A 57,671-nucleotide genomic window follows, 5' to 3' on the forward strand; every position below is an offset into this window, starting at 1 on the left:
TTTAAACCTTGTAGGTTTGGAGTTGGCCTGACAAAAATAGGTGGTTGTTTTTTCTAGATAGCTACAAGGTCTTTGAGACCTTGCAGGAAGTCTCACTGGTAAGCCCCCTGGCCCGGCCCCCTAACCCCCTAAGGGGGAATTTTGGAAACTGGCCTCCTGCAAGGTTTTTTAAACCTTGTAGGTTTGGAGTTGGCCTGACAAAAATAGGTGGTTGTTTTTTCTAGATAGCTACAAGGTCTTTGAGGCCTTGCAGAAAGTTCTACTGGTAAGCCCCCTGGCCCCCAAGCCCCCTAACCCCCAAAGGGGGAATATTAATTTTCTTATACGTGGATTTGGTTATGTAGAGAGAGATCCTCTAAATGAAGGGCCTTAACCTCTAAAGAGGGTACAGACCTCCTGCAAGGTTTTTTAAACCTTGTAGGTTTGATTTAGGCCTGATAAAGGTAGGTGGTTGTATTTTCTAGATACCTACAAGGTCTTGGAGACCTTGCAGGAAGTCCTACTGGTAAGCCCCTAGCCCGGCCCCCTAACCCCCTAAGGGGGAATATTTATTTTCTTATACGTGGATTTGGTTATGTAGAGAGAGATCCTCTAAATGAAGGGCCTTAACCTCTAAAGAGGGTACAGACCTCCTGCAAGGTTTTTGAAACCTTGTAGGTTTGGAATTGGCCTGAACCAAAATATGTGGTTTTATTTTCTAGATACCTACAAGGTCTTTGAGACCTTGCAGGAAGTTATATTGTAAATAATTCGTGGCAGTTTTAAAACTAACAAATCATAGAGACCTAATTAAAAATCTTCTTTTTGCGTAGTTCGAAGTTTTGACCCAGGTAGACTTTTCGTACCATTTCATCGGCGGCGAGTTCTTCGGGGACGCCGTGTTTCAGGATGCTTCCTTCGAACATTAGGTATGTGCGATCGGTGATGGCCAGGGTTTCCTGTACGTTATGATCGGTGATGAGGATCCCGATATTTTTATCTTTAAGCTGGGCTACAATGCGCTGAATGTCTTCTACAGCAACAGGGTCTACTCCCGCAAAAGGTTCATCGAGAAGTATAAAGTTGGGATCGGTAGCAAGGGCACGGGCGATCTCTGTTCTTCGGCGTTCTCCCCCGCTTAATAAATCTCCCCGGTTTTTCCTGATGTGTCCCAAACCGAATTCTTCGATTAAGGATTCCATCTTTAACTGCCGCTCTTTTTTGCTGAGTTTGGTGAGCTCGAGCACACTCATAATATTATCTTCTATGCTCAATTTCCGAAAGACCGAGGCTTCCTGCGCCAAATAACCTATCCCATTCTGGGCCCGTTTATACATGGGGAATTTTGTGATATCGGTCTTTTCAAGAAAGATCTTACCACCATTGGGTTTAATAAGGCCTACGATCATATAAAAGGAAGTAGTTTTTCCGGCACCATTTGGTCCCAGCAAACCAACGATCTCTCCCTGGTTAACTTCTACAGAAATCCCCTTCACGACCGCGCGGCCCTTATAGGTTTTTACAAGTTTTTCGGCACGTAATTTCATTTAGCGATATTTTGCCCTTAAGGTACAGGAATTATTGCTGAGCTTTAGCCTCCAAAGCTTCCCAGAATTCAAATGCACGTCTTAAATGCGGAATTACGATGGTTCCCCCAATAAGGGTGCCAATACTTAAAGTTTCCATTACTTCTTCCCGGCTAATCTCCTCCTTATGGCTGCTTTCCAAATGATATTTTACGCAATCATCGCAGCGCAGCACCAGCGAAGCCACCAGGCCAAGCAATTCTTTTGTTTTCTTGTCAAGGGCACCTTCGGTAAAAGCATTGGTGTCCAGGTTGAATATACGCTTCAGGACTTTATTGTTTTCCTGGAGGATCTTATCGTTCATTTGCTGACGATAGGAATTAAATTCATCAACTTTATTTATCATAGCCTTGTTTTCTTAATTTTCGTTGTTCCTGTTTATAAATTATTCGGGAAATCAGGATGCTTACTTCATATAAAACCAATACGGGAATCGCCACAATGATCTGGCTTACAATATCGGGCGGGGTGATTATTGCTGAAAGAATCAGCACGATGACCAGGGCGTATTTGCGATATTTCCGAAGAAATTGTGGGGTCACCACCCCAACTCTGGTAAGGAAATAAATCACCACCGGAAGCTCAAAAATGAGTCCGCTGGCCAGGACTGAAGCCTTCACCAGGCCAATATAACTGCTCAGGTCAAAATCGTTGAATACCATATCGCTCACCTGGTATTTTCCGAGGAAATTAATGGAAAGCGGGGTTACCACGTAATAACCGAACAATACGCCGGCAAAAAACAGCAGGGAGGTAACCAGGATAAAACCTTTGGCATATTTTCTTTCATTGTCGTGCATAGCCGGGGCGACGAACTGCCAGAACTGATAGATCACATAAGGAAATGCGATGATGAAGCCGGCGGTGATCGAGGTCCAGATATGTGCTGAAAACTGCCCGCCCATAGTTCTACTCTGAATTCGGAAAGGCATCTCGTCGAAACAGAAGCCGGCATCCATTCCCAGAGAGGTAGAAATTCGGCAAAGCATATCGTAGGAGAAAAAATCTCCCCGACTGGGGCCAAAGAGTAAATTATCAAAAATAAAACCTTTAAAGAGAAAAGCGATTCCGGCGGCGATCACTACCGAGAGGGTAGCGCGAATAAGGTGCCATCGCAGGTCTTCCAGGTGATCGAGAAACGACATTTCATCGGGTTGGGGAGTGCCAATTTTTTTCATCATAGAATACCTTCACGAATAAGATTATGTAAATGTACCACGCCCGAATATTTTCCCTCCCGGGTTGCCAGCAGCTGTGAGATTTTATTAGCTTCAAGCACTTCCAGGGCATCGGCCGCCAGTTCGGCCTCATCGATGCTTTTCGGATTCTTGCTCATAATATCGGCGGCGGTAAGTTCTTTTATTTCTGTGGTATTTCGAAGCATTCTGCGAATATCACCATCGGTAATAATACCTACTATTTCATCGTTTTCTATTACTGCGGTAACGCCCAGCATTTTTTCAGAAATTTCGATAATAACATCGGTTATACCGGTTTCGGGGCTAACTTTTGGCTGCATGTTCTGAGCGGTAATATCGCCAACGCGCAAATACAGCTTTTTGCCCAGGGAACCACCGGGGTGATATTTGGCGAAATCTTTACTGGAAAAGCCTTTTAACTTCAGCAGGCAAATTGCAAGGGCATCGCCCAACACCATCTGGGCGGTGGTACTGGTAGTTGGCGCCAGATTATTAGGGCAGGCCTCTTTTTCGACAAAGGAATTCAGCACAAAATCGGCCGATTGGCCCAGGTATGATTCTTTATTGGCAGTGATGCCAATAAGGGTATTATTAAAATCTTTAATAAAGGGAACCAAAACTTTAATCTCGGGGCTGTTTCCGCTTTTTGAAATACAAATCACCACATCATCCTGCTGGATTATGCCCAGGTCTCCGTGAATGGCATCGGCGGCGTGCATAAAGATTGCCGGAGTTCCGGTAGAATTGAGAGTGGCCACAATTTTATTGGCAATAATGGCACTTTTGCCAATTCCGGTTACGATAACTCTTCCTTTGGAATTATAAATAGATTCAACCGCCTGAACGAACTCATTATCAATAAGATGTTCTAAATTTGCAATCGCTTTGGCTTCGGTGGAAATAGTTTCTTTTGCAGCAGTAAGAATTTTTTCCTGGAGTTTCAAATTTGAATTAATTATGAATTGTGAGTAGTAAAGAAATATGTATCTTTAGTTATGCAAATGTATGTAAAATTGTAACACAATTGAATGAGTTTGACCGAAATTGATTTACACCAACAGCTCAAGAAGTACTTTGGATTTAGCCAATTCAAAGGGCTTCAGGAAAAGGTGATCACCAGTATTGTGAATAAGCATAATACTTTTGTGGTGATGCCTACCGGAGGAGGGAAATCCCTATGTTACCAACTCCCTGCGTTGATTGAAGATGGAACAGCAATTGTGGTTTCGCCCCTAATCGCTCTCATGAAAAACCAGGTAGATGCTATTCGTGGAATTTCCTCGGAACACGGCGTAGCCCATGTGCTTAATTCTTCCCTGAACAAAACCGAGGTAAAACAGGTAAAGGAAGATATAGCCAATGGGATTACCAAATTACTTTACGTTGCGCCTGAATCGCTTACCAAAGAAGATCATGTAGATTTTCTCAGGCAGCAAACCATCTCATTTATGGCTATAGATGAGGCGCACTGTATTAGTGAATGGGGGCACGATTTCAGGCCAGAATACCGAAATCTGAGACAAATCATTAAAAGAATTGGCGATAATATTCCAATTATCGCGTTAACGGCTACGGCCACGCCCAAGGTGCAGGAAGATATTCTGAAAAACCTGGGTATTCCCGATGCCAATACCTTTAAAGCCAGTTTTAACCGGCCTAATTTATACTATGAAGTAAGGCCAAAAACGAAAAACGTAGATGCCGATATTATTCGATTTGTAAAACAAAACGAAGGAAAATCGGGGATTATCTATTGCTTAAGCCGTAAAAAGGTTGAGGAGCTGGCTCAAACCCTGCAGGTAAACGGCATTAATGCCGTGCCATATCACGCAGGTCTGGATGCCAAAACCCGATCGAAACATCAGGATATGTTCCTTATGGAAGATATAGATGTGGTGGTGGCAACTATCGCCTTTGGGATGGGAATCGATAAGCCCGATGTGCGTTTTGTGATTCATCACGATATCCCCAAAAGCATTGAAAGTTATTATCAGGAAACCGGTCGCGCCGGAAGAGATGGTGGCGAAGGGCATTGCCTGGCCTTCTATTCCTACAAAGATATCGAGAAACTCGAAAAGTTTATGAGTGGCAAACCTGTTGCCGAACAGGAAATAGGTCACGCGCTGTTGCAGGAAGTCGTAGCCTATGCTGAAACTTCCATTTCCCGGCGCAAGTTTATTCTGCATTATTTTGGCGAGGAATTCGACGAAAAAACCGGCGATGGCGGCACTATGGACGATAATGTGCGGCATCCCAAGAAAAAACACGAAGCACAGGAAGAGGTTGAATTGTTGCTGAAAACCGTAAAAGGCACCCGACAGCTATACAAAGCTAAGGAAATAGTGAAAACTCTGATAGGAAAATCGAATGCGGTAATCCTGTCTCATAAAACCGATGAAAATCCGCTTTATGGAAAAGGAAGCAACCGGGATTCCAAATACTGGATGGCCTTATTAAGACAGGTATTGGTTGCAGGTTATCTTCGGAAGGATATCGAATCTTATGGAGTGATAAAACTTACTGAAAAAGGAGAGGAATTTTTAAAGAATCCGCAGAGTTTTATGATGACCGACGATCATATTTTCGATGCTACTACTGAAGCTGCTCCCCCCGCACAGGCAGGTAGCGCCGGGGTAGACAAGCAACTGGTGAAAATGCTGCGGGATCTTCGTAAAAAAGTAGCCCATAAGCTGGAAGTGCCTCCGTTTGCGGTATTTCAGGAACCTTCACTGGAAGATATGGCGCTTAAATATCCTATAAACCTTGAAGAACTGGGCAATATATACGGAGTAGGAGAGGGCAAAGCCAAGAAATATGGAAAAGAATTCGTGTCTCTTATCAAGGATTATGTAGAGGAAAATGACATCATTAGACCCGATGATTTGGTGGTTAAAACCACCGGAGCGAATTCGGCGTTGAAGCTTTATATCATTCAGAGCGTAGACCGAAAATTGCCTTTAGATGATATAGCCTCGGCCAAGGGTATGGAAATGCCAGAATTCATTAAAGAAATGGAAGCTATAGTCTATAGCGGAACCAAGCTTAATATCGATTACTGGATAGATGATATTCTAGATGAAGACCAGCAGGAAGAAATTCACGAATACTTCCTGGAAGCTGAAACCGATAAAATAGATGCGGCCATAGATGAATTCGACGGGGAATATGATGATGAGGAGTTGCGGTTGTACAGAATCAAATTTATTAGCGAGGTAGCGAATTAGTTTTCGGTAGTCTGTTCTGGGTTGTCTGTTCTCGGTTCTCGGTTCTGGGTTCTCAGTTCTCGGTTGTCTGCTGTGAGGTGTTTGTTGTTTATTGTTTGGGGTTTGTTGTTACTGTTTTTAATTTTGGGGCTCAGTTTTGTATTGTCAGTTCTCTGTTTTCGGTTGGTGATAAAAATGAAGATTAGCTAATTCCCTGGCTTGATTAAAAGTGTTCTTATAATATTGAACCTTGAATCTGGCAGTTCTCAGTTCTCAGTTCTCGGTTGTCTGTTGTGGGGTGTTTGTTGTTTATTGTTTGTGGTTTGTTGTTGCCTGTTTCCAGGCTCTGTTCTGTGTTGTCAGTTCTCTGTTTTCGGTTGGTGAAAAAAGAAAAGAATTAGTAATTTTAAATTAACAACTAACTCCAAAAAGGGTCAACTCTATTCAGGACTCCACACTCCACAAACCTTGAACCTTGAACCTTGAACCTTGAACCTGTCTGTTGTCTGTTGTCAGTTCTCGGTTGTCTGTTGTTTATTGTTTGGGGTTTGTTGTTTGTGGTTTGTTGTTACTGTTTTTAATTTTGGGGCTCAGTTTTGTATTGTCAGTTCTCTGGTTTCGGTTGGTGAAAAAATGAAAAGCAAAATTCATTAATTCTCTGGATGGTTTTTTTAATATCGAACCTTGAACCTTGAACCTTGAACCTTGAACCTTGAACCTCGAACCTCGAACCTTTTAAACCCGCAGCCCGGAACTTATCTCCCCCCATTGGCCTGCAAATCTAAAATACAGGCATCGCCTAAGCTGGGAACACGGCCGCCCTCGATTTCATCGATAATCCCGCTTCCGAATTCGATCGAAGCCTGCATAAGGCAGCCTGAGGTAGTGCAATGCCCGCGGTTGTCGGAGTCTACGTGGTCGCTTTGCGCCTCGGTACCAAGATCTACCAGACCAAAAAGATGTCCGAATTCGTGATTAAGTACGGCCTCTTCTATATCAGATTTTGAAGGTGCGCCGGCTCTGGCGGCAAATTTTTTCACGGTTTCCCCGTAAATCACGATGCTGGTATTCCGAAAGGCTGAACCAAGTACGAATTTGTTGTTTTCATCATCTTCATTACTGCCGTCGGCAAAGTAGACATAAACGGCGATTTCATCACCTGCATTATAAATTGTGCGTTCGTCTTTTTCAATATCGGCTATTTCCTGAATAGAAAAAGGCGCCTTTCCCGAAGAAGAAGCCGCCCGCATACTAATATTGATGCCATCGGGTTTGTAGGTGCGCTGCTCCAGAAATTGTTTAAATCCGGCAATCGCTGAAGCCTCGGGCTGGTACCCATCTACATAAACTATCTCGAGATGCATAGAAGTGAATTCATCATCGCTAAGCAACTCTCTGGCCGAATCGCCAAGACCTCGCAAATTTGCTGTTTTATTAATCCCGCCGTCAGCATCGTTGGAATCCTGATTACAACTGCCTAGAAATAAGACAAAAATTAAAAGTAGGGATTTATAAAATCTGCTCATCTGCTTTTTCAATTTGCGTAAAAATAAAAATTAAATCGATTATTGAAAGCTTAATTCTCAAGGACTTGTATGCTTCCGGGTTTATTTTGCTTTAGGGCTCAATTCGGCCAGGTAATCGTAGTGATCTCCTTTTTTGATGAGTTTACAATTAAACCCGTTAGCTTCAGCGGCATACTTGAGGCTTTCAAAATCTACATAAAGCCAGTCGAAATTTTCTGAAAATTCGCCTTTATAGCTGGTTTGATATTGCAGTTCCCCATAATACCCGTCTTCCGGATTTACCCAAATCCCGCCATCTTCATCGGCATCGAAAAGGTAGCTGAGGTCTGAGGAGTCCAGTAAAATTTTACCACCGGGATTCAGCAGTTTTGCTGAATGCTGAAAGAATTTTGTTAGATTCTGAAGTTTTCCAATGATGCCACTACCATTCATCAGCATCAAAACAGTATCGAATTTTTCGCCTGAAAGGTTGAAGAAGTCGATAGCTTCAGCCGATTTTATTCCGCGGGCACGGGCTACTTCTATGGCCCCTTCAGAAGTATCGATGGCATAAACCTCCAGCTTTTTTTCTTCCTGAAGATAAAGCGCATGACTTCCGGCGCCACAACCCACATCGAGAACACGGCCCCGGCAAAGATTTAGCGCTTTTTGCTCCAAAACCGGCATTTCTTCAAAATTTCTGAAAAGGTATTCTACGGGAATTTCATCATCATCAAAATCGGCAGAATGCACTTTAATTGGCGTTGGATCACCATTTTTGAAATAAGCCTTAATGGCTTTTCCGAAGATGTCTGTCTTATTCATAACTTTGCCGGGATGAAGGAGATTTTAGAAAGTTTACAGGAAAGGGCCAAAGATAAGCATAAGGAGAATAAAAAATTCTTTTCGAAGCTAAGGAAAAAACCACCTAAGGACCTGGATCGTCAAATGCAGCAACTACACGAGGAAGAATTCTCCCGCACCAATTGTCTTGACTGCGCCAATTGCTGTAAAACTACCGGGCCGCTTTTTACCAACAAGGATATTGAGCGTATTAGCAAACATCTCAAGCTAAAACCTCAGCAGTTTATTGAGCAATATTTGAAAGTTGATGAAGATAATGATTATGTTTTGCAGCAGGTGCCCTGTGCTTTCCTCGCCCCCGACAATTATTGTCTCATCTACGAGGTTCGCCCAAAAGCTTGCAGAGAATATCCTCATACCGATCGCAAGGATTTTCATAAAATTTCGAATCTAACTATAAAAAATACCGCTATTTGCCCCGCGGCGTTTAATATTGTGGAGGAGATGAAGAGGAGGGTCAAAGCTTAATTGAAGCCGAAATTTGGGGTATTCCCTTTGTTTCCAAGTATTGGCTAAATCCAGTTTCGGGTTGCGGGTTGTCTGTTGCCTGTTTCCTGTTTCCGGTTGCCTGGGAAAAAATATATTATACTTTCCAGGATTTTTCTACATATTTTATGAAATTATAAATCTTTGCACCGAGGATGTCATAGTCTTGTTTAAGGTTATCTAGTGGTGAAGAGAGTGCTGGATAAAGAAATTCAATTTTTCTTAGATGATTTTTGGTTTCATCACAGCTTGAGTGAGCATAGACCAGAAATTTTAGAAAATCGGCTTTGTAGCGTTTACGTCCATAACCTTCCACAATATTAGTGTTGATAGAATCTGAGGATCTTCTTAATTGACTACCTAATTCATAAGTTTCATATTTAGGTAATTGGAGACTTAATTTATGTGTTTTGAAAAATAATTCAAGTGACTTTTCATAAATTTCCAGTTGTTGATAAGAGTCTGCCATATTTAAAATTTTTTAGGCTGGAAGTAATCAAAAATTCTAAATAAATAAAACGGGCAACCGGAAACGGGCAACATCCCTTATAGGAAAGTGGCTAGTTAATATAATAAATATGTTTTCCTCTTAACCTCAAACTCCTCCAACCCTGTCTTCCAGGTGGCGCGAATTTCTTCGGCGCTTAGGCCCTTTTCGATTTGTTGCTGAAGTGTTTTGGTGCCTGCCAGTTTGGTAAAGAAAGCATTGAAGAATTCAGACTGGTTTTCGGTGTTTTGGTAGGCTTCGATGAGCCATTCGAGGTTTAGGTAATCAAGATCTTCGTGATCACTTAAGTCCCGACCGTAACATTCTTTGCCCAGGTGCTTCGGATTTTTAGCGCCGTCTTTAGATTCGGGTGTGTAACTATAGTCAAAATAACCGGCGTCGAGAAAGGGAGAGCCAAAAACCTGAAATTGCTTATCGGTTCCCCGGCCGGCGTTTACATTGGTGCCCTCAAAAAAGCAAAGACTGGCATAAAGATTTATAGACTTATCGTTGGGTAAGTTAGGCGAAGGCTTTACCGGAAGGCTATAAGGTTTTGAATGATCCCAATTCTCCATAGTGATTACCTCCAGCTGGGTTTGTATGCCGTTTTTAAGCCATTTTTCCCCGTTTATCATTTTTGCATATTCACCCATTGTGAGTCCGTGAACAGTAGGGATGGGGTGCATTCCTACAAAACTTTGATGCTGAGTTTCCAGGATGGGACCATCTATATAATGCCCGTTTGGATTTGGACGATCCAGAACTATGAGTTGAATATCATTCTCGGCGCAGGCTTCCATCACATAGTGCAGGGTAGAGATATAGGTGTAAAACCTGGCGCCTACATCCTGCAGGTCGAAAAGCAGAACATCGATATTTTCAAGCTGTTCGGGTTTTGGTTTTTTATTATCGCCATAGAGCGAAATAACCGGCAACCCGGTTTGAGCATCTTTACCGTCTTTAATCACCTCGCCGGCATCGGCAGTTCCCCGAAAACCGTGTTCGGGGGCGAAAACCTTAACAAAATCTACCTCCAGGGCTAGCAGGGAATCTACAAGGTGAGTATAGGTTTCGCCATTTTTGATTCGCGAACTTTGATTGCCTACCAGTCCAACTTTTTTGCCTTCGAGCATAGGTAAATAAGCTTCAGTGCGGTTAGCGCCCACTATGATTTCTGCTGAAGTTATTTCGGCTTCAGTATTTTGAGCCAACTCTTCAGACTTATCTTTGGTGTTTTGGTTTCCGCAGGAAAGAAGTGCGGTAAAAGCGAATAAAAATGTACTTTTGAAAAACCTGTTAATCATCTTGAGAATTTGAATTTCGAATTATTTGTCGTTAAACGCCTCATTGGCGCGAAAGGCCATAAAAGTAGCATATCTGCCCCAATTATAAAAATTGCCATTGCTGCAATTGCTATTGGTGTGATTATGATGCTGGCGGCATTTGCCACCGGTTTCGGACTTCAGCAAAAAATACGGGAAAAGATCACTGCATTTAACGGGCACATTAGCATTAGCAATTTCGACAATAATTCTTCCCAGGTTTCACTCACCCCGGTTTCTAAAAACCAGGATTTTTATCCGGATTTTAATATTGTAGAAGGGGTAGCCCACGTGCAGGCTGTAGCTACCAAAGCTGCGATTGTTCGTACAGAAACCGATTTTGAAGGCATTATAGTAAAAGGCCTGGGTGAAGATTATAACTGGAGCAATTTCGGGGAGTTTTTGAAATCAGGCAAATTGCCTGATTTTTCGAATAATCTCAATGATGAGGTTTTAATTTCCTCTTATCTGGCAAACCGGCTGCAATTAAAGGTGGGAGATAAAATCCCGACATATTTTTTAAGAGAGGAGTCTGAAAGACCTTTATTACGTGCTTTCGAGATCACCGGAATTTATGAATCGGGTTTTAAGGAGTTTGATGAGTTATATGTGATGGCCGATATAAGGCATATTCAGCGAATTAATCGTTGGAATGAAGATGAAGTGGGAGGTTTTGAAGTTTTTCTCGAAGATTTTGGGGATATAGATTATAAAGGCCAGGAAATCTATGAAAACACCGATTCGTTTTTAGACACTCAAACCATTACCCAAAAGTATTATTCGATCTTTGAATGGGTTTCGCTATTCGATTTTAATATTGCGCTGATTATAGGAATTATGATCCTGGTGGCCGGGATAAATATGATCACCGCCTTGCTGGTGCTCATTCTGGAACGCACGCAAATGGTAGGAATATTAAAAGCCCTGGGGACTGCCGACTGGAGTATTCGCAAAATATTTCTTTATAATGCCGGGTATCTTATTTTTCTCGGGCTTTTCTGGGGGAACCTTTTAGGCCTTGGCTTATTATTGCTTCAAAAGCATTTTAAGCTCTTCCCGCTAGACCCGCAAACTTACTATGTAACCGAAGTACCTGTGTATCTTAGCTGGGATTATATTATTGGGGTGAACCTGGGCACTTTATTATTATGTATGCTAATGCTTTTAATTCCGTCTATGATCATAAGCCGAATCTCCCCTTTAAAGGCTATTAAATTTGAATAAAACCAGGAATTAAATCTTATTTGTAAATCAAGGATTTGGGGGCTGCACTTGAAGTTATACCTTTGCAGCCGTAAATGAAAACTATGGAATACGCTGAAAATATATTGGGAACCATTGGGAACACGCCATTGGTAAAAATGAATAAAATCACTAAAGAAATCGATGCTTTGGTTTTAGCCAAGTACGAGACTTTTAATCCGGGGAATTCGGTGAAAGATCGTATGGCTGTTAAGATGATCGAAGATGCTGAAGCCTCCGGAAAATTAAAACCCGGGGGAACTATCATAGAAGGAACCTCGGGGAATACAGGGATGGGGCTTGCCCTGGCGGCGATCGTGAAGGGATACAAGATGGTTTGTGTGATTTCAGATAAGCAAAGCAAGGAAAAGATCGATATTTTAAGAGCTGTGGGCAGTGAGGTAATCGTGTGCCCCACCGATGTTGAGCCTGAAGATCCAAGATCTTATTATTCAACTTCCAAAAGACTGGCCGAAGAAACCCCAAATTCGTGGTATGTAAATCAATACGACAATTTGAGCAACGCCAAAGCGCATTACGAAACTACCGGACCCGAGATTTGGAAACAAACCGATGGCAAAGTAACTCACTTTGTAGTGGGAGTAGGTACCGGCGGAACGATTTCGGGTGTGGGGAAATATCTGAAAGAGCAAAACCCGAATATCAAGGTTTGGGGTATAGATACCTATGGTTCTGTTTTTAAAAAATACCATGAGACCGGGATCTTCGACAAAAATGAAATCTATCCTTATGTAACCGAAGGGATTGGAGAGGATATTTTGCCAAAAAATGTAGATTTCAGCATAATAGATGGCTTTACCAAGGTGACCGATAAAGATGCGGCAATCTACACCCGAAAACTGGCAAAAGAAGAAGGTTTCTTTTTGGGGAATTCGGCAGGAGCCGCGGCAAAGGGCTTACTTCAGTTAAAGGAACATTTTACCAAAGATGATGTAGTCGTGGTGTTGTTTCACGATCACGGCAGCAGGTATGTGGGGAAAATGTACAATGACGAGTGGATGAAGAAAATGGGCTATATAGATTAATTAATCTTTCTTCTGAAGAAAATAGAATATGCCGCTTCCCAGGCCGTAAAGTACAACGTCTACAGGATCGGCAGTGTAACGCCAGTGCAAAGGCGGAAGCAGCAGTTCAAAATAAAGGGAATAAAGAATAAACAGAGAAATTATACTGAAACCCGGGAGTTTAAGCCCGGGTTTGTTTTTTGCAAATCTCACAGCGATTAAGCATAGGTATAGTACAATAGGCATACAGAGAAAATCGGCTAGGTAATTTGTGAGTATGGGGTGAAACTCAAAGTCCAGGAAAAGTCCCAGTTGATACAGGCCAAATAAAATGGCCGAAAGATAAAAGTAGATTTTAAGCCAGGTCACAGTAAGAAAAGAGAAATTATAAAGGCGATAATACCTCCAACAGCCATCACCAGCAACCATACCGAATAACCGAATCTTTTAAAAAACCGCTGAAAAGCATTGCGGTCCTTTTCTTCCTTTGGTTGAGGTTTTTTCTTTCGCTGTTCGGGTTTCCAGCCTGCTTTATACCGATCTTCCACTTCATCCTGATTTCTATCTAAATTCATAACAGCAAATTTTAATCTTCCCATCCCCAGGGAGCATCGGGGGTTTCTATGGGATTGGTGAGATCGAATTTCACGCTGAATTGATTGGAAGATCCAATCCTTTTCAGATTATAGATAAAACTTTCATTGTCAAGTTCTATCCACCAAACATTGGTTGCTGCGGCAGGAATTAGATCGGCGGTGTGATCATCGGCCGGAAAAATTTGCAGGTTGGCAAGCCCTGTATTAGAGGCGGTGCCGCCGTACCAGGTTATTTTATCTTCGCTGCCGTCTTCGTGCCTGTGGTCGTGTTTTAATTGAATTCGGTCATCCTCATAACTTAGAACCCAGGTTCTGGAATAATCGGTCCCCACTATAAACGGAATGCGAACTTTGTCTCTTTCACAGCTTCGCAGGTGCATGATAAGTTTTTTTCCTGCAAAAGCATCATTTTCACTACCTTCTATGATCTCCCCTTCAAATGCCAGTCCGCAGTTTTCTTTTAATTTATCCCAAAATTCCCGGGCGGGATTTTGCTGTGCACTTAAGCTTTGGGCGAGAAACAAAACGGCTAGTAAGATTAATCTTTTCATATAAAATTGAGCTAAATCCTGTTTTAAAATTTCGGTTTGCTGCAAAATACATTATTTTCAGTCCAAAATAATCTATGATGAAAAAATACTTAGCAATTTTAATTCCTTTTTTAAGTCTGTTAATTGCCTGCGGAGGCAGTTCAGAAGTTGGGGCTGAAAGCCTTGAGAATCCCAATCGTTACAGTTATTTAGCTTTGGGAGATTCGTATACCATAGGTGAGGGGGTAGCGGTCAACGAACGTTGGCCGGTTCAACTGGTAAGCGAATTAAACAACCGTGGCTATGAAGTAGCTCCACCTAAAATTATTGCCCAAACCGGCTGGACTACGCGTAACCTTTATAATGCGATGGAGAATGAGCTTAACTATACCAGGCAGTTCGATTTGGTTTCGGTGCTTATAGGAGTAAACAATCAATACCAGGGCAAGAGCATAAGGGAATATGAGGAAGAGCTACGAAATATCTTTAAGATGGCCTTGAATTATTCCAAAAGACGGGAAAAGGGAATGTTTGCTTTGAGCATCCCAGATTATGGAGTGACGCCCTTTGCAGGCGAAAATTCAGAAGAAATAAGCGCAGAAATCAATGAGTTTAACCGGGTTTTTAAGAGAGTAGCCGACGAGTTTGAGGTGCCGTTCTATAATATTACTCCTATTTCCAGGGAAGCAGCTCGCGATGCCGATTTGTTGGTAGAAGATGAACTACATCCCAGTGCAACGATGTACAGGTTATGGGTACAGGAAATTATAGACGAAATCACCCAAAAATTACCAGCGGGAGCATCATAGTTTTTTAAAAATTTCAGCCTGTTTATTTTTAAAGTTTTGTGGCTTTTAATCGCTCAAAACTACCGGAATGCAGGAAGATTTTCTTCATTATTTATGGCGCTATAAGAAATTCGATTTTACCCGGGCTAAAACCACCGCGGGTGAAGAGATAGAACTTATTGACACCGGAAGCCATAATTTGCAGGCCGGCCCCGACTTTTTTAATGCCCGGCTTCGCATTGGAGAACAAGTCTGGGCCGGCAATGTTGAAATTCACGTGCGAAGTTCAGACTGGTATTTTCATCAACACGAAACAGATCCTGCTTATGATAATGTGATCCTGCACGTGGTATGGGAGGAAGATGTCGAGGTGTACCGCAAGGATAACAGTCCCATTCCAGGTTTGGAATTAAAGAACCTGAGTTCTCCCGGAATTCTGAAAAAATATGAAAGCTTACTTAGCCAAAAACCAGAATTTATTAGCTGCGAGAAAGACTTTGTTTATTTTGAAGATTTCAGGCTTAATCGATGGTTAGAGCGTCTTTATTTGGAGCGGCTGGAACGAAAAACGGAAGTTATTCTAAAAGATTTGCAGCAATCGGGGAATAATTGGGAAGCGGTTTTATTCAAGAATTTAGCAAGAAATTTCGGCCTTCAGGTTAATGCTGATGCTTTTGAGAGTATTGCCGGTAGTTTTGATTTTAAAATTTTTCAGAAATCATTGCAGGAGCCTGCCAGGGCAGAGGCCTTGTTGATGGGGCAGGCGGGGCTTCTGGAATCAAGTCTTGAAGATTTTTGGCTGAAGACTCTGAAGAAAGAATATGATTTTTTAAAGTTAAAATTCAAAATGAATAACAGGCAGGTGATTCCTGTGAAGTTTTTCAGGCTTCGACCCGATAATTTCCCCACCATAAGGCTTTCTCAATTGGTGGGAGTGTATGTGAAGAACCCGCGTTTGTTTCAGCGGCTTATGGATGCCGAAACAGCTATGGAGCTATATCAGATTTTTGATGCGGAAGCTTCAGCCTACTGGCAGAAGCATTACAACTTCGGTAAAAAGCATAAATTCAGGAGAAAGAAATTGAGCAGAAATTTCGTGGATCTTTTGATTATCAATACGCTTATCCCTTTGCGTTTTTGCTATTCTAAATATATAGGCAGGGAAGAAGAGGAGAGATTGCTGGATTTTATTAGCGCAATAGCTTCAGAAAAAAATTCTCAGGTAAAGCATTTCAACACTTTGCGACCCGGAACTTCAAAAACTGCTTTGGAATCACAGGGGCTACTGGAAATGAAACAATTTTATTGCGAAAAACATCTTTGCCTGGAATGTGAATTAGGCGTACATCTATTACAGCAAAATGTATAACTTTGAGGGCATGCCAAAACTTGTACATAATATCAGGTATTTTTTTGAGAGACATGGTTTTTATGTGTCTTCCCGCCTTGCCGATAAAATGGGAATGCGGGCCAAAAGTGTGCGTTTATTTTTTATTTACGCCTCCTTCTTTACTATGGGAATTGGCTTTGTGGTTTATCTAACCCTGGCATTCTGGCTTAAACTAAAAGATTTGGTTTATACCAAACGCAGCTCTGTATTCGATTTGTGAATTTGATTATTAACATATCTTTTGCATTTTAACTCCTAAAAATTTGAAAAAGCACAATTTTTTAGCATCTTGCTTCGCGTTAAATTTCACTTCTAAATTAAACAACCATTATTCTATATGAGAAAGTATTTGCTTTCATCGTTCTTAATCTTTTCATTTTTTATCCTGAATGCTCAGGAACTACAAGTGGAAACCGAACCGGGGAATCCGTCCCGGATTATAAATGACGGATTTATCAATCTTAAAGTTACCGGAGGGCAGCCTCCCTACCAATACAAATGGAGTGACCAGGATACTCCACTAACTTCCTCACGCGCCGAAGGCCTTTCAGAAGGGATTACTTATACGGTGATAGTTTCAGATGCTGCCGGCAATGAAACTGTGGTGGAAGAAAAAATTCCGGCTGAAGCTGTTACAGAGCATTTTAATGGGACTTTTGTGCCTATCGTAGAAAAGATGACTGCCATACTTTTCTGGGATCCTTTCACAGCAATGGGAATTTATGACCCGGTAAGCTATGCCGATTTAAAATATGTGTCTATTCCAGGCTGGAGTGCCGATTTGGAAGATAAATTTATACTCAAGGAATGGCTAATTGAAGAAGGCGGCCACGTTGAGGAAGGCGATCAAATCGCTGTGGTTTCTTCAGAAAAAGGAGCCGATCTTAATGTATACGCCAACGCCACAGGTACTGTAAAATACCTGGTTAAGGAAGGCGGGGTAATCTACAACTGGGAAAATACCCAGCACGTAATAGAGGCCGGGGCACATAACCTTGCCCAAATTCAATACGATACTCCTGTAGTTTTAACCCATCCAAACGGGGATCCGCAAACTCATAATATTCCATTTATTGTAGTGTGGTTAATATTGGGTGCGGCATTTTTCACCGTTCGAATGGGCTTTATCAATATTCGCGGATTTAAACACTCTCTCGATCTTGCCAAAGGAAAATATGACGATCCCAATGCACCCGGAAGTATTACACATTTCCAGGCTCTTGCAACAGCTGTTTCGGCTACTGTAGGTCTTGGAAATATTGCCGGGGTAGCCGTAGCGGTTTCTCTTGGAGGAGCGGGAGCTACTTTCTGGATGATTATCGCCGGGCTTTTAGGAATGTCTTCAAAATTTGTAGAATGTACCCTGGGTGTAAAGTATCGTTTTATCAATTCTGAAGGGCGTGTATTTGGAGGCCCGATGAATTATTTGAGATACGGACTGGAAAAACGCAATATGCGCGGGCTTGGTAAGTTCCTTGCCGGCTTCTTTGCTGTTCTGGGAATTGGAGCCTCTTTTGGAGGTGGAAATATGTTCCAGGCCAACCAGTCTTTTGAAATTCTTTCAGGACAATTCCCGATGTTAACCGGGAATGGATTCTGGTTTGGGCTGGTAGTGGCAGTACTTGTTGGTATTGTTATTATTGGAGGAATTCAAAGTATCGCAAAAGTAACCGGAAAAGTAGTGCCGTTTATGGCTGCAGTCTATGTGCTTGGAGCCTTAACAGTAATCATAATTAATATAGATAATATCGGTCCTGCATTTAATGCTATTATTGACGGAGCATTTAGCCCAACGGCATTAAAAGGGGGCGTAATTGGAGTGTTAATTGTTGGGTTCCAGCGGGCAGCATTTTCGAATGAGGCAGGGGTTGGTTCTGCGGCTATTGCCCCAGCCAAAACCAATCATCCTCCTTCTGAAGGTTTTGTAGCTTTATTAGAGCCTTTTATCGATACCGTAGTGGTTTGTACTCTAACTGCCCTGGTATTGATTTTTACCGGAATGCACGAAGTTGAAGGGATTGGAGGAGCACAATTAACCTCTGAAGCTTTCGCCAGCGTTATTTCCTGGTTCCCCTATGTACTTGCAGCTGCGGTTTTCCTTTTTGCTTTCTCTACGATGATTTCCTGGTCTTATTATGGGATGCGTTCCTGGACCTATCTCTTCGGAAAGAGTAAAAAGAACGAGCTGATTTACAAAATTTTGTTCCTGGTATTCGTAGTGGTAGGAGCATCGGTAAGTTTGGGTGCTGTACTGGATTTCTCAGATATGATGATTCTTGCGATGTCTTTCCCTAATATTATAGGACTTTACATAATGTCTGGTGAGGTGCGGGAAGATTTAAGGGAATATTTCCGTAAATTAAAGGCCGGCGAACTTTTCAAAAAACAACGGGAAGAGGCCAAAGCCAGCTAATGTAAACCACAGATGAAACCCATAAAATCCCATTTTGTTTTTTCCCGGAAGCAACAAAATGGGATTTTTGTTTTGGTGGGCATTATAATTTTACTGCAGGCGTTCTATTTTCTTTCCGGAAATCGCCCTTCCGGGAAAGCTGAAGAAATTCAAAATGCTGAAATCCTTGCTTTTCAAAAGAAACTGGATTCCATCAAGGCGCAGGATATAGCTGCCGATACCGTAAAAATCTATCCTTTCAATCCCAATTTTCTCACCGATTACAGGGGGTATGTTTTAGGAATGAGCCCTGAGGAAATAGACAGGTTGCTGAAATTTAGGGCTGGCAATCAATGGATAAATTCAGCGATCGAGTTTCAGCAAGTAACCGGGATTTCAGACTCTCTTTTGGCAAGTATATCACCGTATTTCCGCTTTCCTGAATTTGTCAATAACAGGAATACTTATTCAGAAAATGCTAAGCCACGTACAAACAGCAAAAGTTCAGGGGATCGAAAAGACCTGAACCTGGCAGAAGCCCGGGAGTTGCAACAGATATCCGGAATTGGAGAGGTGCTGGCCACAAGAATTATTAATTATCGTAATAAAATTGGTGGTTTCAGAGATATGCTTCAGCTTAAAGATGTCTACGGACTCAATTTCGAATTGAGGGAAAAAATCGCAGAAGAATTTAAAGTGGAACTATCAGGTTTTCCTGGATTAATCAGTATTAACAGGGCAGGAGTGCTTGAGCTCGCCGAGCTGCCTTACTTCGATTATGAGCTCGCCAGAGAAATTGTAGATTATCGTGCTCTTCGCGAAGGAATTCAGGATTTTGAGGAATTGTCAAAAATAGACGGTTTTCCTTATGATAAAATAGATCAAATTCGATTATATTTGACCATAGATTAAAAATTTATAGTTTTTTAATCTGGGTCAAATCTCCGGCCGAAGATTTTAAAATTGAGTTTTTGGGGTTAAATTAGCCGGGAATATAGTGGCAGAAAATTTTCACAAAATATAATAGTAATTAAACTTTTAGGATTAGGCCTGGTTTAGGCTAATCTGAAAAAGTTCTCAGCAATTGAGCAAACCGAAATTAGTAAGAATGAACAGTATGTACTTTAACGAGGAGCACGAACTTTTCAGAAAGAGCTTTAGAGAGTTTCTTCAAAAAGAAGTGGTTCCGCATATAGAAAAGTGGGAAAAAACCGGGGAAATAGAGAGGTTTATCTGGAAAAAATTTGGAGAGATGGGGTACTTTGGTCTTAATCAACCCGAAGAGTTTGGCGGGATGAACCTGGATTTATTTTATACCATAATTTTCCTGGAAGAATTACAACGAATAAATTCCGGCGGCTTCGCTGCGGCGATGTGGGCACACGCTTATTTGGCTATGACACACCTTTTAAAGGAAGGTGATCAAAGAATAAAGGAAAAATATCTTGCGCCCAGTATTGAAGGCGATATGATTGGTTGTTTGTGCATCACCGAACCCTTTGGAGGTTCAGATGTTGCAGGGATGCGTTCTACTGCGATAAAAAAGGGGGATCACTATGTGTTAAATGGCTCCAAAACTTTTATAACCAACGGGGTGTTTTCAGATTATCTTGTAGTGGCAGCCAAGACCGATCCCGAAAAAGGAAATAAAGGGATGAGCATCTTTGTAGTAGATCGCGATACTCCCGGGATTTCTTCTACTAAATTGGATAAACTTGGCTGGAGAGCTTCAGATACGGGAGAGATTGCATTTGATAATGTGAAAATTCCTGCTGAAAACTTAATGGGAGAGGAAGGCAAAGGATTCCCATATATTATGCAGCATTTTGCTTTGGAAAGGCTAATTATGGGAGTAAATGCTCACGCAAGGGCGGCTTATGCGCTTGAGTACACCCTGGGTTATATGGCCGAGCGCGAAGCCTTTGGGAAGAGTATAGATCGTTTCCAGGCGCTACGGCATAAAGTAGCCGATATGGCCAGTGAAATTGAAGTTTCAAAAGAATTTAATTATTCGGTCACCAGGCGATTAGACCAGGGCGAATACGTGGTTAAGGAAGCCAGTATGTCTAAACTGATCTCAACGAAAATGGCCGATGAAGTTATTTATAACTGTTTGCAGATGCTGGGAGGTTATGGTTATATGGAAGAGTATCCGCTGGCCAGAATGCTTCGGGATAGCAGACTTGGCCCTATAGGAGGAGGCACCTCTGAAATTTTGAGAGAAATTATCGCCAAAATGGTGATCGACAAGAAAGAGTACAGGCCGGCAGCGAAATAGCTGATGGGCATTTTGGCGAAAATGTTCTTTTTTATCGCCAAAATGGTGATCGACAAGAAAGAGTACAGACCGGCAGCGAAATAGCTGATCGGCATTTTGGCGAAAATGTTCTTTTTCATCGCCAAAATGGTAATCGACAAAAAAGAGTACAGGCCTGCGGCGAAATAGCTGATCGGCATTTTGGCGAAAATGTCCTTTTTTTATCGCCAAAATGGTGATCGACAAGAAAGAGTACAGGCCGGCAGCGAAATAGCTGATGGGCATTTTGGCGAAAATGTTCTTTTTTATCGCCAAAATGGTGATCGACAAGAAAGAGTACAGGCCGGCAGCGAAATAAAAAAGAATAATTCTTGCAGATATTTAGATTTGAATTATCTTTGCAGCCATTCTAAAAGAAGGGAGGTTATGATACTATGTTAATTATACCAGTTAAAGACGGAGAAAATATAGATAGAGCGCTAAAGCGTTTTAAGCGAAAGTTCGATAAAACAGGAACTATGCGTCAGCTTAGAAGTCGTCAGCAATTTACCAAACCATCGGTAGAGCGCAGAGCACAGATTCAAAAAGCGCAATACATTCAGCATTTGAGAGATCAGGAAGAGATCTAAATCTCTTTAAGTCTCGTTGAATAATTTAAAACTGTTGGATAAACTTAGTTTGTTAACTTTGTTTGTTCAACAGTTTTTTTTATGCCCAAAACTCAGTTTCTGGAATATCTGGAATTGGAGAAAAATTATTCTCCGCATACCCTAAATGCCTACGAAAGGGACCTGGAGTCGTTTGCAGATTTCCTTCAGCAGGAATACTCTCAGCAAGATTTGCTGGAGGTTAATTACGCCCAAATAAGAAGTTGGATTGTAAAGCTGGTGGAAGAGGGGATTTCTAATAGAAGTGTAAACCGTAAAATTTCGTCCCTTAAGGCTTTCTATAAATTTCAGGTTAAGACAGGCGCTATTCCGCAATCCCCGCTTTTGAAACATAAAACCCTAAAAACTCCAAAAAAGATCCAAACTCCTTTTTCTGAAAAAGAGGTAGGCCTGGTTTTGAATCATTTGCCGGCTGAAACTTTTGAGGAATTAAGAAATCGCTCTATGCTTGAACTTTTGTATTCTACAGGGATGCGAAGGGCTGAACTAATAAGTTTAAAGCTACGTGATGTAGATTTTAATTCCAGGCAGTTAAAGGTTTTAGGTAAAAGAAATAAGGAGAGGATAATTCCGATGCTCAATGGGGTGATGAAAAACCTGCAAGACTATCTCGAAGCCAGAAAAAATATACCGGAAGCCTCGAACACCCCCGAATTACTGGTAACTTCCAAAGGCGTTAAATTATATGAAAGCCTTGTTTATAGAGTAATTAATAGCTATTTTAGTGAGGTGTCTGTTAAATTAAAGAAGAGTCCGCATATTTTGCGGCATAGTTTTGCGACACATTTATTGAACCAGGGAGCTAATTTAAATGCCGTAAAGGAGTTGTTGGGTCACTCGAGTTTAGCCTCAACGCAAGTCTACACCCACAACAATATTGCTCAATTAAGCAAAGCGCATAAAATGGCCCATCCCCGGAACAAGAAAAGCTAACTCATTTGTTTAATTAAATTCCGTAGCAACATGAAAGTAAATGTGCAATCTGTTAACTTCAGTGCAGATCAAAAACTCGTTGATTTTATTCAAAGAAAACTTGACAAGCTGGAAACCTATTACGACAAGATTATTTATGCCGATGTGTACCTTAAAAAAGAGAACACCAGTGATAAGGCAAATAAAATTACAGAAATTTTATTGAGTATTCCCGGTGGGGATATAATTGTAAAAAAGACCTGTAAAAAATTCGAAGAATGTGTAGATGAATGCGTTGCAAGTTTACAGCGACAACTCATTAAACGGAAAGAGAAGATGAGCGCTCACGTTTAGAACATTTTTTTTCGCATAATTGTTTTGCGAAAGAAATAATTTATATACATTTGCAGTCCGTTAGAAATAGCGGACTTTTTTATGTTAAAAAAGTAAGTTCAAAGGCCGATATAGCTCAGCTGGCTAGAGCAGCTGATTTGTAATCAGCAGGTCGTGGGTTCGAGTCCCTCTATCGGCTCCGGAGAAATTTTGAAATTGAATTAGTCTTAGTTTTCAGGATTAAATTACTGAAGTTTAGGTAGCTAAAATAAAGTTCAAAATTTTTTGAAAAAATGCTTTGGATGCTGCTGTAAATTTGCTTTTATTTGCAGCCGTTTTAAAAGACATCATAAAGCTTAACCATTTAGGTTACGGTTCTATGAAATAGTGGAAAATTTGTTTTGGGGAGATACTCAAGCGGCCAACGAGGGCAGACTGTAAATCTGCTGTTTTTAACTTCGCAGGTTCGAATCCTGCTCTCCCCACAATTCAATTCAAAATTCTGAATTTAGAATTTAAGATTAACCTTGAATCCTGAATTTTAAATCTTGAATTACCCGCGGGAGTAGCTCAGTTGGTAGAGCGTCAGCCTTCCAAGCTGAATGTCGCCGGTTCGAACCCGGTCTCCCGCTCTAAAAGAAATCCTGTGAATGTCTCACTTGATTTCTTTTGTACTTTAATAGCTTCTGAAATATGTTTCTGAAATTATTAAAGTGGAAAACCGAAAATGATTTTTTGGTTTCTTTGTTTTGCAGCTTGTTTTTAAGCTTGTAAAGGTCTCTTAGGGTATACCTCTGAAGGAGAATATGGATAGATAATTATTCTGTAAGTCAGCATAGATTTGCAGAAATTTTGTTTGTCTTAAAAAATTAAAGCAGTAGCTTTTTTACTGCCGGCGTAGCTCAGGGGTAGAGCGTTTCCTTGGTAAGGAAGAGGTCACGAGTTCAAATCTCGTCGCTGGCTCAAGATTTTGTATAAAATTGAACACTAATATATAACTAAGATTAAATAAGTATTAATTATGGCAAAGGAAACTTACGATCGGTCCAAGCCGCACCTTAATATAGGTACCATTGGACACGTAGATCACGGAAAAACGACTTTAACTGCAGCGATTACTAAGGTATTGGCTGACGCTGGTTATTCTGAGGCTAGAGCTTTTGATCAAATTGATAACGCTCCTGAAGAAAAAGACAGAGGTATTACAATTAACTCTTCTCACGTAGAATACGCTACTGCGAACCGTCACTACGCTCACGTTGACTGTCCTGGTCACGCCGACTATGTAAAAAACATGGTTACTGGTGCTGCTCAAATGGACGGTGCTATTCTTGTTGTAGCTGCAACTGATGGTCCTATGCCACAAACTCGTGAGCACATCCTTCTTGGACGCCAGGTTGGTATCCCAAGAATCGTTGTGTTCCTTAACAAAGTAGATCTTGTTGATGATGAGGAGCTTCTTGAGCTAGTTGAGATGGAAGTTAGAGATCTTCTTTCTTTCTACGAATATGATGGAGATAACTCTCCTGTAATTTCAGGTTCTGCACTAGGTGCTCTTGAAGGTGATGAGAAATGGGCTAAGACTGTTCTTGACCTTATGGAGGCAGTAGATAACTGGATCGAACTTCCTGAGCGTGATGTAGATAAGCCATTCTTAATGCCTATCGAAGATGTATTCTCTATTACTGGTCGTGGTACTGTTGCTACTGGTCGTATCGAGACTGGTGTTGCTAACACTGGAGATCCTGTAGAGATTATCGGTATGGGTGCTGGAAAACTTACTTCTACCATTACTGGAGTTGAAATGTTCCGTAAAATTCTTGATAGAGGTGAAGCTGGTGATAACGTAGGTATCCTACTTAGAGGTATTGAGAAAACTCAAATCTCAAGAGGTATGGTAATTACCAAGCCAGGATCTGTAACTCCTCACGCTAAGTTTAAGGCAGAGGTTTATATCCTTAAAAAAGAAGAAGGTGGACGTCACACTCCATTCCACAACAATTACCGTCCTCAGTTCTACGTGCGTACTACCGACGTAACTGGAACTATCAACCTTCCTGAAGGAGTTGAGATGGTAATGCCTGGAGATAACCTTACCATTACTGTAGACTTGCTACAACCTATCGCGATGAACGTAGGTCTTCGTTTCGCTATCCGTGAGGGTGGTAGAACTGTAGGTGCAGGTCAGGTAACTGAAATTCTTGACTAATAAGAATTGCATTATATAAAGGTATCCCGGGTGCGCCTGGGATACCTTTAACTTATATTTACGGGTTTAGCTCAGTTGGTAGAGCACTGGTCTCCAAAACCAGGTGTCGGGAGTTCGAGTCTCTCAACCCGTGCATTTAAAATCACTCTTTTGTTGGGGTGATTTTTGAGGAAATAAGAATATCGTGGCTGGAAGCCATTTTTGGACTTTCCAAAGGAAACCAAAAAGATCTCCTGAGCTGTGCAAATACATTAAAGAAATGGCAGGACTTGTTAATTACATATCTGAATCTTACAACGAATTAAGAAACCACGTTACCTGGACCAGCTGGTCTGAAGCACAAAGATTAACTGTATTGGTAGCGGTATTTTCCATTATTTTTTCTTTAGCGATTTGGGGTGTTGATACCCTTTTTAGCGGGATGATTGAGGAATACTTTAGATGGATTAAATCGTAAAGACAAGTAATGATGGCTGCAGCAGAAGTAAACGATAAAAAATGGTATGTAGTGCGCGCGGTAAGCGGGCAGGAGAACAAAGTGAAAGATTATATTGAGCGCGAGATCGCTCATGAAGGTCTTGAAGATTTTGTGGCTCAGGTATTGGTGCCTACCGAGAAAGTAATTCAAATTCGCAACGGCAAGAAAGTAAATAAGGAGAGAGTTTATTTCCCGGGATATGTGATGATTCAGGCAAATTTAGCCGGTGAGATTCCTCACATCATTAAGGGGATTAACGGAGTTATTGGCTTTTTAGGTGAAACCAAAGGTGGGGATCCTGTTCCGTTGAGAAAATCGGAAGTAAACCGAATGTTAGGGAAAGTTGATGAACTTTCTGTGAAGACCGATAATGTTGCGATTCCATTTACCATAGGTGAAACCATTAAAGTAATTGATGGGCCTTTTAATGGGTTTAATGGAACGGTTGAAAAGATTAATGAAGAGAAGCGTAAGCTTGAAGTAATGGTAAAGATTTTCGGAAGAAAAACGCCATTGGAATTGAGTTATATGCAAGTTGAAAAAGTATAATAATCTATTTTGTTACATATTTTTTTGATGGTTTTTTAAAGCTTCCACTATAACAAACTATCACCTAAAATTAGAAAAAATGGCAAAAGAAGTAAGTAAAGTTGTAAAACTACAAGTTCGCGGAGGTGCTGCTAACCCATCACCACCAGTTGGACCTGCTTTAGGTGCTGCCGGGGTAAACATCATGGAATTCTGTAAGCAATTCAATGGTAGAACCCAGGATAAACAAGGTAAGGTTTTGCCGGTTGTAATTAATGTTTATTCAGATAAGTCTTTTGACTTTGTGATTAAAACACCACCGGCCGCCGTACAGTTAATGGAAGCAGCTAAAACTAAGAAAGGTTCCGGAGAGCCAAACCGTAAAAAGGTGGCAAGTGTTTCTTGGGATCAGATTAAAGCAATTGCAGAAGATAAAATGCAGGATCTAAACGCCTTTACCATCGAATCTGCAATGAAGATGGTAGCTGGAACAGCTCGTTCAATGGGGATCACTGTAAAAGGTAATGCACCGTTTTAATCCAAAAAGATATTAAGAAATGGCAAAATTGACTAAAAAGCAAAAAGAAGCTCAGGCTAAGATCGAAAAAGGTAAGACCTATTCGGTAGCAGAAGCTTCAGCTTTAATTAAAGAAGTTGCTAACGAAAACTTTGACGCTTCTGTGGATTTGGCGGTTCGTTTGAACGTAGATCCCAGAAAAGCCAACCAAATGGTAAGAGGTGTTGTAACCCTTCCTCATGGTACTGGTAAAGATGTGAAGGTTTTGGCTTTGGTAACTCCCGATAAGGAAGAAGAAGCAAAACAGGCCGGCGCCGATTATGTAGGTTTAGATGAATATCTGGACAAAATTAAAGGCGGCTGGACCGATGTTGATGTAATTATCACTATGCCCAGTGTGATGGGGAAATTAGGACCTTTAGGTCGTGTTTTAGGACCACGAGGATTAATGCCTAACCCTAAAACCGGTACAGTAACTATGGATGTGGCCAAAGCTGTAAGCGATGTAAAAGCTGGTAAGATCGACTTTAAAGTAGATAAGACCGGAATCGTGCACGCAGGTATTGGAAAAGCATCTTTCGACGCTGAGAAAATCGCCGGAAACGCAAGAGAATTATTAACTACTTTGGTGAAATTGAAGCCTCAGGCCGCGAAAGGAGTGTATATTAAAAGCATACACCTTTCTTCTACTATGAGCCCGAGCCTGGAGATTGATACTAAAAGGTTCACTGAGCAATAATTAGATAGTTATGACAAGAGAAGAAAAATCAATAGTAATAGAAGATTTAACTGCCCAGTTAACCGATAATTCGGTAATTTATTTAGCCGATATCTCCGGACTTAACGCCGGGGCTACTTCAAACTTGCGCAGAGCTTGTTTTAAAGCTAACGTAAAACTGGCAGTAGTTAAGAATACCTTGCTTGCAAAAGCAATGGAAAATTCTGATAAGGACTTTGGAGATCTTCCAGGGGTATTAAAAGGAAACACCTCTATTATGTTTTCTGATACCGGGAATGCTCCGGCTAAAGTGATCAAGGATTTTAGAAAGAAAACCGAAATTCCTCTTTTAAAAGGAGCTTTCGTTGAAGAGGCGATCTACATTGGAGATCAGTACCTTGAAACCCTTGTAAACATCAAGTCTAAAGAAGAAGTTATCGGAGATATTATCGGATTACTACAATCTCCAGCGAAGAACGTTGTTTCAGCGCTTAAGTCTGGTGGTGGTAAACTGGCCGGTATTCTTAAAACTCTTTCTGAAAAAGAAGGATAATTTAGTACGCACTTTTTAACAATTATAAATTAAAGAACATTTTAAAAACGATAGAAAATGGCAGATTTAAAAGATTTCGCAGAACAGTTGGTTAACTTGACCGTTAAAGAAGTAAACGAGTTAGCTGATATTTTAAAAGAAGAATATGGTATTGAGCCTGCAGCTGCTGCTGTAGCTGTTGCTGGTGGTGCTGCTGCCGGAGGTGGTGAAGAAGCTGAAGAGCAAACCGAATTCGACGTAATCCTTAAGGCCGCTGGTGGATCTAAACTTGCTGTAGTTAAGCTTGTAAAAGAACTTACCGGACTTGGACTTAAAGATGCCAAAGAATTGGTAGACGGCGCTCCTAAAGCAGTAAAAGAAGGAATCGCTAAAGACGAAGCTGAAGCACTAAAAGCACAGTTAGAAGAAGCAGGAGCCGAGGTTGAGCTTAAATAAGCTTGCCGGAAGCAATATTATTTAGGTTTAGACCTCAGGATTCGCTCCTGAAGGTCTAAACCCTTTTTGCGTATATAGAGCTTTTGTTTTATAACGCGCCGTTTTTTTATATAAATTATAATCCGTCCATTGATGTTAGCAAAGCAAACTGAAAGATTGAATTTCTCGTCTGTGAAGAACAGGACTCCGTATCCCGATTTTCTGGATATCCAGATTAAATCTTTCCAGGATTTCTTCCAACTTGAAACCAAATCAGAAGAGCGGGGAAATGAAGGTCTCTATAATACCTTCCTGGAAAACTTCCCTATTACGGATACCCGTAACCAATTCGTATTAGAATTTTTAGATTATTTCGTGGACCCACCAAGATATTCCATTCAGGAGTGTATTGAGCGTGGTCTTACCTATAGTGTGCCGCTTAAGGCAAGGTTAAAACTTTATTGTACCGACCCTGAGCACGAAGATTTTGAAACCATCGTACAGGACGTATACCTGGGCACCATCCCTTATATGACCCCCAGTGGTACTTTTTGCATCAACGGTGCAGAGCGTGTAGTTGTATCTCAGTTACACCGTTCTCCCGGAGTTTTCTTTGGACAATCATTCCACGCAAATGGAACTAAATTATATTCTGCCCGTGTAATTCCTTTTAAAGGAAGCTGGATAGAATTTGCTACCGATATTAACAGCGTGATGTACGCTTATATCGATAGAAAGAAAAAATTACCTGTTACCACCTTATTCCGGGCTATCGGATTTGAGCGCGATAAGGATATTCTTGAAATCTTTGACCTTGCTGAGGAGGTTAAAGTTTCAAAAACAGGACTTAAAAAATATCTTGGGCGCAAGCTTGCAGCCCGTGTATTGAACACCTGGTATGAAGATTTTGTAGATGAAGATACAGGAGAGGTGGTTTCAATCGAGCGTAACGAGATCGTGCTTGATCGTGATACCGAACTTGAAAAAGAGCATATAGAAGAGATTCTTGAAACCGGAAGCAAAACTATTCTTCTTCACAAAGAGGATAACTCAACCGGGGATTATGCGATTATTCATAATACGCTTCAAAAGGATCCTACTAACTCAGAAAAAGAAGCAGTAGAGCATATCTATCGTCAATTGCGTAATGCCGAGCCGCCAGATGAGGAAACCGCACGTGGAATCATCGATAAGCTTTTCTTCTCAGACCAGCGATATAGCCTTGGAGAAGTTGGGCGTTATAGAATGAACAAAAAACTTGGTCTTGATATTGGAATGGATAAGCAGGTGCTTACCAAAGAAGATATCATTACCATCGTTAAATATCTTATTGAGTTAATTAACTCAAAAGCTGAGATCGATGATATCGACCACCTTTCGAACCGTCGTGTGAGAACTGTAGGCGAGCAATTATCTCAGCAATTTGGAGTGGGACTTGCCCGTATGGCACGTACCATTCGTGAGCGTATGAACGTTCGTGATAACGAGGTGTTTACCCCGATAGATCTGATCAACGCGAAGACTCTTTCTTCTGTGATCAATTCTTTCTTTGGTACCAACCAGCTATCACAGTTTATGGACCAAACCAACCCGCTTGCCGAGATTACTCACAAGCGTCGTCTTTCAGCTCTTGGGCCAGGTGGTCTTTCAAGAGAGAGAGCAGGCTTCGAGGTGCGTGACGTTCACTATACTCACTACGGAAGACTTTGCCCGATTGAAACTCCTGAAGGTCCGAACATTGGACTTATTTCATCACTTTCTGTGTACGCTAAAGTGAATGGAATGGGATTCATCGAGACTCCTTATCGAAAAGTTGAAGAAGGTAAGCTTGACCTGTCTCAGGAGCCAATTTACCTAAGTGCTGAAGAGGAAGAAGATAAGAAAATCGCCCAGGCTAACATCCCGTTGGCTGAAGATGGAACTATAGATACCGACAGGGTAATTGCCCGTATGGAAGGTGACTTCCCGGTGGTAGATCCTAAAGAGGTGCATTATACCGATGTTGCTCCTAACCAGATTTCTTCAATCTCGGCTTCACTTATTCCTTTCCTTGAGCACGATGATGCCAACCGTGCGCTTATGGGATCGAATATGATGCGCCAGGCCGTACCATTATTAAGAGCCGATTCTCCTATCGTTGGAACCGGTTTGGAACGCCAGGTAGCTACAGATTCTCGAGTATTGATTAATGCTGAAGGTGAAGGAGAAGTAGAATATGTTGATGCTAACAAAATCATCATAAAATACGATCGTACCGAAGAGGAGAGAATGGTAAGTTTTGATAGCGATTCAAAAACTTACGATCTTATCAAATTCAGAAAAACCAACCAGGGAACTTCGATCAACCTGAAACCTATCGTTAGTGTGGGAGACAGAGTGACCAAAGGTCAGGTGCTTTGCCAGGGTTATGCTACTGAGGCCGGTGAGCTTGCTTTGGGTAGAAATATGAAAGTTGCCTTTATGCCCTGGAAAGGATATAACTTCGAGGATGCGATTGTAATTTCTGAAAGAGTAGTAAGAGAAGATATTTTCACTTCTATTCATATAGATGAGTATTCTCTTGAAGTGAGAGATACCAAACTAGGAAACGAAGAGCTTACCAACGATATTCCAAACGTTTCAGAAGAGGCAACTAAAGACCTTGATGAAAATGGAATGATTAGAATTGGTGCTGAAGTTAAGCCTGGTGATATTCTTATTGGTAAGATCACTCCTAAAGGAGAAAGCGATCCTACTCCTGAAGAAAAATTATTACGCGCGATTTTTGGTGATAAAGCCGGTGATGTAAAAGATGCATCGCTTAAAGCTTCACCATCATTAAGCGGGGTGGTTATAGATAAAAAGCTTTTTGCACGAGCTATTAAAGACAAGCGCAAAAGAGCCCAGGATAAGGAAGATGTTGCTGCACTTGAGAAAAAATATGATGCGAAATTTGCCAATTTAAAGGCTCAGCTTGTAGATAAGTTGTTCGCTATCGTAGGTGGAAAAACCGCACAGGGAGTTCAGAACGATCTTGGAGAGGAAGTATTGCCAAAAGGTAAGAAATACACTCTTAAGATGCTTAACTCTGTAGATGATTATACTCATCTTACCACAGGTACCTGGACTACAGATGAGAACCTGAACACTTTGGTGGCAGATCTTATCCATAATTACAAGATTAAGGAAAACGATCTTCAGGGTAACCTTAGAAGAGAGAAATTTACCATCTCTGTAGGAGATGAGTTGCCTTCAGGAATTCTAAAACTGGCCAAAATTTACATCGCTAAAAAGCGTAAGCTTAAGGTAGGTGATAAAATGGCGGGTCGTCACGGAAACAAAGGTATTGTTGCGAGAATTGTTCGTGATGAGGATATGCCTTTCCTTGAAGATGGAACTCCTGTAGATATCGTGCTTAACCCACTTGGTGTACCTTCCCGTATGAACATTGGTCAGATTTACGAGACCGTGCTTGGATGGGCCGGACAAAAACTTGGGAAAAAGTATGCAACTCCAATCTTTGATGGTGCAACTATAGACCAGATCAACGAGCTAACCGACGAAGCCGGAATTCCACGCTTTGGTCATACATACCTGTATGACGGAGGTACCGGAGACCGTTTCGATCAACCGGCTACTGTAGGTGTAATCTATATGCTGAAACTTGGACATATGATCGAGGATAAAATGCACGCCCGTTCTATTGGACCATACTCGCTTATCACCCAGCAGCCTCTTGGAGGTAAAGCACAATTTGGAGGTCAGCGTTTTGGTGAGATGGAGGTTTGGGCACTTGAAGCTTATGGAGCCTCAAGCACCCTGCGTGAAATCCTTACCGTGAAATCTGATGATGTGATAGGAAGGGCAAAAACTTACGAAGCTATCGTGAAGGGAGAGCCTATGCCGGAACCAGGTTTACCAGAATCTTTCAACGTACTTATGCACGAATTGAAAGGTCTTGGACTGGATATTAAGTTAGAAGAATAATATACTGTTTTTGAATAGCCCGGGCTGGCTTGCCGGCCCGGATAAAACAGGGTTTTTTACAATAATTATAGCATCATAATTATGGCTAGAATGAATGATAAGAATACAGTACAGAGATTTAATAAAATCTCTATCGGTTTGGCTTCCCCTGAATCTATCCTCGCAGAATCACGTGGTGAAGTTCTAAAACCGGAAACTATAAATTACCGTACGCACAAACCCGAGAGAGATGGTTTGTTTTGCGAGCGTATCTTTGGTCCCGTTAAGGACTACGAGTGTGCCTGCGGTAAGTATAAAAGAATACGCTACAAGGGGATCGTTTGTGACCGTTGTGGGGTAGAGGTAACTGAAAAGAAAGTACGTAGAGATCGCGTGGGGCATATCAACCTGGTAGTTCCCGTGGCACATATCTGGTACTTCCGTTCTTTACCAAACAAAATTGGATACCTGCTTGGGCTTCCTTCAAAGAAGCTTGATATGATTATTTACTACGAGCGTTATGTAGTAATTCAGCCGGGTATCGCTAAAGATGAAGATGGAAACCCACTTAAAAAGATGGATTTCCTTACCGAGGAAGAATACCTTAATATCCTGGACAGCCTTCCGCAGGAAAACCTGTACCTGGAAGATAACGACCCGAATAAATTCATCGCCAAGATGGGGGCCGAATGTCTTATCGAGATATTGAGAAGAATAGATCTTAACGAACTTTCTTACGAATTAAGACACAAGGCAAATAACGAAACTTCAAAACAACGTAAAACTGAAGCGCTTAAGCGTCTTCAGGTTGTAGAAGCTTTTAGAGATGCCAATAATAATCGCGAGAACCTTCCCGAGTGGATGATCATGAAAGTGGTTCCTGTAATTCCGCCGGAATTACGCCCGCTGGTGCCACTTGATGGAGGCCGTTTCGCAACTTCAGACCTTAACGATCTTTACCGTAGAGTAATTATTCGTAACAATCGTTTGAAGCGTTTGATGGAGATCAAAGCTCCTGAAGTAATTTTGCGTAATGAAAAGCGTATGCTTCAGGAATCTGTAGATTCTCTGTTTGACAATACCAGAAAATCTTCAGCAGTAAAAACCGATTCCAACAGACCTCTGAAATCGCTTTCAGACTCATTAAAAGGGAAGCAGGGACGTTTTCGTCAAAACCTTCTTGGTAAGCGTGTAGATTACTCGGCACGTTCGGTTATTGTTGTAGGTCCTGAGCTTAAAATGTATGAGTGTGGTCTTCCAAAAAATATGGCTGCCGAGCTTTACAAGCCTTTTGTGATAAGAAAACTTATTGAAAGAGGAATTGTAAAAACGGTAAAATCGGCCAAGAAGATCATCGATAAAAAAGAGCCGGTAGTATGGGATATCCTTGAAAATGTTTTAAAAGGACACCCGGTACTGCTTAACCGTGCCCCCACACTTCACCGTTTGGGAATCCAGGCCTTCCAGCCTAAATTAATTGAAGGTAAAGCTATACAGTTACACCCGCTTGCCTGTACGGCATTCAACGCCGACTTTGACGGGGATCAAATGGCGGTTCACCTTCCATTAGGGCCAGAAGCAATCCTGGAAGCACAGTTATTAATGCTGGCTTCTCACAATATTCTTAACCCTGCGAATGGTTCTCCTATTACAGTACCATCTCAGGATATGGTTCTTGGTCTGTATTATATGACCAAATCAAGAAAATCTACTCCCGAAGTGCCAATTAAAGGAGAAGGGTTAACCTTCTACTCGGCCGAGGAAGTGGTAATTGCCTATAACCAGAAGCGTGTAGACCTGAATGCGATCATTAAGATTCGTACCAAAGATCTTGACGAAAATGGAGAATTGGTAACTAAAATTCTTGAAACTACTGTAGGTAGAGTGCTGTTTAATGAAGCAGTTCCTGAGAAGGCAGGCTACATTAACGAGGTACTAACCAAGAAATCGCTTAGAGATATTATTGGTAGAATCCTTAAGGTGACCAGCGTACCAGAAACTTCAGAATTCCTTGATGCAATTAAGGAGATGGGATATGGTTTCGCCTTCCGTGGAGGATTGTCGTTTAGTCTTGGGGATATTATTATTCCTGAAGAAAAACAACAAATGATCGATGAGGCTAACGAGCAGGTAGAAGGCATTATAGGAAACTATAATATGGGTCTTATTACCAACAATGAGCGTTACAACCAGGTAATTGATATCTGGACCTCTACCAACGCCGGTCTAACCGAATTGGCGATGAAGCGAATTCGCGAAGATCAGCAAGGATTTAACTCGGTGTATATGATGCTTGATTCTGGAGCCCGTGGTTCTAAAGAGCAGATTAGACAGCTTACCGGGATGCGTGGTCTTATGGCCAAGCCTAAAAAATCTAATTCTGGAGGTGGTGAAATTATTGAAAACCCGATTCTTTCTAACTTTAAAGAGGGTCTTTCAATACTTGAATACTTTATCTCTACTCACGGTGCACGTAAAGGTCTTGCCGATACCGCACTTAAAACTGCCGATGCCGGGTATCTAACCCGTAGATTGGTAGATGTTTCTCAGGATGTGATTATTAATGAAGAAGACTGTGGAACATTAAGAGGAGTTGAAGTTAGACCACTTAAGAAAAACGAAGAAGTCGTTGAATCTCTGGGAGAGCGTATTTTGGGTCGTATAGCCCTTGAAGACGTGATTAACCCGATTACCGAAGAATTATTGGTTTCGGCTGGAGAAGAGATTACTGAAGAAGTTGTTGAGTTGATCAACCAGGCACCTTTAGAAAGCGTAGAAGTAAGGTCTCCGTTAACCTGTGAGGCTAAAAAAGGTATCTGCGGAAAATGTTACGGTAGAAACCTATCTACCAATAAAATGGTTCAAAAAGGAGAAGCAGTTGGTGTTGTAGCCGCACAATCTATTGGAGAGCCGGGAACTCAGCTTACGCTGCGTACCTTCCACGTGGGTGGTATTGCCGGAAACATTTCAGAAGAAAATAAACTGGAGGCTAAACTTAACGGGGTTGCCGATATCGAAGACCTTAAAGTTGTAAAAGGTGAAGCTCCAGATGGAAGTACTGCAGAAATCGTGATTTCACGAACTGCAGAAATTAAAATACGCGATAAGAAGAGCAATGTGGTACTTAGTACCAATAATATTCCTTATGGTTCGCAAATCTTTATTGAAGATGGAGCCGAGGTTTCTAAAGGCGATGTAATTTGCCAGTGGGATCCATATAACGGGGTAATTATTTCTGAATTTGCCGGTAAGATCAAATATGAAAATATCGAGCAGGGGGTAACTTACCAGGTTGAGATCGATGAGCAAACAGGATTCCAGGAAAAAGTAATTTCTGAATCCCGAAACAAAAAGCTTATCCCAACCCTTCATATTCTTGGAAAGAAAGATGAAGTGATAAGATCTTATAACCTTCCGGTAGGGGCTCACCTTATGGTAGATAATGGAGATAAGATTAGCGTTGGTAAGATTTTGGTGAAGATTCCAAGAAAATCGTCTAAAGCAGGTGATATTACCGGTGGTCTTCCACGTGTAACCGAATTATTCGAAGCCCGTAACCCGTCTAACCCTGCAGTGGTTAGTGAGATTGATGGTGTAGTTTCCTTCGGAAAAATTAAACGTGGTAACCGTGAGATCATCGTAGAGTCCAAGCTAGGTGAAGTTAAAAAGTATCTTGTAAAGCTTTCTAACCAAATCCTTGTTCAGGAGAACGATTATGTTCGTGCGGGAATGCCATTATCTGATGGTTCTATTACTCCTGAAGATATTTTGAATATCAAAGGACCAAACGCAGTACAGCAGTATCTTGTAAATGAAGTACAGGAAGTATACCGTTTACAGGGGGTGAAGATCAACGACAAGCATTTTGAAGTTGTGGTTCGCCAAATGATGCGTAAGGTAAGAATCCAGGATCCGGGAGATACTATTTTCCTTGAAAACCAATTGGTTCATAAAGATGATTTTATCGAAGAAAACGATAAGATCTTTGGAATGAAAGTGGTAGAAGATGCCGGTGATTCTGAAAGATTGAAACCAGGACAAATTCTTTCACCAAGAGATCTTAGAGATGAGAACTCACTGCTTAGAAGAGAAGACAAAAATCTTGTTACTGCCAGAGATGTTGTGGCTGCAACTGCAACCCCGGTATTACAGGGTATTACAAGAGCTTCGCTTCAAACCAAATCCTTTATCTCGGCGGCTTCCTTCCAGGAAACCACCAAGGTACTTAACGAGGCTGCGGTAAGCGGTAAGATCGATGAACTTGAAGGTCTTAAAGAGAACGTAATTGTAGGGCATAAAATCCCTGCAGGTACCGGAATGCGTGAATACGACAGCATTATCGTTGGTTCTAAAGAAGAATTCGATGAAATGCTTGAGAGAAAGCAGGAAGTTAACTATAACTAATTTGCTTAATAATACCGGGGTCGGTTTTCGGCCCCGCAATTTTAATCCCGTCTCTGATAAGTTCAGCGACGGGATTTTTTGTATTTTAGAGGTTCCTCAACCTGAAAAAAGATAAAATTTAAAGACCATAAAATGAGCGACGAACAAAAACCCAAGAAAGGACAAATCAATATAGAACTGGATGAAAGTGTAGCCGAAGGCACCTATTCTAACCTGGCAATCATCAACCATTCGGTATCAGAATTTGTAATCGATTTTGTAAATATAATGCCGGGGAAACCCAAGAATAAGGTGAAATCGAGAATCATCCTAACGCCTCAGCACGCCAAAAGATTGCTTAAAGCCCTTGGCGATAATGTGCATAGATTTGAGAAAGCCCACGGGGAAATAAGAGATTATGAAAAAGCTCCGGTACCATTAAATTTTGGGCCTACCGGGCAGGCATAAAGCCAAAACTTTTCAACCTCACTTTTTAAGTGAGGTTTTTTGTTTTTCGTCGTCGCTGTATTTTTTAAAATACCGGCGAGCCTCCTTCATCACTCGCGGAGCCATTATAAGCGTGGCCGTCATCGTGGGTATGGCCATTAAAGCGAAGAATCCGTCGATTAGGTTGATCATCATACTAAGAGAAGTAGTAGCTCCCACGATGATGCTAATAATGTAGAAATAATTATAATAATGCTTGTACTCGGCTCCCAATAAGTAAGACAAACATTTGGTCCCATAGTAAGAATAGGAGAATAATGAGGAAATACTGAAGGCTGCAATGCATAGCAGAAGCAGGTAGCGCCCCACGTAGGGTATTGAATCTCCAAAAGCGGCGGCGGTGAGACTAACCCCATTTACATCGGTGGTTTGCCAAACTCCGGTCACCAAAATGCACAACGCGGTTAAGGTACAAACCACCAAAGTATCAATCGCAGGTCCCAACATAGCAACCAGGCCTTCCCTGATAGGTTCACTGGTTTTACTGGCACCGTGGGCCATTGTGGCTGTTCCTATCCCGGCTTCATTTGAGAAGGCTCCTCTACGAATTCCCAGAATGATTAATCCGCCCACCAGGCCTCCAAACAGTGGCTCACCCGAGTAGTTTTCAGCAGCAAAAGCATCGGTGAAAATCATTAAAAAGTAATTGGGAACCTGCTCGAAATTCACCAGTAAAATTATAAGTACCGAGAAGAAATACAGGGCAACCATCGCCGGCACCAGCCTTGAAACAGTGCGACTTATGCGGGAGAGCCCGCCCAAAACAACTATAGAGGTGATAATGGTTAATATGATCCCAATAATCAGGTTGGTGGTAAAGCCCGTGGGTACATTATTGGGTTCTAAGAGTATAAAATTAATTGCCTGGGTGAGTTGGTTTACATTAAAAACAGGAAGCGCCCCTACCAGCCCTGCGATGCTGAAGAAAATTGCCAGAAACTTCCATTTCTTCCCAAGACCTTCTTCAATAAAATACATCACTCCTCCCTGTATATTACCCTGGGTATCCTTTCCACGATACATTACCGAGAGACTATTGGTGAAAAATTTTGTCGCCATCCCTACAATTGCGCTAACCCAGAGCCAGAAAATGGCCCCGGGGCCGCCTAAAGCGATAGCCACTGCAACTCCGGCAATATTTCCCATTCCTACAGTAGAAGAAAGAGCTGTAGATAAAGACTGAAAATGATTGATTTCTCCGGGATCGTTAGGATCGTCGTACTTTCCGCGAAGCAGGTCTAACGAATGACCTAAATATCTGAAAGGCAAAAACTTTGATAATATAAGGAGGTACAAACCTCCGCCAATTAAAAGAATTATAAGCGGAAGACCCCATACCGCCGAGGCAAACGCGGTGATGATCTCATCAATTTCAGACATAGGTTATACTTTATGCCGAAAATATATGAAATATACCGCTATTTCATAGGGCCGTCCGGCTGATTATTTAAATTCGGTTCCTATACTCCTGGGGTCAAGTACATTAAGGAATTAAAATTCCGATGTAAAATGGAACTTAATCGAAGGATATTTTTGCTGAGTCATTTGCAGTGAGAATTGAGAATCGGCAAGAAATACCAGCTGCCCTTGTTTATCTTTAGCCAGGTATTTCGATTTCACCCGTTTAAAATCTTTAAACTCTTCACTTTTTTCATCTTCAGCCTCCACCCAGGTCGCTTTGTAAACATTCAGGTTTTCGTAAGTACATTTTGCGCCATATTCGTGCTCCAATCGATATTGAATTACTTCAAACTGAAGGGCACCAACTGTCCCGATTACCTTGCGGCCGTTCATTTCGAGAGTAAAAAGCTGGGCCACTCCTTCATCCATCAACTGGTCGATTCCTTTTTCCAGTTGCTTGGATTTCATAGGATCGGCATTATTAATATACCTGAAATGTTCAGGAGAGAAACTAGGAATTCCTTTATAACTTAATTCTTCACCAGAGGTTAGGGTATCCCCAATCTTGAAATTCCCGGTATCGTGAAGCCCCACGATATCCCCTGGATAGGAAATATCCACAATTTCTTTCTTTTCAGCGAAGAAGGCATTGGGACTCGAAAATTTAAGATTTTTGCCGTGTCTTACATGAAGATAAGGCTTATTTCTTTCAAATTTTCCGGAAACAATTTTGATAAAAGCCAGGCGATCCCGGTGTTTGGGATCCATATTGGCGTGAATTTTAAAAACGAATCCGCTAAAATTCTCTTCTTCGGGTTTAACTTCCCGGGTTTCGCTTTGCTTCGGCCGTGGTTTTGGAGCGATTTCAACAAAACAATCCAGTAGCTCGCGCACCCCAAAATTATTAAGTGCTGAACCAAAAAATACAGGTTGTAACTGGCCATCAAGGTATGCCTGCCTGTCGAATTCGGGATACACGCCCTGGGCCAGTTCGAGTTCGTCACGAAGTCTATCGGCCGCTGAATTTCCTATTAAATCATCCAACTCTTCAGAAGAAAGATCTGAGATTTCGATGGTTTCTTCAATATCCTTTTTCGGGTCGCCGGTAAACAGATTTACGTTCTTTTCCCAAATATTATAGATCCCTTTAAAATCGTAACCCATTCCAATGGGGAAACTAAGGGGAGTTACTGTGAGATTTAATTTCTGTTCGATCTCATCCAACAGTTCAAAAGCATCTTTCCCTTCACGATCTAATTTGTTTACAAAAACGATCATCGGGATATTTCGCATACGACAAACCTCTACCAGTTTTTCGGTTTGTTCTTCAACACCTTTGGCTACATCTATCACCACAATCACACTATCCACCGCCGTGAGGGTTCTAAAGGTATCTTCAGCAAAATCTTTGTGCCCGGGAGTATCGAGAATATTGATTTTAACCCCGTCATATTCAAAGGCCAAAACCGAAGTCGCCACCGAAATTCCCCGTTGGCGTTCAATTTCCATAAAGTCACTGGTAGCGCCCTTCTTAATTTTATTCGATTTTACCGCCCCGGCTTCCTGTATGGCCCCACCAAATAAAAGAAGTTTTTCTGTGAGGGTGGTTTTACCGGCATCGGGGTGGGAAATAATTCCGAAAGTACGTCTACGGGCAATCTCTTTTTGAAAGCTTTTCATCAATGGAAATTTAAGGCTGCAAAAGTACCATAATTTTCAGGAATTTTAAATTTCAGCCTTTAGATAAAAGCAGCTTTATTGGCAGGAGTATTTGATTCCGTTTTAATTTAAATTCCATCCTGAATCTCAGTGTAATAAATACTTGTTAAACTAAAGTATAGCTTAAAACATTGTGTAATTTTACAGCATCATGAAAACTTTTCGAATCGGAGTGCTATTCTTGCTTTTGGCGATTTTTTGCCAGGCTTTAACCTACGCCCAAACCCAAAAAGAAAGTTTTAGCGAAGGCGCTTTTATCATTAATTGCGGGATTGAACCTCAAACCCGGGAAAATAGTCTTCAGGTATATGGTTTGCTTTTTGAATTGCTTAATGAGCAGCCTGTTGAAATAAAATGGATTATCAATCCCGAAAAACAGAAAGACGGGGTAGATTTTACTTACTCGGGGACCGATTATAAGTCGGGAGCTTTTTTGCTTCCGGTTAGTTATATTAATGCTGAAGTCGAAGAGGTGATCCAGGCCTGGCAAAAGCGTGGCGTGGTAGGGGTTTTTACTGAAGAACGCCTGGAGCTTCCGGTTTATAATACTTTGACGATGGCGCCTAAATGGACGCTGGATAGAGAAAACGGTTTTATTGCCGTGCCCTTTTTTAGGGCTGCCGGAATACCCGAGAGTGCCCACGGCGGTATAAAATCGGCCAACTGGAAAAGGCCTGAGGAATTGGGTGTTTGCGATGATATTTTTGTAATGCCACACGCAGACCCCGCATTCGAAACCCACAAAAATCTGTATTTCTGGAACAGGGATTTTAAAGGTGCGATATGGGCCGGCTGCCACGCGGTGAGTAAGCTTGAAAGTCTCTTCGGAAATTTGAAAAACAGCGATGAGCTCATTCAATTAAATTTTTTATCGGCAGGATTTCCCGGGGCAAGGAGTGCGGGCCTGTTGCATTACCGAAAACACCGGCACGGAACACCACCTTACGAGTACCACTTTCCGGCCGATCCTGTTGCGCAGTTTTTAGGAAAAGCCGACCAGGCCCATTTGAATGGATCTGAACGCATATTTTTTCCGAAGCCGGTAAACAAATGGCGACCTGCTACCCGAATTCTAATCAGTGATCCCGACGCTCCCGATATTCCCGAAAAATCTGATGGCGAGGCCGTGGTTACGGCTTATGGTCACGCCTTCGAAAACCCTAAAAACGGCCTGGTGATGTACCAGGCCGGGCACAATATCTTCGGAAATTCACCCGCCAATATTGCAGCTTTACGCGCTTTTTTTAACTGGAGTTTTTTAGCGGCCGAAATTAAAAGGAAAGAAAATCTTATTGTTTTTCACGATAATGCTTCAGGCTCACCGGTGATTGGCGCAAAGATAGGAGACGATCTCACACGGGTACTTAACCTGAAACCTATACATTTCGATCTGGATAAATCAGAAATAAGAAAGGACGCAGTTTCAGAATTAACACGCATAGCCGAGTTTATGCAGAAATACCCTGAACTCTTACTCGATATTCGTTCGCATACCGATAGTAGAGCCAACGATGATTATAATTTAGAACTTTCAGAAGCAAGGGTGAAGGAAACCAGGGCTTTTTTGGAGGCCAGGGGAGTGGAATCCCACCGAATTTCGGGGAGAGGCTATGGGGAAACCGAATTGATAAACAATTGCCGAAACGGGGTGAACTGTGCTGAAAATGAACATCAAAAAAACAGGCGTAGCGAATTTATCTTATCTATAAATTGTAATATCTACTCTGGGCGTTCAGACTATATCCTGGAGTAGCTTGTGAAAACTATGACCTATTTGTACATTTGAGATTCAAATAAAAAAATGAAAGAGGAAAAAGTAATTCTGGTTAATGAAAAGGATGAACAAATAGGCTTGATGGAAAAGATCGAGGCTCACGAAAAGGCTTTGCTGCACAGGGCATTTTCGGTATTTGTTTTTAATGAAAAAGGCGAGCTGATGATTCAGCAAAGAGCCCTGGGAAAATATCACTCCCCGGGTCTTTGGACCAATACCTGTTGCAGTCATCAAAGAGAAGGTGAAAGCAATGTTGCTGCCGGGAAGCGTCGTTTAATGGAAGAAATGGGTTTTACCACCGATTTAAAGGATACCATCTCATTTATCTATAAAGCTCCTTTTGATAATGGTTTGACCGAACACGAATTTGATCATATCCTGGTGGGGACTTTTGAGGGGGAACCAAATATAAATCCCGATGAAGTTGCCGCCTGGAAGTGGATGTCTCTGGAAGCCATAAAAGAAGATATGAAAACCAACCCGGCAATTTATACCGAATGGTTCAAGATTATTTTTGATAAATATTACGCCCATATTCAGGAATGAGAGCAACCGTACATAGAAAAGCGCATTTTAATGCCGCACATCGTCTTTTTAGAAAAGACTGGGATGATGCTAAAAACGAGCAGGTTTTTGGAAAATGCAGCAACCCCAATTATCACGGGCATAATTATGAGTTAATCGTTTCGGTTACCGGTGAAATTGATGAAGAGACCGGTTTTGTAATTAACCTAAAAGACCTGAAACAGCTTATTTATGAAGAAGTAGAGCAGGCCTTCGACCATAAAAATTTAAATGTGGAAGTTGAAGATTTTAAAGATCTTAATCCAACAGTTGAAAATATCGCAGCGGTGATTTGGAGAAAGCTTCGAAAGAAAATGCGAAACGACCGCGATTTGGAAGTAACCTTGTATGAAACGCCGCGTAACTTTGTGACTTACAAAGGAGAGTAATTTAAAACCAGGATTTTCAATTTTCAGAGAAATCTGCATTAATTTGAAAAAGCCGGAAAGTAATTCACCAATTTCGCGTATTTTTGCCGCTTCAATTTATAAGCATTATGGCAAGTAAAAGATTATTAAAAAGAGATGTGAATTATGTAATGGGCGATATTATAGAAGCCGCCTATATTCACCAATTAGCAAACCCTAAAGAGGATACTCAAAAAACCGAAGCTATCGTAGATGAAGCTGTAGTTACCTTCGACGAGTTAATCGCGAAAATCAATCAAAAAGATGTTGAAAACAAGAAGCAACATTTTAGAGCGATTGAGAAAGAACTGGAAACCAAAGCTCAGGAACTTGTAAAAAAGATCAACGAACTTTAGATTTTGATTTACAGAAAATAACAACCGCAGCCGGTAAACCCGGGTTGCGGTTTTTTTATTTTAGACTTATTCGTTTGCTGCCATTAGCCGCCGATTCGTAGATCTTTTCAAGAATCACAATATCTTTAAGCCCATCTTCGCCGGGTACCATTACCGGCCTGTCTTCGAGAATGGCCAGGGCGTCATCATCCATTTGTGCCGCCTGCTGATTTTTTCCGAAGGGAGAAAGAATTTGTCCGTCACTGGTTTCGCCTTTTACTCCCGAGTATGACTGAAATGGCCTTAAATAATACCAGCCGTTTTCGCAATTTATTTCAAGAGTATTCAAATTTTCGCCAAAACTGGTCTTGCAATTTGCCATAATTCCATTGGGAAATTCAAGATCAAAACTCGTGGTTTCGTCGACTTCGGTAAAAATTTCGGGCCTGTTTGTGCTATGGCTGGCACTTACCGCAATGGGTTCCAGTCCTGTACTGTAACGGGCAGCGTTTAGAGGATAAACTCCCATATCGTACATCGCCCCGCCACCCATTTCTTTTTTAAGTTTCCAGGGGTTGACCGGGTCTCCATAATAACCGGCTTCAGCCTTTAAATTTTCTATTTTCCCGAAGGGTTTTGTTTTAGCCCAATTCATAATGGTTTGGGTGTTTTTTTCGTGCTGCATTCGGTAACCTATTGATAGTTTCACTTTATTCCGGTTACAGGCTTCAATTATTTCCCTGCATTCGGTGGCGGTACGCGCCATAGGTTTTTCGCACCAAACGTGTTTCCCGGCTTCGGCGGCTTTGATGGCATACTCTGCGTGAAGTCCTGTGGGTAGCACAATGTAAATCACATCTATATCGGGATTATTAGCGATCTCGTGCATATTTCCGTAATTGTAAACATTGGAATCTTTAATGCCATATTTCTTCTGCCACTGCGGAATTTTCTCGGGGCTTCCGGTAACTATCCCTCTTAATTCGCAGAATTTTGTTTCCTGCAAGGCAGGCGCCAGTTGGGTTCGACTATAGTTGCCAAGACCTACCAGGGCTACTCCCAGTTTCTCTTTTTTCTTCGGAATAATAAAACCCGGAACAGGAAGACTGCTGGCTAAAAGGAATAATCCTGAATTTTTAATGAAATGACGACGATTCTGCATAAGAAAACTTTTGCCTTAAGTTATAAAAAGACTAATTTAAACAGGAAATGAGCAAGTCTATTTAACTAATATTTAATGCCCTAACGTCCGCAATTCCCTAAATTAACAGGAGCTATAGATAGGTTTTGATAAAATGAAAAGCACTTTTTCATATTTCATATTTTATTTATCTCTGGTGATTCTAACCGGCCTGCAGACTTCCTGCCGGGGAGAAAAATCATCGGGTAAAGATGAAGTGGCACAAAATAAAACAGCGATCCAAACCCAAAAAGATTCTGTGGTAGAATTGGAAGAGACAATTATAAAATATCCCAGGTATTCGAAAGATAGTATTAAGTCTATTGCCAATCGGGACAGTATTTTTCAAAGGCTATCGGCAGTGGAAAGAAACCTGATTTTGTCGCTTAACCGCATAGATCTGTATCGCCTTCAGCCCGGAGAACTTTTTATTATGCCAGATTCTCTATCGGAAAACTTTCTATGGTACAGTCCGTTTCCGGCTAAAATGCCGCTTTTAGATTCTATTCCTAAAGCAGTGCTTATTTCTCAGCGTATTCAGGCATTTGCAGCTTATGAAAACGGAAATTTATGCCGCTGGGGTGCGGTTAGCTCGGGTAAACAAAGCACTCCTACCCCAAATGGCCTGCATTATGCTAATTATAAAGCCAGGCGAAAAATTAGTACCGTGAACCGGGATTGGATTATGCCCTATTATGTGAATTTTATGAACTTTTACGGGGTGGGTTCACACGAGTATAATTTGCCTGGTTTTCCGGCGAGTCACGCCTGTGTGAGAATGTTTAGGGAAGATGCTATTTTTATCTATAACTGGATTCAAACCTGGGAGTTGGAAAACAACGCCATAAAATATAATGGGACACCATATTTCGTTTTTGGGGAATATAATTATGAAGCTGAAAAACCCTGGCTTCAGCTGGCAGATGACCCGCAAGCGAATTTTTTGCTTCCGGCAGAAAAGGACACGCTGAAAATTTATGTGGAAAAATATAAACAGGAGCCAAAAAACTTCCGAAGTACAGATAGTATAGGTAAAGATGAGTTTTTGTAAATTCCGAAGAAATATTGCAATTATGAAAGCTTTTAAAATTATAGGTTTAGTACTTATCTCTTTTTTCTTTATTCCCCTACAGGCCCAGGAAACCCGTCTTATGGTTAGAGTGCAGGCCGAAGATGCCAAGTTTATTGGTACTTCGATTGGTGGGGCTAAAGTTATTATAAGAGAAGTTGAAACCGGTGAGATCCTGGCGCAGGGTCTCACCAAAGGCAGCACGGGAGATACTAAAAAGATAATGGAACAACCACAGCAGCGCAGGCAGCATTTAAGCGATGAAAAAACTGCCGGCTTCGAAGCAGTGCTGGAAATCGACGAACCTGTATTTGTTAGCGTTGAAGCTCTTGGTCCCGTAGCGAAGAAGCAGGCTTCTGTTCTTAGTTCTACCCAATTATGGCTTATCCCGGGGAAAGATATTTTAGGAGACGGCCTAATTTTAAAAATTCCGGGTTTTGTGGTTGATATTTTATCTCCGCAAACTCACGAGCGCATTAAAGAAAATACCGAAATTGAAATAAAAGCCAATGTGGTGTTGATGTGCGGTTGCCCTGTGAGCGAAGGCGGAATTTGGGATTCTTCCAACTACGAGATAGCTGCCATTATCACTTCTGAAAATGGAGAAAAGCAGGAGCTGGAGCTTAAAGCTTCAGAAAAGGAAAGCACTTTTAGCGAAAAACTTCAGCTGAAGAAAGGTTTATATAATATAAAAGTCTATGCCTACGACGCTGCTACCGGAAATACCGGCCTGGACCAAACCAATATCATCATAAATTAAAGTTCCCCGCTAAAACCATTTAGCAGGCCTAAGGATTTTATGGTGCGCAAAACCCCGTTTTCATTATTATCGAAATCGGTGATATAATTCCCTGCTTCCTTAATTTCAGGATGTGCATTTTTCATGGCGTAGGAATATTTGGCGATCTTCATCATTTCCAGGTCGTTGAGGTAATCCCCAAAAACAAGGGTTTCTTCAGCAGAAATATTTAGTTCGCGCTGCACATCTTTAATAGCATTGCCTTTATTGGCATCTGCAGCGGTAATATCAATAAAAACTTTGGCCGCAATAGCAACCTTAAATCTGTCGGTATAATTCACAAAATGCGGAAATGTGTGTTCTTCCACACCCTTATAATTACAAAGAGTTACTTTTAAGATGGTATCATCTACTTTAGTAAGGTCTTCTACCATTTCTAGGCGTTTATAAAAGCGCGAAATTTCCTTGTAGAACTCTTCGTCACCATTTTCCATATAGGCAGAATTTTTCCCGCATAAAACCAATTTGGTATCGGGGAGCTTGCGGCCCATTTCAATAAAATGCAGGCCATCTTCCCGCTTGAGCGGATTCACGTAAAGTTCCCGGCCACGGTGAGAAACATAGGTGCCGTTTTCAGCAAAAAATATAGTGCGATCTTTTATTCGGTCGAATTTTGATTCAAGATTATAAAATTGTCTCCCACTGGCCACCGAAAATTGAATTCCCGCTTTATGCAGTTGTTCCTCAATTTCCCAAAATGCCGGATGGATTTCGTGATTATCATTTAGCAGGGTACCGTCCATATCGGTCACGATCAATTTTATATTCATAGCGAAAATTTAAAGCCGCTAATATACCCAGCATCTTTTCAAAGAAAGTTAAATAACTATCAATTTTATCTACACCAAAATAAACTCTAAAATTTTTCTAACAATCTAAATCTCTGATTGAGTATTAGTTATATATCCCGCCTTATTTTTATTTAAAATAAATATAAATAAGGCTTTTATAATTCGAATTTGCGCTTTAGTTTTGGGCTCTATTTAAAACTAATCTAAATAAAAATTCTAGTTAGAATGATGAGAAGTAATTACTTATTGCTTGTTTTTATATGCTTTATGCAATGGGGAATAGCACAGGAAACCGGTTGGGTTTCGGGAAAAGTGATCGATACCCAGGGAAGGCCAATTTCTAATGTAAATATAGAAGTAAAGGGTACCCAGATTGGAGGAGAGAGCAGAGCCTCTGGTCAATTTGAATTTCGAAATATTCCTGTAGGTGTATATAGCCTTAAGTTTTCGTATGTTGGTTTTGCGACCAGGGAAATTCAGGTTAGAATCAATGCCGGGGAACAAACTAAAGTGCCCGGGGTGGTATTAACCGGAAAACAGGAAGAACTGGGCGCGGTTACCCTTCGCGTAAACGGAAACAAAAATAAATATTCCAGGGCCCGCAGTGAAAGCGTGGCAAAAATGCCGCTGAAACAAATTGAGAACCCTCAGGTTTATAATAATATCACCGCCGAATTACTCAAGGAGCAGGTGATTACCAACTTTGATGATGTGACCAAAAATGCTCCCGGCTTAAGCAAATTATGGGAGTCTACCGGCCGTGGTAATGATGGAGCCGGCTATTACAGTTTACGCGGATTTCCCGTGCAGCCTACTCTTGTAAATGGCCTTCCGGCAATTACCAATGGTAGTCCAGATCCTGCAAATTTCGAAAATGTTGAGGTGATGAAGGGACCTTCAGCCACCCTTTATGGTGGAAATCTTACCTCTTACGGCGGATTGATAAATATAAATACCAAGCGTCCTTTTAATTATTTCGGCGGAAATGTGTCTTATACTTTGGGAAGTTTCGGACTTAACCGGGTAACTACCGATTTGAACACTCCGCTCGATGAAACCGGAGATGTAGCCTTAAGGGTAAACGCGGCCTACCATACCCAAAACTCTTTTCAGGATGCAGGTTTTAAAGAATCATTTTTTATAGCGCCTTCGCTTAGCTATAAGGTGAACGATAAACTTTCGTTTTTTGTAAATACTGAATTTTACGAGGGAGAAACTACGAATCCAACGATGTTATTCGTAGATCGTGGAGCGCCATTAAGAGCTACCAATATTCAGGAGTTGGGTTATGATCGTGAAAGATCCTATACCAGCAATGATCTTACAGTGAGAAACCCGGGCTTTAGCCTGCAGGGCCAGATGAATTATCAGATTTCAGATAACTGGAGATCTCAAACCGCAATATCAACAGGATCGGTTAAAGCTCTTGGAGATTATTCCTATTTATACGAAACTACCAGGTTTTATGAAGGCAGAGAGAATTTACCCGATTTAGAGGAAGGCCTGGTGTTTACCCGCTATATGAGCAATCAAAACTCCACAACACTCACCAGCGATATTCAGCAAAATTTTATCGGAGATTTCGAAATTGCCGGGATGCGCAATAGAATGGTTGCCGGGGTAGATTATTTTCATAGAAGAGTGATCGATAACAATTCTGGATACGTTGCCAACGGGAATGTATATATAGGCAATGCCAGCCTGCAGAATGTAAATGAAAGTGTTTTTGAAATTACAGAGCCCGGAGCCTACATTACCAATAATGATAGCGGTGTGTTATCACGCCAGGCAGTTAATTCACTGCTTGCCAATGTGAACCGAAATAACCTGGAAACCCGGGAAGAAATTTTTAGCGCCTATGTATCAGATGTGTTGAACTTTACTCCAGCGTTTTCAGCAATGGCCAGCCTGCGTTTAGATCATTTCAAGGCTGAAAACTACGAGCAAACGGCGCTTTCTCCAAAATTTGGCCTGGTATACCAGCCGGTTTTAGACAGAGTTGCGCTTTTTGCCAATTATATGGATGGATTCAGCAATGTGGCACCGCTCCAGGAAGGAGATCCTGCGCAGGGAGCTACCCGCACCGTGACCTTTGAACCGGAGCGCGCCCGGCAGTTTGAGGTAGGTACCAAACTCGATTTATGGGATAATCGCCTTTCGGCCACCTTAAGTTATTACAACATCAATGTTTTCAATATGGTGATGGAAGAAACCGGAAGACCTTTTTTCTATGTTCAGGATGGAGAACAATACAGCCGAGGATTCGAAGCCAGTATCACCGCCACTCCGGTAGATGGCTTTAATTTAATCGCCGGATTTAGTCATAATGACAGCGAGTTAACCGAGTCTGATCAAACCGACTTTTTAGGCAGACGCCCCGAATCGGCCGGACCTGAAACTATGGCCAACTTATGGGCCAGCTATGAAATTCAGCAGGGGAATTTACAGGGCTTCGGTTTTGGATTTGGAGGAAATTACGCCAGTGAAAATATGATTTTTAACCGTCAGCTTGGCGGGGTATTTACACTGCCTTCCTATGCGGTTCTAAATGCTTCCCTTTTCTACCGGGCCGATAAGTTCGAAGTGAACCTTAAGCTTAATAATTTGAACAACGAAGCATATTATACCGGTTGGTCAACCATTAACCCGCAAATGCCACGCAACATCGCTGCGATGTTTACCTATAAATTTTAATTGAATTAGCTTTGCAGAATGAAAGGTCACCTAAGGTGGCCTTTTTGCAATTTTATCAAAATGAAGCCTAAAAAGAAAAGTGCTTTTAAAAAATGGATTTCCCGATTGCATCTGTGGCTGGGCCTGGCTAGCGGTATCATTGTTTTTACAGTGGCTGTAACGGGATGCATTTTTGTTTTTCACGACGAGATAAAAGACTTAACCCGATCCCATAGAAAAGTTGAAATTCAACAGGAAAGTTTTGTGAAACCTTCGAATTTGCAGGAGAAAGTTGCGGCGATTTCTGCGGAAGCCGTTCCCGGGATGGTCGTTTACCAGGGCCGGGACAGGTCGGCATTTGTTTATGCTGAAGTAGAAGGGGAGCCTACCCACTTTTATTTTAACCCTTATACTGCTGAATTTCTGGCTGAGGAAAGGCTGGCTGATGATTTCTTTTTAATCATTGAAGATTTGCATATGCATCTTTGGTTACCTGAAACTATCGGGAAACAGGTAGTGGGAATTTCCACGCTTATTTTTCTGTTTATGTTGGTTTCAGGTCTAATCCTGTGGTGGCCAAAGAAGCGTAAAAACCTTAAAAAACGGCTTAGTATTAAATGGGATGCCAAATGGCGACGAATCAATTACGACTGGCATAGCACCACCGGATTCTATTTGAGTTTAATCGCAGCATTTATTGCGCTAACAGGGCTGAGTTTTTCTTACGAGTGGATGAATTCGGCTTTTTATGAAACCGCCAATTTGTTTCAGGAGAAACCGGGTGATATTATAGAAGTTGAGATTGCTTCCGAAGAAGAAACAGTAACTGCATTAGACCTGGCTCTTTATAAGACCCTAGAATTAAAGCCTGAAGATGAAATGTTCTTTGTCTGGAGCCAGGGCCCGGGACTGCCAATTGTTTCTGGATCATACCCCGAAGCTCTTGATTATGACGGGCAGAGCAATTTTTATTTTCATCCCGAAACCGGGGAGCTTTTGCAAAAACATAATTTTGAACTAAAGAGTGCCGGAATGAAACTTCAGGAATTAAGTTACGGCCTGCATACCGGCCAGTACCTGGATTTACCGGGAAAAATACTGGCTTTCTTTGCCAGTCTTTTTATAGCCGGCTTACCGGTTAGCGGATTTTTGATTTGGTACGGCAGAAAGTATAAGAACAAAAGAGGCTGATTTTTTTAAAAAAATCAGCCTCTTAAATTTAATCTCTTTGCTATAATTAAAAGAGCACCGCGTCTACAATCCCACCTACTATAGCCAGAATTATAGCCAGCCAGAGCGAGGGTAGAAAACCTACAGTTTTAAAATCCTTGCTTAGTTTATCGGCCAGCTCGATGATTATAGCATAGGCAATCACCCTGGTAACAAAGCCGAGCCCGAGGAAATAGAATATTCCGAGTGTCGCTACATTGAGCAAAGCGATGAGAATCCAGCTTAAAAGGAAGCTTAGAACCCCGATGATAAGCGCTACAATAATTGCAGTTTTAAAGCCTTTTAATTCAACTTTGGGCATCATATTGGCCACGGCCAACAGCACCAAAGCATCAATAAGAATGTGAATTAGCCATTGAAACATTTTAGTTGGTTTTTAGTTAGTTGACTTAAAGATATAAAAAAAACCAAATAAGACTATTAAAGCTGAAGGTTTCGGGCTTCCCTTTGTACGATCACTTCATAAACCGCCTTAAAATTTGCCAGTAGTTCGCGTCTTTGAATTTTATTGGTAGCGCGGTAGTTTACAGATCCTGCTTCCAGGCCGTTATATTTCAATCCTAAATTTTTCGCGATAAACAATGCCCTGGGCAGATGAAATTTCTGGGTTACCACGATGCCGCTTTCAATTTGAAAAACTTCCCTGGCCCGGTACATAGTATCATAGGTATCGAGACCGGAATGGTCTAAAATTATCGCTTCTTCGGGAACCCCTTTTTCGAGCAGGTAGTTTCCCATAGCATCAACTTCATTATAATCGTCGCTTCGGTGATCGCCGCTTACCAGGATATATTCTACCTTTCCTCTTCGAAAAAGCTCGAGCGCACTGTCTACGCGATCTTTTAAAACCGGGGAGAGTTTTCCGTCGCTGTGAACGCTGGCCCCTAAAACTATAGCCGTGGTGGCTTCAGGAATTTCGGCAATTCTGGAATAGGTGAGGTGACGGGTGTCCTGTTCGATATAAGCCTTTAAACCTAAAACCAGCATGATGATAACGATAAGACCTAAAACCAGGAAAAGAATTGTTTTTTTAATAGTTTTTGTCATTGGTGCCGGGTACAGGTTTTTGAAGAATGAAGATAAGTATTATTTCCATATTTGTTTATTTTATGGACGCAGGTTTAGCATCTTATTTTCTATGCCTAAATTTGTGCAAATTATAAGCTGAATATGGGAAATATAGAAGCCCTGAACTGGCGTTATGCCACCAAAAAATTTGACGAGAATTCACTTTTGCCTGAAGTTAAGATTGATGTTTTGAAACAGGCCTTTAATCTTACCGCTACATCTTACGGTTTACAACCCCTGCGTTTACTGGTTATTCAGAATAAAGAGCTTCAGAAGAATTTGAAAACCTATTCCTTTAATCAGCAACAGGTAAGTACGGCTTCCCACGTTTTGGTGATTTGTATTGAAGATAAAATCGATAAGAATTTTATTGAAGCCTATTTTAAAAGGGTAAAGCATATACGGGAGACTCCTGCCGAAATTCTCGATCCCTTTAAGGATTTTCTCATTGGAGATTTTGCTGAAAAAACCACCGAAGAAATTCATTCCTGGGCTAAAAATCAGGCTTATCTGGCTTTGGGTACTTTGCTCACCGTTTGCGCAACCGAAGGTATAGATGCCTGCCCTATGGAAGGTTTTGAGCCCGAAAAATATGATAAACTTCTGGAGCTGGACTCCCGGAATTTAAAATCGGTTTTGGTGCTTCCGGTAGGTAAAAGGGCGAAAGACGATATGTTTTCAGAATTTAAAAAAGTACGTCGCCCTATTGACGATGTGATTATTGAAGTGAATTAATAGTTCACGTAGCGGGTAATTTCGAGCCCGTAACCTATCATCCCCACACGTTTTGTTTGCTGGCTGTTTGATAGCAATTTGATTTTATGAATTTCCAGGTCGTGCAGAATCTGGGCGCCAATTCCAAAATCTTTGTTATCCATATTGATTGGTGGTGCCTTTACTTCACCAGATTTCTGTAATTCCTTTAACTCGGCCAGTCTTGGCAGCAAATTAAGCGATTGGGTTGCCGGATTTATAAACACAATTGCACCACGGCCTTCCTCATTGATGGCCTGGAACATATTGTCGAGTTTTTTATCGGCATTATTGGTAAGCGTTCCTAAAATGTCATTATTGATCAAGGTAGAGTTCACCCGTACCAGAATTTCTTCATTGGGTTTCCAGTCACCTTTGGTAAGCGCGATATGCACCTGATTATTGGTAGTTTGCTGGTAAGCTCTAATCCTAAATTCCCCGAAGCGGGTTTGAATGTTGAAATCTTCTTTCTTCTCAATAAGAGAATCGTGTTGCATACGGTAGGCTACCAGATCTTCAATAGAAACCACTTTTAGATCGAAGCGTTTGGCGACCTCCATCAATTGCGGCAGGCGGGCCATACTGCCATCTTCGTTCATAATTTCAACAATCACTCCGGCAGGTTCCAAACCGGCAAGACGGGCAAAATCTATAGCAGCTTCTGTATGTCCTGTTCTTCTTAAAACCCCGCCTTCTTTGGCTTTTAGCGGAAAAATATGTCCCGGGCGGCCAAGATCATTAGGTTTGGTAGCAGGCTCGATAAGCGATTTGATGGTTTTTGCCCTATCGGCTGCCGAAATTCCCGTGGTCACTCCCTGTCCTTTTAAATCTACAGAAATAGTAAAGGCCGTTTCCATTGGGTCGGTATTTTTACCAACCATCATTTCGAGTTTCAACTCCTTGCAACGCTCTTCGCTAAGCGGTGCGCAAATCAATCCGCGGCCGTGGGTAGCCATAAAATTGATCATTTCAGGCGTTACTTTTTTGGCAGCGGCGACAAAATCACCTTCATTTTCACGATCTTCATCGTCTACGACAATAATCACTTTCCCGGCCCTGATATCATCTATGGCCTCTTTTATCGTGTTGAGTTGAATTTTTGATTTTACTGAAGTTTCACGCGACATGCTGCTGATTTTTAAGGCTGCAAAGGTATCTATTCTATTTGATTTTTCGGCTTCACCAGGCCGGCTTTTTTAAGCAGTTTCCTGATAGGTTCAGTGAAAGCATCAAAGGCGAATAAGCCTTGATCGGTGGTGGCTCTATAGGTTAAATAAATTCCCAGCGGAAGCATAATGAGAGTAGAAAGCCAGGTTGCTATAAAAGGGCTGATTGTTCCCTCTTCGGCACTGTTCTTAGCGAAAATCCCAATGAAGTGATAGGTTAGAAACAGCAAAATGGCTATTACCATGGGAAGACCCATCCCGCCTTTGCGAATAATAGCTCCCAGGGGGGCACCCACAAAAAATAACACCACACAGGCTGCGGCAAGCACATATTTTTCGTGCAGGGCAATTTCATATTTGTTGAGTTGTTTGCTGGCAGTTCTAAATTCGGTTTTTTTGATATTTAAATGCGAAAGCGAGGCATTCACATTTCCCAGTGCCAGGTTTACGATTTGAGAAGCCTGGGAAGCATCGTAGGCATCTAATAAAGAATTTCCGGTGCTAATGGTATCGGCAGGTTTAAAGTTGGTATAAATATTTTCCAGGCCGGTACGTTTGTACATTCCCTGTTTAAAAACTTTAAAATTCGTGTTGTAAGAGGTTGAGAAGGAATCTATACTTTGTTTTAATTCTGAAATTTTCAGCATTCCCTGGGTATTGCTGTAGGTCTCATCTTCCAAATCAACATTATTAAAGTCTGAAAGATCCAGGTTTATCACGTACTCTTTAAAATAACTCTTGGCGAAAGGTTTATTGCGGCGTTTGGCGAGATCTTTCGGCTGAATCTCATCGTAGTAATTTCCGTCTTTTAGAATTAGGGAAAGCACATCAGAATCGGTGCTGCCTACAAGTTCGCCTTCTTTGGCTTTCATCACCGTATTGTTCCCGCTGCGGGAAGTTTTTTGATGTATGATAACATCTGTGAGGTACTGCCCATTATCCCCGCTTTTTTTATCAACTTTAATGTTGATGGTTCCCAGGTCATTAAAAGTGCCTTCGGTAATGGCCATTGCGGGTTTAAGCTGGGCTATATTTTTTCGGAGGTTGATCGATTTAAATTCAGCAGCAGGAATTACGTTATTGGCAAAAAAGAAAGCGGTAAGACTTACTAAAATTATAAATAAAGTAAGGCTTCTCATTGCCCTTTGCAGGGAAATCCCCGAAGACTTCATCGCAGCAAATTCATAGTTTTCGGCAAAACTTCCGAAGGTCATTATGGAGGTTAGCAGAATGGTGAGCGGTAAAACCAGCGGCACCAGTTTAGGAGAGAAGTACAGTAAAAATTTCAGAATAATCTCAACATCGAGATCTTTTCCTGCCAGTTCACCTATGTACAGCCAAATGGTTTGGAGTACAAAGATGAACATCAGGATTATAAATACTGAAAAAAATGTTTTTAGGTAACTTACAAGTATGTACCGGTCAAGTATTTTCAACTTAGTCTAGGCGGTTAATGTAAAAATCCTGGTAACGAGACTCGTCAAAGCTAAACAGGTTTTTCGCAATAGGTTGATTGGTTTTAAAGCTTTTTACCGTGATGGTGATTTTGGTGTCGTTATCCTGGGTTTGAATAAGGTTGTAAATATGTTTTGTTTGACTATCTATTCCCAGAAGTATATTTTTTACTTCGGCTTTTGAATCTTTAGGAGTAAGCTTTATATACTGAATTTTACGCCCGTTAGCATTTTGCGTGATATCCCATTCGTAATTATAGCCTTCTTCGTAAAAGCTAAACATTTTTGAAGGGGTTATGCTGTTTTCGTCTTCTTCAGAATAATTTGAAATATTCACTTCTTCATCGGCAGGGATAATGGTATAAATTTTCTTGCCATCAAACATTTGGGTAACCCCCATAAGGTTAAGAAGGTATTTTTCTCCTTTAATACTTACATCACCACGGGTTTCCTGGCTTATGTTTTCGCTGCCGTTCTCAAGGCTGTATTTAAAATCGATTACCATATTGTCGTAAGATTTCACCTTGGAAGAAACTTCTTTTAATAGGTTTTCGGCCTTTTGGGAATTTTGCGCCTGCATTCCAAATCCTGCAATAAATAGCAATAAAACAAGGATCTTTTTCATTTGAATTTGTTTTTATTCTTCGTTTAATAATTGTTCCAGCGCTGCCATATCGCTAATTAAAACCTGTCGGGCTTTACTTCCTTCAAATGGACCTACGACTCCTGCTGCTTCCAGCTGATCTATAATTCGACCGGCTCTGTTATAGCCTAATTTTAATTTACGTTGCAGCAACGAAGCCGAGCCCTGTTGGGCAATTACAATAACTTCTGCGGCTTCGCGAAAGAGCTTGTCTCTCTCGCTCACATCTATATCAAGTCCTGTGCCACTATCTTCCCCCTCGTATTCGGGAAGCAGGTGTGCATCGGGGTAGGCTTTTTGAGAACCGATAAATTCGGTGATTTTATCTACCTCAGGAGTATCTACGAAAGCACATTGCAGGCGTCTTAATTCATTACCCTGTGTAAAAAGCAAATCTCCACGACCAATCAACTGGTCGGCGCCCTGGCTATCCAGGATGGTTCGGGAATCTATCTTTGAGGTTACCCTAAAGGCGATTCGCGCCGGGAAGTTAGCTTTAATAATTCCGGTAATCACATTTACTGAAGGTCTTTGGGTGGCGATGATTAAATGAATTCCAATTGCCCGGGCCAGCTGGGCCAATCTTGCAATTGGAGTTTCTACTTCTTTCCCGGCCGTCATAATAAGGTCGGCAAATTCATCTACCACCAAAACTATATAAGGCAGGAATTTATGGCCATTTTCGGGATTGAGTTTGCGGGCCTTGAATTTTACGTTGTATTCTTTAATGTTACGAACCATCGCATCTTTCAGTAGCTCATAACGGTTGTCCATTTCGATACAAAGCGAATTAAGCGTATTGATCACTTTGGTATTATCGGTGATAATAGCATCTTCTGTATCGGGTAATTTTGCCAGGTAATGCCGCTCGATTTTATTAAACAGCGTAAGTTCTACTTTTTTGGGATCAACCAGTACAAATTTTACTTCAGCCGGGTGTTTGCTGTATAATAATGAAGTTAAGATCGCATTGAGTCCTACCGATTTACCCTGGCCGGTGGCCCCAGCCATTAGCAGGTGAGGCATTTTAGCCAGGTCTACCACAAAGGTTTCGTTCGAGATGGTTTTCCCCAGGGCCATAGGCAATTCCATTTCGGCATTCTGAAATTTTGGCGAAGCAATAACCGAACGCATCGAGACAATCGAAGCATTTTTATTCGGAACCTCGATCCCAATGGTTCCCTTCCCGGGTATAGGTGCGATAATACGAATTCCAAGCGCCGAGAGGGATAGCGCGATATCATCTTCAAGGTTCTTGATTTTGGAAATTCTAATCCCGGCTTCGGGAATGATCTCGTATAAAGTTACCGTAGGTCCTACCGTAGCTTTAATTTGAGCAATATCGATTTTATAATTTTTCAGGGTTTCAACTATTCGGTTTTTATGACCTTCAAGTTCTTCCTGGTCTACGGTGATGCCGCCGCCATAATCTTTTAAAAGTTCTAAAGTGGGGAATTTATAGTTGCTAAGTTCGAGAGTGGGATCAAATTCGCCAAAATCTTTCACGAGTTTTCGGCTTATATTGCTTTCTTCAAGCTCCTCTTCCTCGGCGGTTTCAACTTCCATTTCAACCTCTTCTTCGCCGGTATTCGATTTTGGGACTACCGGTTCAGGTTTTTTGGGTTCTAT

General features: G+C 41.5%; 53 protein-coding genes and 5 tRNA genes (1 of these 58 only partly in view). 37 read left to right on the plus strand and 21 right to left on the minus strand.

The window, feature by feature from the left end:
- Positions 1-785: 785 nt before the first annotated feature.
- Genes lptB through ACW6QP_RS09830 form a run of 4 tightly spaced genes read right to left on the minus strand, consistent with a single transcriptional unit; the run spans position 786 to position 3,708 of the window.
- Entirely contained in the window at positions 786-1,526 is a 741-nt protein-coding gene (gene lptB / locus ACW6QP_RS09815) for an LPS export ABC transporter ATP-binding protein (RefSeq protein WP_457910699.1), read from the minus strand.
- 31 nt (positions 1,527-1,557) lie between these two features.
- The gene (locus ACW6QP_RS09820) at positions 1,558-1,911 is read right to left on the minus strand and encodes a carboxymuconolactone decarboxylase family protein (RefSeq protein WP_457910700.1); all 354 of its coding nucleotides are present in this window, start codon (positions 1,909-1,911) and stop codon (positions 1,558-1,560) included.
- Positions 1,901-2,743, minus strand: a complete 843-nt coding sequence (gene tatC, locus ACW6QP_RS09825) for a twin-arginine translocase subunit TatC (protein WP_457910788.1) — start codon at positions 2,741-2,743, stop codon at positions 1,901-1,903. The genes ACW6QP_RS09820 and tatC overlap by 11 nt, the downstream gene beginning before the upstream one ends.
- Positions 2,743-3,708, minus strand: a complete 966-nt coding sequence (locus ACW6QP_RS09830) for a KpsF/GutQ family sugar-phosphate isomerase (RefSeq protein ID WP_457910701.1) — start codon at positions 3,706-3,708, stop codon at positions 2,743-2,745. The genes tatC and ACW6QP_RS09830 overlap by 1 nt, the downstream gene beginning before the upstream one ends.
- Positions 3,709-3,792: 84 nt before the next feature.
- Here ACW6QP_RS09830 and recQ point away from each other — a divergent pair, with 84 nt between their 5' ends.
- Positions 3,793-5,988 carry a DNA helicase RecQ gene (gene recQ, locus ACW6QP_RS09835; protein ID WP_457910702.1) on the plus strand — a complete coding sequence of 732 codons (2,196 nt, stop codon included), beginning with the start codon at positions 3,793-3,795 and terminating at the stop codon, positions 5,986-5,988.
- 734 nt (positions 5,989-6,722) lie between these two features.
- Here recQ and ACW6QP_RS09840 read toward each other — a convergent pair.
- Positions 6,723-7,493: a hypothetical protein gene (locus ACW6QP_RS09840; protein ID WP_457910703.1), complete on the minus strand. Its 771-nt coding sequence runs from the start codon at positions 7,491-7,493 to the stop codon at positions 6,723-6,725.
- Between the two features lie 81 nt (positions 7,494-7,574).
- A complete protein-coding gene (locus ACW6QP_RS09845) occupies positions 7,575-8,297 on the minus strand; it encodes a class I SAM-dependent methyltransferase (RefSeq protein ID WP_457910704.1) in 723 nt (240 codons plus the stop codon).
- A 12-nt stretch (positions 8,298-8,309) separates the two neighbouring features.
- Here ACW6QP_RS09845 and ACW6QP_RS09850 point away from each other — a divergent pair, with 12 nt between their 5' ends.
- Positions 8,310-8,804: a YkgJ family cysteine cluster protein gene (locus ACW6QP_RS09850; protein ID WP_457910705.1), complete on the plus strand. Its 495-nt coding sequence runs from the start codon at positions 8,310-8,312 to the stop codon at positions 8,802-8,804.
- Positions 8,805-8,919: 115 nt separating this feature from the next.
- Here the strand turns inward: ACW6QP_RS09850 and ACW6QP_RS09855 are convergent, their stop codons facing one another.
- Positions 8,920-9,291 carry a four helix bundle protein gene (locus ACW6QP_RS09855; protein WP_457910706.1) on the minus strand — a complete coding sequence of 124 codons (372 nt, stop codon included), beginning with the start codon at positions 9,289-9,291 and terminating at the stop codon, positions 8,920-8,922.
- A gap of 95 nt (positions 9,292-9,386) precedes the next feature.
- Entirely contained in the window at positions 9,387-10,613 is a 1,227-nt protein-coding gene (locus ACW6QP_RS09860) for an exo-beta-N-acetylmuramidase NamZ family protein (protein WP_457910707.1), read from the minus strand.
- Between the two features lie 9 nt (positions 10,614-10,622).
- On the opposite strand from ACW6QP_RS09860, the gene ACW6QP_RS09865 reads away from it, so the two are divergent.
- The gene (locus ACW6QP_RS09865; protein ID WP_457910708.1) at positions 10,623-11,855 is read left to right on the plus strand and encodes an ABC transporter permease; all 1,233 of its coding nucleotides are present in this window, start codon (positions 10,623-10,625) and stop codon (positions 11,853-11,855) included.
- A gap of 83 nt (positions 11,856-11,938) precedes the next feature.
- Positions 11,939-12,919 (plus strand): PLP-dependent cysteine synthase family protein, encoded by a 981-nt coding sequence (locus tag ACW6QP_RS09870; protein WP_457910709.1) that lies wholly within the window; start codon positions 11,939-11,941, stop codon positions 12,917-12,919.
- Here ACW6QP_RS09870 and ACW6QP_RS09875 read toward each other — a convergent pair whose 3' ends face one another.
- From ACW6QP_RS09875 to ACW6QP_RS09885, 3 genes are read right to left on the minus strand one after another with little or no spacing between them, the layout of a single operon-like run.
- Positions 12,920-13,267 carry a hypothetical protein gene (locus ACW6QP_RS09875; RefSeq protein ID WP_457910710.1) on the minus strand — a complete coding sequence of 116 codons (348 nt, stop codon included), beginning with the start codon at positions 13,265-13,267 and terminating at the stop codon, positions 12,920-12,922.
- Entirely contained in the window at positions 13,264-13,473 is a 210-nt protein-coding gene (locus tag ACW6QP_RS09880) for a hypothetical protein (protein ID WP_457910711.1), read from the minus strand. The genes ACW6QP_RS09875 and ACW6QP_RS09880 overlap by 4 nt, the downstream gene beginning before the upstream one ends.
- Positions 13,474-13,484: 11 nt before the next feature.
- Complete coding sequence (locus tag ACW6QP_RS09885) at positions 13,485-14,090, minus strand: hypothetical protein (RefSeq protein WP_457910712.1); 606 nt, start codon at positions 14,088-14,090, stop codon at positions 13,485-13,487.
- A gap of 32 nt (positions 14,091-14,122) precedes the next feature.
- On the opposite strand from ACW6QP_RS09885, the gene ACW6QP_RS09890 reads away from it, so the two are divergent.
- From ACW6QP_RS09890 to ACW6QP_RS10005, 24 genes are all read left to right on the plus strand, one after another.
- Positions 14,123-14,833 carry an SGNH/GDSL hydrolase family protein gene (locus tag ACW6QP_RS09890; protein ID WP_457910713.1) on the plus strand — a complete coding sequence of 237 codons (711 nt, stop codon included), beginning with the start codon at positions 14,123-14,125 and terminating at the stop codon, positions 14,831-14,833.
- Positions 14,834-14,900: 67 nt separating this feature from the next.
- Positions 14,901-16,181 (plus strand): DUF2851 family protein, encoded by a 1,281-nt coding sequence (locus tag ACW6QP_RS09895; protein ID WP_457910714.1) that lies wholly within the window; start codon positions 14,901-14,903, stop codon positions 16,179-16,181.
- A 10-nt stretch (positions 16,182-16,191) separates the two neighbouring features.
- Positions 16,192-16,422: a PspC domain-containing protein gene (locus tag ACW6QP_RS09900; protein WP_457910715.1), complete on the plus strand. Its 231-nt coding sequence runs from the start codon at positions 16,192-16,194 to the stop codon at positions 16,420-16,422.
- 117 nt (positions 16,423-16,539) lie between these two features.
- Positions 16,540-18,615 carry an amino acid carrier protein gene (locus tag ACW6QP_RS09905; protein WP_457910716.1) on the plus strand — a complete coding sequence of 692 codons (2,076 nt, stop codon included), beginning with the start codon at positions 16,540-16,542 and terminating at the stop codon, positions 18,613-18,615.
- A gap of 12 nt (positions 18,616-18,627) precedes the next feature.
- Positions 18,628-19,506 (plus strand): ComEA family DNA-binding protein, encoded by an 879-nt coding sequence (locus ACW6QP_RS09910; protein WP_457910717.1) that lies wholly within the window; start codon positions 18,628-18,630, stop codon positions 19,504-19,506.
- A gap of 196 nt (positions 19,507-19,702) precedes the next feature.
- A complete protein-coding gene (locus ACW6QP_RS09915) occupies positions 19,703-20,872 on the plus strand; it encodes an acyl-CoA dehydrogenase family protein (RefSeq protein ID WP_457910718.1) in 1,170 nt (389 codons plus the stop codon).
- Positions 20,873-21,285: 413 nt separating this feature from the next.
- On the plus strand, positions 21,286-21,480 hold the full coding sequence (rpsU, locus tag ACW6QP_RS09920; RefSeq protein ID WP_457910719.1) for a 30S ribosomal protein S21: 195 nt from the start codon (positions 21,286-21,288) through the stop codon (positions 21,478-21,480).
- An 81-nt stretch (positions 21,481-21,561) separates the two neighbouring features.
- Positions 21,562-22,452 carry a tyrosine-type recombinase/integrase gene (locus ACW6QP_RS09925; protein WP_457910720.1) on the plus strand — a complete coding sequence of 297 codons (891 nt, stop codon included), beginning with the start codon at positions 21,562-21,564 and terminating at the stop codon, positions 22,450-22,452.
- A gap of 30 nt (positions 22,453-22,482) precedes the next feature.
- Complete coding sequence (gene hpf / locus ACW6QP_RS09930) at positions 22,483-22,785, plus strand: ribosome hibernation-promoting factor, HPF/YfiA family (RefSeq protein WP_457910721.1); 303 nt, start codon at positions 22,483-22,485, stop codon at positions 22,783-22,785.
- A 104-nt stretch (positions 22,786-22,889) separates the two neighbouring features.
- Positions 22,890-22,963, plus strand: a tRNA-Thr gene (locus ACW6QP_RS09935).
- Between the two features lie 204 nt (positions 22,964-23,167).
- Positions 23,168-23,249 (plus strand) — tRNA-Tyr (locus ACW6QP_RS09940).
- Between the two features lie 74 nt (positions 23,250-23,323).
- Positions 23,324-23,396, plus strand: a tRNA-Gly gene (locus ACW6QP_RS09945).
- Between the two features lie 259 nt (positions 23,397-23,655).
- Positions 23,656-23,727: transfer RNA gene (locus ACW6QP_RS09950), tRNA-Thr, on the plus strand.
- Between the two features lie 58 nt (positions 23,728-23,785).
- Positions 23,786-24,973, plus strand: coding sequence for an elongation factor Tu (tuf, locus tag ACW6QP_RS09955; protein ID WP_457910722.1), 1,188 nt, complete (start codon positions 23,786-23,788; stop codon positions 24,971-24,973).
- Positions 24,974-25,033: 60 nt separating this feature from the next.
- Positions 25,034-25,106 (plus strand) — tRNA-Trp (locus ACW6QP_RS09960).
- Between the two features lie 126 nt (positions 25,107-25,232).
- Positions 25,233-25,430, plus strand: a complete 198-nt coding sequence (gene secE, locus ACW6QP_RS09965; RefSeq protein WP_457910723.1) for a preprotein translocase subunit SecE — start codon at positions 25,233-25,235, stop codon at positions 25,428-25,430.
- A 12-nt stretch (positions 25,431-25,442) separates the two neighbouring features.
- Complete coding sequence (nusG, locus tag ACW6QP_RS09970) at positions 25,443-26,000, plus strand: transcription termination/antitermination protein NusG (RefSeq protein ID WP_457910789.1); 558 nt, start codon at positions 25,443-25,445, stop codon at positions 25,998-26,000.
- Between the two features lie 79 nt (positions 26,001-26,079).
- Positions 26,080-26,517, plus strand: a complete 438-nt coding sequence (rplK, locus tag ACW6QP_RS09975; protein ID WP_457910724.1) for a 50S ribosomal protein L11 — start codon at positions 26,080-26,082, stop codon at positions 26,515-26,517.
- 19 nt (positions 26,518-26,536) lie between these two features.
- Entirely contained in the window at positions 26,537-27,235 is a 699-nt protein-coding gene (gene rplA / locus ACW6QP_RS09980; protein WP_457910725.1) for a 50S ribosomal protein L1, read from the plus strand.
- 10 nt (positions 27,236-27,245) lie between these two features.
- Positions 27,246-27,767, plus strand: a complete 522-nt coding sequence (rplJ, locus tag ACW6QP_RS09985; RefSeq protein ID WP_457910726.1) for a 50S ribosomal protein L10 — start codon at positions 27,246-27,248, stop codon at positions 27,765-27,767.
- Between the two features lie 57 nt (positions 27,768-27,824).
- Positions 27,825-28,202 carry a 50S ribosomal protein L7/L12 gene (rplL, locus tag ACW6QP_RS09990; protein ID WP_457910727.1) on the plus strand — a complete coding sequence of 126 codons (378 nt, stop codon included), beginning with the start codon at positions 27,825-27,827 and terminating at the stop codon, positions 28,200-28,202.
- A gap of 132 nt (positions 28,203-28,334) precedes the next feature.
- Positions 28,335-32,147 carry a DNA-directed RNA polymerase subunit beta gene (rpoB, locus tag ACW6QP_RS09995; protein ID WP_457910728.1) on the plus strand — a complete coding sequence of 1,271 codons (3,813 nt, stop codon included), beginning with the start codon at positions 28,335-28,337 and terminating at the stop codon, positions 32,145-32,147.
- An 81-nt stretch (positions 32,148-32,228) separates the two neighbouring features.
- The gene (rpoC, locus tag ACW6QP_RS10000; RefSeq protein WP_457910729.1) at positions 32,229-36,530 is read left to right on the plus strand and encodes a DNA-directed RNA polymerase subunit beta'; all 4,302 of its coding nucleotides are present in this window, start codon (positions 32,229-32,231) and stop codon (positions 36,528-36,530) included.
- Positions 36,531-36,662: 132 nt separating this feature from the next.
- On the plus strand, positions 36,663-36,977 hold the full coding sequence (locus ACW6QP_RS10005) for a DUF3467 domain-containing protein (protein WP_457910730.1): 315 nt from the start codon (positions 36,663-36,665) through the stop codon (positions 36,975-36,977).
- Between the two features lie 18 nt (positions 36,978-36,995).
- On the opposite strand, the gene ACW6QP_RS10010 is transcribed toward ACW6QP_RS10005, so the two are convergent.
- Together ACW6QP_RS10010 and ACW6QP_RS10015 are read right to left on the minus strand one after the other, a co-directional pair.
- The gene (locus ACW6QP_RS10010) at positions 36,996-38,396 is read right to left on the minus strand and encodes an alanine/glycine:cation symporter family protein (protein WP_457910731.1); all 1,401 of its coding nucleotides are present in this window, start codon (positions 38,394-38,396) and stop codon (positions 36,996-36,998) included.
- 111 nt (positions 38,397-38,507) lie between these two features.
- A complete protein-coding gene (locus ACW6QP_RS10015) occupies positions 38,508-40,097 on the minus strand; it encodes a peptide chain release factor 3 (RefSeq protein ID WP_457910732.1) in 1,590 nt (529 codons plus the stop codon).
- Between the two features lie 190 nt (positions 40,098-40,287).
- Between ACW6QP_RS10015 and ACW6QP_RS10020 the strand changes: the two genes are divergently transcribed.
- The 4 genes from ACW6QP_RS10020 (at position 40,288) to ACW6QP_RS10035 (ending at position 43,237) form a co-directional block, all read left to right on the plus strand.
- Positions 40,288-41,889 carry an OmpA family protein gene (locus ACW6QP_RS10020; protein ID WP_457910733.1) on the plus strand — a complete coding sequence of 534 codons (1,602 nt, stop codon included), beginning with the start codon at positions 40,288-40,290 and terminating at the stop codon, positions 41,887-41,889.
- A 48-nt stretch (positions 41,890-41,937) separates the two neighbouring features.
- Positions 41,938-42,456, plus strand: coding sequence for an isopentenyl-diphosphate Delta-isomerase (idi, locus tag ACW6QP_RS10025; RefSeq protein WP_457910734.1), 519 nt, complete (start codon positions 41,938-41,940; stop codon positions 42,454-42,456).
- Entirely contained in the window at positions 42,453-42,863 is a 411-nt protein-coding gene (locus tag ACW6QP_RS10030; RefSeq protein ID WP_457910735.1) for a 6-pyruvoyl trahydropterin synthase family protein, read from the plus strand. The genes idi and ACW6QP_RS10030 overlap by 4 nt, the downstream gene beginning before the upstream one ends.
- Positions 42,864-42,970: 107 nt before the next feature.
- Positions 42,971-43,237: a hypothetical protein gene (locus ACW6QP_RS10035; protein WP_457910736.1), complete on the plus strand. Its 267-nt coding sequence runs from the start codon at positions 42,971-42,973 to the stop codon at positions 43,235-43,237.
- A gap of 55 nt (positions 43,238-43,292) precedes the next feature.
- On the opposite strand, the gene ACW6QP_RS10040 is transcribed toward ACW6QP_RS10035, so the two are convergent.
- Entirely contained in the window at positions 43,293-44,378 is a 1,086-nt protein-coding gene (locus ACW6QP_RS10040) for a Gfo/Idh/MocA family protein (RefSeq protein ID WP_457910737.1), read from the minus strand.
- Between the two features lie 133 nt (positions 44,379-44,511).
- Between ACW6QP_RS10040 and ACW6QP_RS10045 the strand changes: the two genes are divergently transcribed.
- The gene (locus tag ACW6QP_RS10045; protein ID WP_457910738.1) at positions 44,512-45,447 is read left to right on the plus strand and encodes a L,D-transpeptidase; all 936 of its coding nucleotides are present in this window, start codon (positions 44,512-44,514) and stop codon (positions 45,445-45,447) included.
- A 22-nt stretch (positions 45,448-45,469) separates the two neighbouring features.
- Positions 45,470-46,225 carry a hypothetical protein gene (locus ACW6QP_RS10050; RefSeq protein ID WP_457910739.1) on the plus strand — a complete coding sequence of 252 codons (756 nt, stop codon included), beginning with the start codon at positions 45,470-45,472 and terminating at the stop codon, positions 46,223-46,225.
- Here ACW6QP_RS10050 and ACW6QP_RS10055 read toward each other — a convergent pair.
- Entirely contained in the window at positions 46,222-47,034 is an 813-nt protein-coding gene (locus ACW6QP_RS10055) for an HAD family hydrolase (protein WP_457910740.1), read from the minus strand. The genes ACW6QP_RS10050 and ACW6QP_RS10055 overlap by 4 nt on opposite strands.
- A 246-nt stretch (positions 47,035-47,280) precedes the next feature.
- Between ACW6QP_RS10055 and ACW6QP_RS10060 the strand changes: the two genes are divergently transcribed.
- Positions 47,281-49,749 (plus strand): TonB-dependent siderophore receptor, encoded by a 2,469-nt coding sequence (locus ACW6QP_RS10060; RefSeq protein ID WP_457910741.1) that lies wholly within the window; start codon positions 47,281-47,283, stop codon positions 49,747-49,749.
- A gap of 60 nt (positions 49,750-49,809) precedes the next feature.
- Positions 49,810-50,919 (plus strand): PepSY-associated TM helix domain-containing protein, encoded by a 1,110-nt coding sequence (locus ACW6QP_RS10065; protein WP_457910742.1) that lies wholly within the window; start codon positions 49,810-49,812, stop codon positions 50,917-50,919.
- Positions 50,920-50,965: 46 nt separating this feature from the next.
- Here ACW6QP_RS10065 and ACW6QP_RS10070 read toward each other — a convergent pair whose 3' ends face one another.
- A complete protein-coding gene (locus ACW6QP_RS10070) occupies positions 50,966-51,322 on the minus strand; it encodes a phage holin family protein (protein WP_457910743.1) in 357 nt (118 codons plus the stop codon).
- 56 nt (positions 51,323-51,378) lie between these two features.
- The gene (locus ACW6QP_RS10075) at positions 51,379-52,005 is read right to left on the minus strand and encodes a SanA/YdcF family protein (RefSeq protein ID WP_457910744.1); all 627 of its coding nucleotides are present in this window, start codon (positions 52,003-52,005) and stop codon (positions 51,379-51,381) included.
- 123 nt (positions 52,006-52,128) lie between these two features.
- On the opposite strand from ACW6QP_RS10075, the gene ACW6QP_RS10080 reads away from it, so the two are divergent.
- Positions 52,129-52,761 (plus strand): NAD(P)H-dependent oxidoreductase, encoded by a 633-nt coding sequence (locus ACW6QP_RS10080; protein ID WP_457910745.1) that lies wholly within the window; start codon positions 52,129-52,131, stop codon positions 52,759-52,761.
- On the opposite strand, the gene ribB is transcribed toward ACW6QP_RS10080, so the two are convergent.
- The 4 genes in view from ribB to ACW6QP_RS10100 are tightly spaced (at most 29 nt apart) and all read right to left on the minus strand, a layout consistent with a single transcriptional unit that may run on beyond the window.
- A complete protein-coding gene (ribB, locus tag ACW6QP_RS10085) occupies positions 52,758-53,906 on the minus strand; it encodes a 3,4-dihydroxy-2-butanone-4-phosphate synthase (protein WP_457910746.1) in 1,149 nt (382 codons plus the stop codon). The two genes, ACW6QP_RS10080 and ribB, sit on opposite strands and share 4 nt — an antisense overlap.
- Before the next feature lie 29 nt (positions 53,907-53,935).
- A complete protein-coding gene (locus tag ACW6QP_RS10090; RefSeq protein WP_457910747.1) occupies positions 53,936-55,381 on the minus strand; it encodes an LptF/LptG family permease in 1,446 nt (481 codons plus the stop codon).
- Between the two features lies 1 nt (position 55,382).
- Positions 55,383-56,024, minus strand: a complete 642-nt coding sequence (locus ACW6QP_RS10095; RefSeq protein ID WP_457910748.1) for a LolA family protein — start codon at positions 56,022-56,024, stop codon at positions 55,383-55,385.
- Positions 56,025-56,036: 12 nt separating this feature from the next.
- Positions 56,037-57,671 carry the 3' portion of a DNA translocase FtsK gene (locus tag ACW6QP_RS10100; RefSeq protein ID WP_457910749.1) on the minus strand. Its footprint extends 744 nt past the window's final position, so the window shows 1,635 of its 2,379 coding nt (coding positions 745-2,379); the start codon falls outside the window, past its right edge — the gene reads right to left on this strand; its stop codon occupies positions 56,037-56,039.

The sequence above is a fragment of the Salegentibacter haimaensis genome (assembly GCF_054121495.1).

Coding starts and splice junctions, on each gene's coding strand:
- ACW6QP_RS09855 (WP_457910706.1), bottom strand. CDS start 9,291: ATGGCAGACTCTTATCAACAACTGGAAATTTATGAAAAGTCACTTGAA.
- tatC (WP_457910788.1), bottom strand. CDS start 2,743: ATGAAAAAAATTGGCACTCCCCAACCCGATGAAATGTCGTTTCTCGAT.
- ACW6QP_RS10095 (WP_457910748.1), bottom strand. CDS start 56,024: ATGAAAAAGATCCTTGTTTTATTGCTATTTATTGCAGGATTTGGAATG.
- ACW6QP_RS10050 (WP_457910739.1), top strand. CDS start 45,470: ATGAAAGCTTTTAAAATTATAGGTTTAGTACTTATCTCTTTTTTCTTT.
- ACW6QP_RS10035 (WP_457910736.1), top strand. CDS start 42,971: ATGGCAAGTAAAAGATTATTAAAAAGAGATGTGAATTATGTAATGGGC.
- ACW6QP_RS09880 (WP_457910711.1), bottom strand. CDS start 13,473: ATGAATTTAGATAGAAATCAGGATGAAGTGGAAGATCGGTATAAAGCA.
- ACW6QP_RS10080 (WP_457910745.1), top strand. CDS start 52,129: ATGGGAAATATAGAAGCCCTGAACTGGCGTTATGCCACCAAAAAATTT.
- ACW6QP_RS10060 (WP_457910741.1), top strand. CDS start 47,281: ATGATGAGAAGTAATTACTTATTGCTTGTTTTTATATGCTTTATGCAA.
- ACW6QP_RS09910 (WP_457910717.1), top strand. CDS start 18,628: ATGAAACCCATAAAATCCCATTTTGTTTTTTCCCGGAAGCAACAAAAT.
- tuf (WP_457910722.1), top strand. CDS start 23,786: ATGGCAAAGGAAACTTACGATCGGTCCAAGCCGCACCTTAATATAGGT.
- recQ (WP_457910702.1), top strand. CDS start 3,793: ATGAGTTTGACCGAAATTGATTTACACCAACAGCTCAAGAAGTACTTT.
- ACW6QP_RS09850 (WP_457910705.1), top strand. CDS start 8,310: ATGAAGGAGATTTTAGAAAGTTTACAGGAAAGGGCCAAAGATAAGCAT.
- ACW6QP_RS10015 (WP_457910732.1), bottom strand. CDS start 40,097: ATGAAAAGCTTTCAAAAAGAGATTGCCCGTAGACGTACTTTCGGAATT.
- rpsU (WP_457910719.1), top strand. CDS start 21,286: ATGTTAATTATACCAGTTAAAGACGGAGAAAATATAGATAGAGCGCTA.
- ACW6QP_RS09890 (WP_457910713.1), top strand. CDS start 14,123: ATGAAAAAATACTTAGCAATTTTAATTCCTTTTTTAAGTCTGTTAATT.
- rplL (WP_457910727.1), top strand. CDS start 27,825: ATGGCAGATTTAAAAGATTTCGCAGAACAGTTGGTTAACTTGACCGTT.
- rpoC (WP_457910729.1), top strand. CDS start 32,229: ATGGCTAGAATGAATGATAAGAATACAGTACAGAGATTTAATAAAATC.
- ACW6QP_RS10045 (WP_457910738.1), top strand. CDS start 44,512: ATGAAAAGCACTTTTTCATATTTCATATTTTATTTATCTCTGGTGATT.
- ACW6QP_RS09820 (WP_457910700.1), bottom strand. CDS start 1,911: ATGATAAATAAAGTTGATGAATTTAATTCCTATCGTCAGCAAATGAAC.
- rplA (WP_457910725.1), top strand. CDS start 26,537: ATGGCAAAATTGACTAAAAAGCAAAAAGAAGCTCAGGCTAAGATCGAA.
- idi (WP_457910734.1), top strand. CDS start 41,938: ATGAAAGAGGAAAAAGTAATTCTGGTTAATGAAAAGGATGAACAAATA.
- ACW6QP_RS10040 (WP_457910737.1), bottom strand. CDS start 44,378: ATGCAGAATCGTCGTCATTTCATTAAAAATTCAGGATTATTCCTTTTA.
- ACW6QP_RS09845 (WP_457910704.1), bottom strand. CDS start 8,297: ATGAATAAGACAGACATCTTCGGAAAAGCCATTAAGGCTTATTTCAAA.
- lptB (WP_457910699.1), bottom strand. CDS start 1,526: ATGAAATTACGTGCCGAAAAACTTGTAAAAACCTATAAGGGCCGCGCG.
- nusG (WP_457910789.1), top strand. CDS start 25,443: ATGGCTGCAGCAGAAGTAAACGATAAAAAATGGTATGTAGTGCGCGCG.
- ribB (WP_457910746.1), bottom strand. CDS start 53,906: ATGTCGCGTGAAACTTCAGTAAAATCAAAAATTCAACTCAACACGATA.
- hpf (WP_457910721.1), top strand. CDS start 22,483: ATGAAAGTAAATGTGCAATCTGTTAACTTCAGTGCAGATCAAAAACTC.
- ACW6QP_RS10055 (WP_457910740.1), bottom strand. CDS start 47,034: ATGAATATAAAATTGATCGTGACCGATATGGACGGTACCCTGCTAAAT.
- ACW6QP_RS10070 (WP_457910743.1), bottom strand. CDS start 51,322: ATGTTTCAATGGCTAATTCACATTCTTATTGATGCTTTGGTGCTGTTG.
- ACW6QP_RS09915 (WP_457910718.1), top strand. CDS start 19,703: ATGAACAGTATGTACTTTAACGAGGAGCACGAACTTTTCAGAAAGAGC.
- ACW6QP_RS09905 (WP_457910716.1), top strand. CDS start 16,540: ATGAGAAAGTATTTGCTTTCATCGTTCTTAATCTTTTCATTTTTTATC.
- rpoB (WP_457910728.1), top strand. CDS start 28,335: ATGTTAGCAAAGCAAACTGAAAGATTGAATTTCTCGTCTGTGAAGAAC.
- ACW6QP_RS10010 (WP_457910731.1), bottom strand. CDS start 38,396: ATGTCTGAAATTGATGAGATCATCACCGCGTTTGCCTCGGCGGTATGG.
- ACW6QP_RS09860 (WP_457910707.1), bottom strand. CDS start 10,613: ATGATTAACAGGTTTTTCAAAAGTACATTTTTATTCGCTTTTACCGCA.
- rplK (WP_457910724.1), top strand. CDS start 26,080: ATGGCAAAAGAAGTAAGTAAAGTTGTAAAACTACAAGTTCGCGGAGGT.
- ACW6QP_RS09895 (WP_457910714.1), top strand. CDS start 14,901: ATGCAGGAAGATTTTCTTCATTATTTATGGCGCTATAAGAAATTCGAT.
- secE (WP_457910723.1), top strand. CDS start 25,233: ATGGCAGGACTTGTTAATTACATATCTGAATCTTACAACGAATTAAGA.
- ACW6QP_RS09900 (WP_457910715.1), top strand. CDS start 16,192: ATGCCAAAACTTGTACATAATATCAGGTATTTTTTTGAGAGACATGGT.
- ACW6QP_RS10005 (WP_457910730.1), top strand. CDS start 36,663: ATGAGCGACGAACAAAAACCCAAGAAAGGACAAATCAATATAGAACTG.
- ACW6QP_RS10030 (WP_457910735.1), top strand. CDS start 42,453: ATGAGAGCAACCGTACATAGAAAAGCGCATTTTAATGCCGCACATCGT.
- ACW6QP_RS09840 (WP_457910703.1), bottom strand. CDS start 7,493: ATGAGCAGATTTTATAAATCCCTACTTTTAATTTTTGTCTTATTTCTA.
- ACW6QP_RS10065 (WP_457910742.1), top strand. CDS start 49,810: ATGAAGCCTAAAAAGAAAAGTGCTTTTAAAAAATGGATTTCCCGATTG.
- ACW6QP_RS10020 (WP_457910733.1), top strand. CDS start 40,288: ATGAAAACTTTTCGAATCGGAGTGCTATTCTTGCTTTTGGCGATTTTT.
- ACW6QP_RS09925 (WP_457910720.1), top strand. CDS start 21,562: ATGCCCAAAACTCAGTTTCTGGAATATCTGGAATTGGAGAAAAATTAT.
- rplJ (WP_457910726.1), top strand. CDS start 27,246: ATGACAAGAGAAGAAAAATCAATAGTAATAGAAGATTTAACTGCCCAG.
- ACW6QP_RS09870 (WP_457910709.1), top strand. CDS start 11,939: ATGGAATACGCTGAAAATATATTGGGAACCATTGGGAACACGCCATTG.
- ACW6QP_RS10075 (WP_457910744.1), bottom strand. CDS start 52,005: ATGACAAAAACTATTAAAAAAACAATTCTTTTCCTGGTTTTAGGTCTT.